At 73.1% G+C, this 57671-nt stretch carries 48 protein-coding genes and 2 pseudogenes (1 of these 50 cut by a window edge); 24 read left to right on the top strand and 26 right to left on the bottom strand.

The window, feature by feature from the left end; translation table 11 throughout:
* Positions 1-123: 123 nt before the first annotated feature.
* Positions 124-4614 (top strand): hybrid sensor histidine kinase/response regulator, encoded by a 4491-nt coding sequence (locus tag BUE41_RS01880; protein ID WP_084754182.1) that lies wholly within the window; start codon positions 124-126, stop codon positions 4612-4614.
* Complete coding sequence (locus tag BUE41_RS01875; protein ID WP_073455039.1) at positions 4611-5138, top strand: response regulator; 528 nt, start codon at positions 4611-4613, stop codon at positions 5136-5138. Before BUE41_RS01880 ends, BUE41_RS01875 begins: the two co-directional genes overlap by 4 nt.
* Before the next feature lie 20 nt (positions 5139-5158).
* On the opposite strand, the gene BUE41_RS01870 is transcribed toward BUE41_RS01875, so the two are convergent.
* The 4 genes from BUE41_RS01870 to BUE41_RS01860 form a co-directional block, all read right to left on the bottom strand.
* Complete coding sequence (locus BUE41_RS01870; RefSeq protein ID WP_073455038.1) at positions 5159-6238, bottom strand: AbrB family transcriptional regulator; 1080 nt, start codon at positions 6236-6238, stop codon at positions 5159-5161.
* A gap of 217 nt (positions 6239-6455) precedes the next feature.
* A complete protein-coding gene (locus BUE41_RS01865) occupies positions 6456-7721 on the bottom strand; it encodes a sunset domain-containing protein (protein ID WP_073455037.1) in 1266 nt (421 codons plus the stop codon).
* Positions 7722-7751: 30 nt separating this feature from the next.
* Positions 7752-7877 (bottom strand): hypothetical protein, encoded by a 126-nt coding sequence (locus tag BUE41_RS32360; protein WP_268794428.1) that lies wholly within the window; start codon positions 7875-7877, stop codon positions 7752-7754.
* Positions 7878-7888: 11 nt separating this feature from the next.
* Positions 7889-8983, bottom strand: a complete 1095-nt coding sequence (locus BUE41_RS01860; protein WP_159444842.1) for an OmpA family protein — start codon at positions 8981-8983, stop codon at positions 7889-7891.
* A gap of 281 nt (positions 8984-9264) precedes the next feature.
* On the opposite strand from BUE41_RS01860, the gene fabG reads away from it, so the two are divergent.
* Positions 9265-10026, top strand: coding sequence for a 3-oxoacyl-ACP reductase FabG (gene fabG, locus BUE41_RS01855; RefSeq protein ID WP_073455035.1), 762 nt, complete (start codon positions 9265-9267; stop codon positions 10024-10026).
* Between the two features lie 674 nt (positions 10027-10700).
* Positions 10701-11966, top strand: coding sequence for a DUF4032 domain-containing protein (locus BUE41_RS01850; protein ID WP_073455034.1), 1266 nt, complete (start codon positions 10701-10703; stop codon positions 11964-11966).
* Here the strand turns inward: BUE41_RS01850 and cydD are convergent.
* Genes cydD through BUE41_RS01825 form a run of 5 tightly spaced genes read right to left on the bottom strand, consistent with a single transcriptional unit; the run spans position 11900 to position 18904 of the window.
* Complete coding sequence (gene cydD / locus BUE41_RS31625) at positions 11900-15289, bottom strand: thiol reductant ABC exporter subunit CydD (protein ID WP_073455033.1); 3390 nt, start codon at positions 15287-15289, stop codon at positions 11900-11902. The two genes, BUE41_RS01850 and cydD, sit on opposite strands and share 67 nt — an antisense overlap.
* Positions 15289-16251: a cytochrome d ubiquinol oxidase subunit II gene (cydB, locus tag BUE41_RS01840; protein ID WP_073455032.1), complete on the bottom strand. Its 963-nt coding sequence runs from the start codon at positions 16249-16251 to the stop codon at positions 15289-15291. The genes cydD and cydB overlap by 1 nt, the downstream gene beginning before the upstream one ends.
* Positions 16252-17640, bottom strand: coding sequence for a cytochrome ubiquinol oxidase subunit I (locus BUE41_RS01835; protein WP_073455031.1), 1389 nt, complete (start codon positions 17638-17640; stop codon positions 16252-16254).
* A 59-nt stretch (positions 17641-17699) separates the two neighbouring features.
* On the bottom strand, positions 17700-18383 hold the full coding sequence (locus BUE41_RS01830; RefSeq protein ID WP_073455030.1) for a zf-HC2 domain-containing protein: 684 nt from the start codon (positions 18381-18383) through the stop codon (positions 17700-17702).
* Positions 18380-18904, bottom strand: a complete 525-nt coding sequence (locus BUE41_RS01825; protein WP_234996887.1) for a sigma-70 family RNA polymerase sigma factor — start codon at positions 18902-18904, stop codon at positions 18380-18382. The genes BUE41_RS01830 and BUE41_RS01825 overlap by 4 nt, the downstream gene beginning before the upstream one ends.
* A gap of 172 nt (positions 18905-19076) precedes the next feature.
* Between BUE41_RS01825 and BUE41_RS01820 the strand changes: the two genes are divergently transcribed.
* The 10 genes from BUE41_RS01820 to BUE41_RS01775 all read left to right on the top strand — a co-directional run bounded on the left by BUE41_RS01820 (position 19077) and on the right by BUE41_RS01775 (position 30973).
* On the top strand, positions 19077-19499 hold the full coding sequence (locus BUE41_RS01820) for a Rieske (2Fe-2S) protein (protein WP_073455029.1): 423 nt from the start codon (positions 19077-19079) through the stop codon (positions 19497-19499).
* A 270-nt stretch (positions 19500-19769) separates the two neighbouring features.
* Positions 19770-21677, top strand: a complete 1908-nt coding sequence (locus BUE41_RS01815; protein WP_084754178.1) for a methylmalonyl-CoA mutase family protein — start codon at positions 19770-19772, stop codon at positions 21675-21677.
* Positions 21674-23845 (top strand): methylmalonyl-CoA mutase, encoded by a 2172-nt coding sequence (scpA, locus tag BUE41_RS01810; protein ID WP_073455028.1) that lies wholly within the window; start codon positions 21674-21676, stop codon positions 23843-23845. Before BUE41_RS01815 ends, scpA begins: the two co-directional genes overlap by 4 nt.
* Positions 23829-24827: a methylmalonyl Co-A mutase-associated GTPase MeaB gene (meaB, locus tag BUE41_RS01805; protein ID WP_073455027.1), complete on the top strand. Its 999-nt coding sequence runs from the start codon at positions 23829-23831 to the stop codon at positions 24825-24827. The genes scpA and meaB overlap by 17 nt, the downstream gene beginning before the upstream one ends.
* 99 nt (positions 24828-24926) lie before the next feature.
* A complete protein-coding gene (locus tag BUE41_RS01800; protein WP_073455026.1) occupies positions 24927-26294 on the top strand; it encodes an MFS transporter in 1368 nt (455 codons plus the stop codon).
* Positions 26295-26296: 2 nt separating this feature from the next.
* Positions 26297-26971, top strand: coding sequence for a response regulator transcription factor (locus tag BUE41_RS01795; RefSeq protein WP_073455025.1), 675 nt, complete (start codon positions 26297-26299; stop codon positions 26969-26971).
* Positions 26972-28342 (top strand): sensor histidine kinase, encoded by a 1371-nt coding sequence (locus BUE41_RS01790; RefSeq protein WP_073455024.1) that lies wholly within the window; start codon positions 26972-26974, stop codon positions 28340-28342.
* Positions 28339-29265 (top strand): TAXI family TRAP transporter solute-binding subunit, encoded by a 927-nt coding sequence (locus BUE41_RS01785; RefSeq protein ID WP_073455023.1) that lies wholly within the window; start codon positions 28339-28341, stop codon positions 29263-29265. The genes BUE41_RS01790 and BUE41_RS01785 overlap by 4 nt, the downstream gene beginning before the upstream one ends.
* 56 nt (positions 29266-29321) lie before the next feature.
* The gene (locus BUE41_RS01780; protein WP_143171914.1) at positions 29322-30125 is read left to right on the top strand and encodes a metal-dependent hydrolase; all 804 of its coding nucleotides are present in this window, start codon (positions 29322-29324) and stop codon (positions 30123-30125) included.
* Between the two features lie 17 nt (positions 30126-30142).
* On the top strand, positions 30143-30973 hold the full coding sequence (locus BUE41_RS01775; protein WP_234996885.1) for a DUF1932 domain-containing protein: 831 nt from the start codon (positions 30143-30145) through the stop codon (positions 30971-30973).
* Positions 30974-31073: 100 nt separating this feature from the next.
* Here the strand turns inward: BUE41_RS01775 and BUE41_RS30630 are convergent, their stop codons facing one another.
* From BUE41_RS30630 to BUE41_RS01755, 4 genes are all read right to left on the bottom strand, one after another.
* Positions 31074-31241: a hypothetical protein gene (locus BUE41_RS30630; protein WP_159444841.1), complete on the bottom strand. Its 168-nt coding sequence runs from the start codon at positions 31239-31241 to the stop codon at positions 31074-31076.
* A 145-nt stretch (positions 31242-31386) separates the two neighbouring features.
* Positions 31387-32079: a ferredoxin reductase gene (locus BUE41_RS01765; RefSeq protein ID WP_073455020.1), complete on the bottom strand. Its 693-nt coding sequence runs from the start codon at positions 32077-32079 to the stop codon at positions 31387-31389.
* Positions 32079-32684, bottom strand: a complete 606-nt coding sequence (locus tag BUE41_RS01760) for a sulfite oxidase-like oxidoreductase (protein ID WP_073455019.1) — start codon at positions 32682-32684, stop codon at positions 32079-32081. The genes BUE41_RS01765 and BUE41_RS01760 overlap by 1 nt, the downstream gene beginning before the upstream one ends.
* A 7-nt stretch (positions 32685-32691) precedes the next feature.
* On the bottom strand, positions 32692-33165 hold the full coding sequence (locus BUE41_RS01755) for an NUDIX hydrolase (protein ID WP_073455018.1): 474 nt from the start codon (positions 33163-33165) through the stop codon (positions 32692-32694).
* A gap of 402 nt (positions 33166-33567) precedes the next feature.
* Between BUE41_RS01755 and BUE41_RS30625 the strand changes: the two genes are divergently transcribed.
* The gene (locus BUE41_RS30625; protein WP_159444840.1) at positions 33568-33888 is read left to right on the top strand and encodes a DUF742 domain-containing protein; all 321 of its coding nucleotides are present in this window, start codon (positions 33568-33570) and stop codon (positions 33886-33888) included.
* Here the strand turns inward: BUE41_RS30625 and BUE41_RS01745 are convergent, their stop codons facing one another.
* Both BUE41_RS01745 and BUE41_RS01740 read right to left on the bottom strand, forming a co-directional pair.
* The gene (locus BUE41_RS01745) at positions 33889-35697 is read right to left on the bottom strand and encodes a putative bifunctional diguanylate cyclase/phosphodiesterase (protein WP_159444839.1); all 1809 of its coding nucleotides are present in this window, start codon (positions 35695-35697) and stop codon (positions 33889-33891) included.
* Between the two features lie 226 nt (positions 35698-35923).
* The gene (locus tag BUE41_RS01740) at positions 35924-38449 is read right to left on the bottom strand and encodes a DEAD/DEAH box helicase (protein ID WP_073455015.1); all 2526 of its coding nucleotides are present in this window, start codon (positions 38447-38449) and stop codon (positions 35924-35926) included.
* Between the two features lie 66 nt (positions 38450-38515).
* Between BUE41_RS01740 and BUE41_RS01735 the strand changes: the two genes are divergently transcribed.
* Complete coding sequence (locus BUE41_RS01735) at positions 38516-39190, top strand: lysoplasmalogenase family protein (protein WP_073455014.1); 675 nt, start codon at positions 38516-38518, stop codon at positions 39188-39190.
* A 7-nt stretch (positions 39191-39197) separates the two neighbouring features.
* Here the strand turns inward: BUE41_RS01735 and BUE41_RS01730 are convergent, their stop codons facing one another.
* Positions 39198-39539 (bottom strand): hypothetical protein, encoded by a 342-nt coding sequence (locus tag BUE41_RS01730; RefSeq protein WP_200803731.1) that lies wholly within the window; start codon positions 39537-39539, stop codon positions 39198-39200.
* A gap of 232 nt (positions 39540-39771) precedes the next feature.
* On the opposite strand from BUE41_RS01730, the gene BUE41_RS31620 reads away from it, so the two are divergent.
* Together BUE41_RS31620 and BUE41_RS01720 are read left to right on the top strand one after the other, a co-directional pair.
* Positions 39772-39960 carry a DUF397 domain-containing protein gene (locus BUE41_RS31620; protein ID WP_073455148.1) on the top strand — a complete coding sequence of 63 codons (189 nt, stop codon included), beginning with the start codon at positions 39772-39774 and terminating at the stop codon, positions 39958-39960.
* A gap of 125 nt (positions 39961-40085) precedes the next feature.
* Positions 40086-40973, top strand: a complete 888-nt coding sequence (locus tag BUE41_RS01720; protein WP_073455147.1) for a helix-turn-helix domain-containing protein — start codon at positions 40086-40088, stop codon at positions 40971-40973.
* A gap of 521 nt (positions 40974-41494) precedes the next feature.
* Here BUE41_RS01720 and BUE41_RS01715 read toward each other — a convergent pair.
* Both BUE41_RS01715 and BUE41_RS01710 read right to left on the bottom strand, forming a co-directional pair.
* Positions 41495-42328, bottom strand: coding sequence for an SAM-dependent methyltransferase (locus tag BUE41_RS01715; protein ID WP_073455012.1), 834 nt, complete (start codon positions 42326-42328; stop codon positions 41495-41497).
* Between the two features lie 208 nt (positions 42329-42536).
* Entirely contained in the window at positions 42537-43181 is a 645-nt protein-coding gene (locus BUE41_RS01710) for a class I SAM-dependent methyltransferase (protein ID WP_073455011.1), read from the bottom strand.
* A 20-nt stretch (positions 43182-43201) separates the two neighbouring features.
* Here BUE41_RS01710 and BUE41_RS01705 point away from each other — a divergent pair, with 20 nt between their 5' ends.
* Positions 43202-44326, top strand: a complete 1125-nt coding sequence (locus BUE41_RS01705; protein ID WP_073455010.1) for a DUF371 domain-containing protein — start codon at positions 43202-43204, stop codon at positions 44324-44326.
* Positions 44327-44332: 6 nt separating this feature from the next.
* Here the strand turns inward: BUE41_RS01705 and BUE41_RS01700 are convergent, their stop codons facing one another.
* The 7 genes and pseudogenes from BUE41_RS01700 to BUE41_RS32610 all read right to left on the bottom strand — a co-directional run.
* Positions 44333-45157 (bottom strand): LytR/AlgR family response regulator transcription factor, encoded by an 825-nt coding sequence (locus tag BUE41_RS01700; RefSeq protein ID WP_234996912.1) that lies wholly within the window; start codon positions 45155-45157, stop codon positions 44333-44335.
* A gap of 227 nt (positions 45158-45384) precedes the next feature.
* Positions 45385-47220 carry a flavin-containing monooxygenase gene (locus BUE41_RS01695; RefSeq protein ID WP_073455009.1) on the bottom strand — a complete coding sequence of 612 codons (1836 nt, stop codon included), beginning with the start codon at positions 47218-47220 and terminating at the stop codon, positions 45385-45387.
* A gap of 123 nt (positions 47221-47343) precedes the next feature.
* The gene (locus tag BUE41_RS01690; RefSeq protein WP_084754169.1) at positions 47344-47730 is read right to left on the bottom strand and encodes an STAS domain-containing protein; all 387 of its coding nucleotides are present in this window, start codon (positions 47728-47730) and stop codon (positions 47344-47346) included.
* Between the two features lie 40 nt (positions 47731-47770).
* The gene (locus tag BUE41_RS31615) at positions 47771-48109 is read right to left on the bottom strand and encodes a glycosyl hydrolase-related protein (RefSeq protein WP_234996874.1); all 339 of its coding nucleotides are present in this window, start codon (positions 48107-48109) and stop codon (positions 47771-47773) included.
* A 22-nt stretch (positions 48110-48131) separates the two neighbouring features.
* Positions 48132-48404: pseudogene (locus BUE41_RS32795) on the bottom strand (glycoside hydrolase family 38 C-terminal domain-containing protein); the annotation flags it as partial.
* A 69-nt stretch (positions 48405-48473) separates the two neighbouring features.
* Positions 48474-48929, bottom strand: coding sequence for a hypothetical protein (locus BUE41_RS31605; protein ID WP_234996873.1), 456 nt, complete (start codon positions 48927-48929; stop codon positions 48474-48476).
* A gap of 31 nt (positions 48930-48960) precedes the next feature.
* Positions 48961-49931 (bottom strand): annotated as a pseudogene (locus BUE41_RS32610) (glycoside hydrolase family 38 N-terminal domain-containing protein); the annotation flags it as partial.
* 45 nt (positions 49932-49976) lie between these two features.
* On the opposite strand from BUE41_RS32610, the gene BUE41_RS30620 reads away from it, so the two are divergent.
* The 5 genes from BUE41_RS30620 (at position 49977) to BUE41_RS01660 (ending at position 57430) form a co-directional block, all read left to right on the top strand.
* Positions 49977-50183: a hypothetical protein gene (locus BUE41_RS30620; RefSeq protein ID WP_159444838.1), complete on the top strand. Its 207-nt coding sequence runs from the start codon at positions 49977-49979 to the stop codon at positions 50181-50183.
* Between the two features lie 38 nt (positions 50184-50221).
* Complete coding sequence (locus BUE41_RS01675) at positions 50222-51823, top strand: ATP dependent DNA ligase (RefSeq protein ID WP_159444837.1); 1602 nt, start codon at positions 50222-50224, stop codon at positions 51821-51823.
* A gap of 64 nt (positions 51824-51887) precedes the next feature.
* Positions 51888-52631: a beta-phosphoglucomutase family hydrolase gene (locus BUE41_RS01670; protein ID WP_073455006.1), complete on the top strand. Its 744-nt coding sequence runs from the start codon at positions 51888-51890 to the stop codon at positions 52629-52631.
* Positions 52628-54985, top strand: coding sequence for a glycoside hydrolase family 65 protein (locus BUE41_RS01665; RefSeq protein WP_073455005.1), 2358 nt, complete (start codon positions 52628-52630; stop codon positions 54983-54985). The genes BUE41_RS01670 and BUE41_RS01665 overlap by 4 nt, the downstream gene beginning before the upstream one ends.
* A 102-nt stretch (positions 54986-55087) precedes the next feature.
* Positions 55088-57430 carry a HelD family protein gene (locus BUE41_RS01660; protein WP_407691641.1) on the top strand — a complete coding sequence of 781 codons (2343 nt, stop codon included), beginning with the start codon at positions 55088-55090 and terminating at the stop codon, positions 57428-57430.
* Between the two features lie 128 nt (positions 57431-57558).
* Here the strand turns inward: BUE41_RS01660 and BUE41_RS01655 are convergent, their stop codons facing one another.
* On the bottom strand, positions 57559-57671 hold the end of the coding sequence (locus BUE41_RS01655; RefSeq protein ID WP_073455003.1) for a phospholipase D-like domain-containing protein. The gene runs 1204 nt beyond the window's last position; only the last 113 of its 1317 coding nucleotides appear in the window; its start codon lies off the right edge, out of view — the gene reads right to left on this strand; the stop codon is at positions 57559-57561.

The raw sequence follows: 57671 nt of genomic DNA, 5'->3' as shown, positions 1-57671 counted from the left end.
AGGGCTGCGATCGTGACGACCAGAAGGGCTCGCGGGGGGACGATCGCTCCGAGCGACGCCCCGGACCCGAACGGTTCTGGTGACCAGCGGGAACACCGGCTGCTCGCGGAGCTGGCCGAGGCGATGCAACAGGTGCGGCAGGGCCGGTTCGACGTGCGGCTGCCCCCGTACGAGGGGCACGCCGCCGTCGTGGACGCGTTCAACGAGATGGTCGCGATGCAGGAGCGGCGCAACCGCGATCTGCTGCGGCTGTCGCGCGTCGTCGGCCGCGAGGGTCGCATGTCGGAGCGGCTGGACGAGGAGGCCGGGGACGGCGGCTGGGCCACCAGCGCGCGGGCGATCAACGCGCTGATCGACGACCTGGCCGCGCCGACCGCCGAGATCGCGCGGGTCATCGAAGCGGTGGCCGAGGGCGACCTGTCCCAGCACATGGCGCTGGAGATCGAGGGCCGCCCGCTGCGCGGTGAGTTCCGGCGCATCGGCCGCACCGTGAACACCATGGTCGATCAGCTCTCGTCGTTCGCCGACGAGGTCACCCGGGTGGCCCGCGAGGTGGGCACGGAGGGCAAGCTCGGCGGCCAGGCCGACGTGCGCGGCGTCGCCGGCACCTGGCGGGCGCTCACCGACTCGGTCAACACGATGGCGTCCAACCTGACCAACCAGGTGCGGTCGATCTCCACGGCGGCCACCGCTATCGCGCAGGGCGACCTGTCGCGCACGATCACCGTGAACGCCCGCGGCGAGGTCGCCGAGCTGGCCGACACGATCAACGCGCTGACCGCCACGCTGCGGCTGTTCGCCGACGAGGTCACCCGGGTGGCTCGCGAGGTGGGCACCGACGGCCTGCTCGGCGGGCAGGCCGTCGTGCCGAACGTCGCCGGCACGTGGAAGGACCTCACCGACGCGGTGAACGTCATGGCCGCGAACCTGACCAACCAGGTACGCGGGATCGCCCAGGTCGCCACCGCCGTCGCCAACGGTGATCTGACGCAGAAGATCACGGTCGATGCTCGGGGTGAGATCCAGGAGCTGAAGTCGACGGTGAACACGATGGTGGATCAGCTGTCGTCGTTCGCCGCCGAGGTCACGCGGGTGGCCCGCGAGGTGGGTACGGAGGGGAAGCTGGGTGGTCAGGCGCAGGTGCAGGGGGTGTCCGGTACCTGGCGGGACCTGACGGAGAACGTCAACCAGCTGGCGTCGAACCTGACTGATCAGGTGCGCAACATCGCGCAGGTCACCACGGCGGTCGCGCGGGGTGATCTGACGCAGAAGATCACGGTCGATGCTCGGGGTGAGATCCTGGAGCTGAAGTCGACGGTGAACACGATGGTGGATCAGTTGTCGTCGTTCGCCGACGAGGTCACGCGGGTGGCCCGCGAGGTGGGTACGGAGGGCAAGCTCGGCGGGCAGGCCGAGGTCAAGGGCGTCTCCGGCACCTGGCGGGACCTGACGGAGAACGTCAACCAGCTGGCGTCGAACCTGACCGATCAGGTGCGCAACATCGCGCAGGTCACCACGGCGGTCGCGCGGGGTGATCTGACGCAGAAGATCACGGTCGATGCTCGGGGTGAGATCCAGGAGCTGAAGTCGACGGTGAACACGATGGTGGATCAGCTGTCGTCGTTCGCCGCCGAGGTCACGCGGGTGGCCCGCGAGGTGGGTACGGAGGGGAAGCTGGGTGGTCAGGCGCAGGTGCAGGGGGTGTCCGGTACCTGGCGGGACCTGACGGAGAACGTCAACCAGCTGGCGTCGAACCTGACTGATCAGGTGCGCAACATCGCGCAGGTCACCACGGCGGTCGCGCGGGGTGATCTGACGCAGAAGATCACGGTCGATGCTCGGGGTGAGATCCTGGAGCTGAAGTCGACGGTGAACACGATGGTGGATCAGTTGTCGTCGTTCGCCGACGAGGTCACGCGGGTGGCCCGCGAGGTGGGTACGGAGGGCAAGCTCGGCGGGCAGGCCGAGGTCAAGGGCGTCTCCGGCACCTGGCGCGACCTCACCGACAACGTCAACTACATGGCGTCGAACCTGACCGATCAGGTGCGCAACATCGCCCAGGTCACCACGGCCGTCGCCAACGGCGACCTCACCCAGAAGATCACGGTCGACGCCCGGGGCGAGATCCAGGAGCTGAAGTCGACCGTGAACACGATGGTCGACCAGCTCTCCGCCTTCGCCGCCGAGGTCACCCGGGTGGCCCGCGAGGTGGGCACGGAGGGCAAGCTCGGCGTGCTCGCCCAGGTCCGCGGCGTCTCCGGCACCTGGCGCGACCTCACCGAGAACGTCAACCAGCTGGCGTCGACGCTCACCACCCAGCTGCGGGCGATCTCCGAGGTGTCCACCGCGGTCGCCAGCGGCGACCTCACCCAGCAGATCAGCGTCCAGGCGGCCGGCGAGATCGCCGACCTCAAGGACACGATCAACCTGATGATCGCCAACCTGCGGGAGACCACGCGGGAGAACGCCGAGCAGGGCTGGATCGACTCGAACCTGGCCCGCATCGGCGGCCTCATGCAGGGCCAGCGCGATCTCGGCGAGATCTGCCGCATGATCATGAACGAGGTCACCCCGCTGGTGAACGCGCAGGTGGGCGCGTTCTTCCTGGCCTCCGCCACCGAGCCGGAGCCGGGCAGGGCACCCGAGGTGCGGTGGGTGATGACCGGCGGCTACGGCTGCCCGGTCGGCGATCCGCCGCTGTCGTTCGCGTCGGGGGAGGGCCTGGTCGGGCAGGCCGCAGCGACCCGCGAGCGCATCCTCGTCGAGGACGTGCCGCCGGACTACCTGCCGATCCGCTCAGGCCTGGGGCAGAGCGCGCCGCGCTCGGTCGTCGTGCTGCCGGTGCAGTACGAGGGGGAGTGCCTCGGCGTGATCGAGCTGGGCTCGGTCGCCCCGTTCTCGCCGCTGCACCTGATGTTCCTGGAGCGCGTGATCGCCACGATCGGCGTCGCGATCACCACGATCCAGGCCAACCGCCGCACCGAGGAGCTGCTGGCTCAGTCGCAGCGGTTGGCGATGGAGCTGCAGGCCCAGTCCGCTGAGCTGCAGCGCGCCAACGCCGAGCTGGAGGAGAAGGCGAAGCAGCTCTCCGAGCAGAACCGCAACGTCGAGATCAAGAACATGGAGATCGAGGCGGCGCGGCGCGGCGTGGAGGAGAAGGCGCAGCAGCTCGCGCAGGCCAGCCAGTACAAGTCGGAGTTCCTGGCCAACATGAGCCACGAGCTGCGCACGCCGCTGAACTCGCTGCTGCTGCTCTCGCGGCTCTTGGCCGACAACCCGGAGAAGAACCTCACCCCGAAGCAGATCGAGTTCGCTCGCACCATCCACGGCGCGGGCTCCGACCTGCTGCGGCTGATCGACGACATCCTCGACCTGTCGAAGATCGAGGCCGGCCGGGTCGACATCGACACCGGCCCGGTGGACCTGGTCGAGGTGTGCGGTGACCTGGAGCAGGCGATCGCGCCGCAGGCCGAGGACAAGGGCCTGGAGCTGCGGGTCGAGCTGTCGCCGGACCTGCCGCGGGAGATCACCACCGACGCCCAGCGGCTGCGCCAGGTGCTGCGGAACCTGCTGGCCAACGCCGTCAAGTTCACCGACGAGGGGCACGTGACTCTGGAGGTCGCGCCGGTGCCGCCGGGCGTCGTCCACGGCGTGCCGACCCTGGACTCCTCGCCGGTGGTGGTGGCGTTCGCGGTGCGCGACACCGGGATCGGCATCCCCGACGGCAAGCTGGAGATGATCTTCGAGCAGTTCCAGCAGGCCGACGGCACCACCAGCCGCAAGTACGGCGGCACCGGCCTGGGCCTGTCGATCTCCAAGGAGCTGGCCGGCATGCTCGGCGGCAAGATCGAGGTGTCGTCCGAGGTCGGCGTCGGCTCGGTGTTCACGCTCCTGCTGCCGGAGCACCTTCCGCCCTCCCTGACGTCGTCGCCGCCGTCGGCTCTGTCGTCGTCCACGTCGTCGGCTCTGTCGTCGGCTCTGTCGTCGGCTCTGTCGTCGTCACCGAGCGGCGCGCCGGGCCGCGGTCAGCGGCGCAACCCGGAGGCGATCTCCGCGGCGGAGCTCGCCGATCCGCAGCAGCCGACCACCGGCACCGCGATCCTGCGCGGCAACCCCGCGGGTTCGGGGGCGCGGCCGGTGCCGGAGCTGGCGGGGGCCACCGTGCTGATCATCGACGACGACGTGCGCAACGTGTTCGCACTGACCAGCGCGCTGGAGCTGCACGGGCTCACCGTGCTGTACGCCGACAACGGCGCGGACGGGATCAAGCTGCTCACCCAGCACGCCGAGGTCGACATGGTCCTGATGGACGCGATGATGCCCGACCTCGACGGCAACGAGACCACCCGACGCATCCGCGCGCTGCCGCAGGGCCGTGACCTGCCGGTCGTGTTCTTGACGGCGAAGGCGATGCCGGGCGACCGCGAGTCCAGCCTGGCTGCCGGCGCCACGGAGTACGTGACGAAGCCGGTCGACATCGACGAGCTGCTGTCGTTGATGGCCACGTGGGTCGGCCCGGCGCGGGCGGCCCGGGAGGAAGCGCGGCGGGAGCGCCGGCGCGAAGCACAGCGTGACGGTCGGCGTAACGGTCATCGTGGAGGACGGAGCGCATGACCACGCGCACGGCCCGGGTGCTGGCCGTCGACGACCGGCGGGAGAACCTGCTGGCCCTGACCGCGATCCTGGAGGGGCTCCCCGTCGAGATCGTGGCGGTCACCAGCGGGGAGGACGCGCTCAAGAGGCTGCTCGTCGAGGACTACGCGGTGATCCTGCTCGACGCGCACATGCCGGGCATGGACGGTTTCGAGACGGCCGGGCACGTCAAGCAGCGGGAGCGGACCCGGCACATCCCGATCCTGTTCCTCACCGCGGTGGACTACGACCCGCACCTGGCGTTCCGCGGCTACCAGGCGGGCGCGGTCGACTACATCACCAAGCCGTTCGATCCGTGGGTGCTGCGGTCGAAGGTGGCGGTGTTCGTCGATCTGTGGACGATGCACATGCAGGTGGCGGACCAGGCGGCGGAGTGCGCGCGGCTGCGGTCGGGCGTGGACGACGCGCTGCGGCTGCTGGAGGGCGATCCGCCGGCGGTGGAGGAGGCCATGGCGCGGCTGCGGGAGGCCCGCGAGCCCACCTGATGCGTCAGTCTTCCGCGGTGTCAGTCGTCCTCGGTGTCGGCGTTCGTGGCGCCCACCCCGGCGCGGCGGTTCGCGAGCCGGGCCAACAGCGGTGTCACCAGCAGCAGGAGGATCACCCGCAGCACCTGCACGGCGACCACGAACGTCACGTCCGAGCCGGAGGAGATGGCGGTGGCGAGTGCCGCGTACACGCCGCCGGGGGTGGTCGCGAGGTAGCCGTCGAGCAGGGACGCGCCGGTGAGCGCGGAGAGCGCGAGCCCGAGACCGGCGCAGGCGACGCTCACCGCGACGATGAGCGCGAGCATCGCCGGGAGCGCGCCGAGCACCGTCTTCAGGCTGGACCGGGTGAACCCGATCCCGGCCTGCCACCCGATCACCGCGTAGCCGAGGTCGACGACCAGCGTCGGCACGGTCACCCCGGGGACGAGCCCGGCCAGGTTGAGCGCGATCGCGACCAGCATCGGCCCGAGCAGGCCACCGGAGGGCATGCGGGTCAGCCGTGCCAGCGGGATCCCGGCGCCGACGCAGATCGCCAGCACCAGTAGCCCCTGCCACCAGGGCGCCCCGGCCGGACCGGCCGGCGCCCCGACCCCCACGGCCGCGCCGTAGAAGGCCATCGCCACCAGCGGGGTCGACGCCGCGACGAGCCCGGCCCGCAGGTACTGGGCGACCACGACGACGCGGTCGTCCGCGCCGAGCTCGCGGCTCATCGCGACCATCCCGGACGCGCCGCCCGCGGTCAGCGCGAACATCCCGGTCAGGGCGGACACGCCGCGGCGCAGCCCGAGCAGCAGCCCGGCCGACGAGGACAGGACCAGCGTGGCGACGCTGATCAGCAGCACCGGCAGCCAGTCCTGCGCCAGGCCGGCGAGCGTGTCCGGGCTGGCCATCAGCCCGATGACCACGCCGATGACCGCCTGCCCGCACACGAACGCGGGCCGCGGCACCCGGGCCGGGGCCCGCCCGGCGAGGGCGAGGCAGGTCGCGACGAGGAGCCCGGCGAACAGCGCCGCTGTGGGCACCGACGCCGCGATCAGGGCCGCTGCCACGGCTGCGGTGAGCACGATCAGCACGGCCCAGCGGCCCAGAGCGGCGGTCATCGCGGCCCATCATCCCGCTCCCCGGGGCCGGCGGCGCTGCTCTGTGGCCACCCACACCGCTTCCGTTCCCACCGGAGGTCTGCGGGGCGTGCTCCGGGAAGCGACTGCCGAGTGACTGCGCGAGCGCGCGGCGGCCCCTTGCACCACGCCCCTGAGCGCTGCCACTGGGCACGTTCGGTGCCAGCGTCGCAGGATCGGTCCTGAGCGTCCGATGCGGTCAGCTGTTCCCGTTCTCGCCGGAGCGGCGGCGGTTCCACGGTGCGAACCCGGCGGCCTCCGCGGCCTCGGTCGAGCTGAACCACGCCTCTGCCCGGGTGCGGGCGTAGTACGGGGAGTCCGGGGTGTGGTAGAGCATCGAGTTCGCGTTTCCCTTGATCGTGAACTCGGGGCCGGGGGCCGAGCCGTCCGGGTTCGGCTTCGCCGAGCCCGGACCGTAGGGCGCCTCGACGGTGGCCGTCGCGGCAACGGCAGCGGTTTCGTCGCCGGCGCCGTTGCCCCGGGCTTCGCTCGTGTCGATCGCCGTGGTCGTCTCGGCCGCGCCGCCCTCAGCGGCAGTGCCATCGGTGGCAGTGCCATCGGTGGCGGTGCCATCGGTGACGGTGCCATCGGTGGCGGTGCTCCCAGCGGCAGCGCCGGTCGCGATCACCGTCGTGGCGCCCTCCGCGGCGCCGGCGTCGATCGCGGTGGTGGCGCCGTCGGCATCCGCGGTGTCTGCGGTGGTGTCTGCAGTGGTCTTCGGCGCTTCGCCCGCGTCCGCTTCGGACTCTCCGGCGGTGGCCGTGGCGCCGGTGGCGATGACCGTCGTGGCCGCGGCGGCGTCGGCGACTCCGCCAGGTTCGCTGCTCTCGGCTTCGACCCTCGCGGCCTCCGTGTCCACCACTGCGGCCTCGGCGGCCGTGTGCGCGCCCTCGGCGGCGGTCCCCCCGGCGGCTTCCGCGGCCTTGCCTTCCGTCTTCTCCCCGGTCTTCTCCCCGGACTTCGCCCCGGCTCCGTCCGCAGTCTCGCTGTCGCGCCTGTCGGTCTTCACCAGCGGGATCGCCGTGGTGACCGCGGCGGCCTCCGACTCGGCCTTCTCCGTCTTCTCGCCCTCGGGCTCGACGACCGGGATCTGCGTGGTCGCGTCCGCGGCGCCGACGATCGGGATCTGCGCGGTCGCCTCAGCGATGGGCAGGCCGGCGGCGCGGGTGTCGAGCAGCGCGAGGGCGGAGTCGACCGCGGGGAACTGCTCGGTCGGTGGCTCGTCTGCCTGCGTCCGGTCGGCGACGGACGGGTCGACGACGGTGGTGCGCTCGGAATCGTCACCACCGGGACCGCGGTCGAGGAGGGAGGTCCGCTCGTCTGTGCCGACGCTGCTGGCGGCCGCGGCCTGGGCCGCCCGCAGGCGCCGCTGCGCCGGGAGCACGAACAGCAGCCACGCGACCAGCACGCCGACGGCGAAGGCGATCAGGTACCAGATCCAGGTCTGACCGAAGAGCCACAGCACGGGAGGTCCTCCAGGGGTGCGAGTGCGAGGTCAGCGCTTCTCGAGCCGGTCGGCGGCACGGGAGATCGGACGGGCCCAGAACAGGTAGCCGGCGAGGACCCCGAGCAGGAACGCGACGAGGATCAGGACCCAGACCTGCGTGAAGAGGTAGAACACGGCGTACTCCCTCAGACGACGGTGATCTCGACGCGGCGAGCCGACGGGGACGGGATGGGGTTGGTGCCCTCACCGAGGCCGCGGATCGTGATGCGGTCGGCGGGGATGCCACCGGCGACGAGCGCGTCGCGCACGGTGGCGGCGCGCGCCGTCGACAGTTCCTCCGCGGTCATCCGGCCGTCGCCCGGGCCGGCGGCGACGTAGCCGTCGATCTGGATGCGGGCCCCGGGTGCGGCCCGCAGCAGGTCCAGTACCCGCGCGACGGCGGCCCCGCCCTGCGGCGTGAGCTGCGGGGAGTTCGGGCCGAAGCTGATCGGGGTCGCGGCCAGCAGCTCGGAGAGCTGGGTCTGCAGCGTCTGCTTGGTGGCTGGGTCGAGGTCGGCGCCCGGCGCGCCGGGAGCGGGGGCGGGCGCGGTCGGCGCGGTGGGGACGGGTGCGGCCACCGTCAGCCGGTCGTCGAGGGTGAAGCCGGGTACTGCGGCACCGATCCGCTGCGCGACGGCAGACCGCGCGGCCTCGTCGGCGACCTGCCCGCTCAGGGTGAGGGTCGGGCCGGACACCGAGACGGTGATCTCCCCCGGGATGCCCGCGAGCGCCGCCGCGATGGCGGTGACCGTGGTCGGGTTGATGCCGTCGGGCAGGCGGGCGCCGGGCTGCACGGTCAGCTCGTCGTCGATCGAGCGGCCGCCCGCCTGGGCCGCGGCCGCCGACACGAGCCGGCTGCGCTCCTCCTCGGAGCCGACGGTGCCGGTGAGGACGATCGAGTCACCGGTCTCGGTCAGCCCGAACGGTGCGGCACCGCCGGTCGGCAGGAACCCGGCCACCCGGACGCCGGTGACCTCCTCGACCACGGTCTGCGCCTGCTCCTGCAGCCCGGGCGCGACTCCGACGATGGTGGCGTCGCGACCGGAGAACTCCACGCCCGATGAGGCGATGCCGGCGGCGGAGAGCGCCTCTGCGGCCCGCTGCCCCAGATGGGCCTCGATCTGCGGGCGCGGCCAGGCGAGCGTGATGCCGGCCAGCACGGTCGGGACGATCAGTGCCGCAGCGCCGAGGGGGAGCCAGGGCGTGCGGATGGCGGGACGGTCGCCGGTTGACTCGCTCACGGTGCCCTCGCAGGTCGGGTTCGCGGTGCGGACGGGCGTCACGGCGCGCGGGCGACACTGCACCGCATGATCACTAACCGTGACTGCACGAACAGTTGCCCATGCAGGTCACGGAATGGTGACGTCTCGGACACGGGTTGTCACGTCGCGGCTGCTCGTCGATCAGCGGCGGCCGGGGCGCGGAGCCGTCGGACTATGCAGCCGCTCACCCGAGCATGGCGTCCGCCGAGCGCACGGGCGAGACTCGGGCCACAGCTCGAGATCGTTCAGAGGGAGAGCAGATGACCGACAACGCCGCTCGGGTGGCGATCGTGACGGGAGCCGCCCGGGGGATCGGCGCGGCCACGGCTGTGCGCCTGGCCGCGGACGAACGCGCGGTGGCCGTTGTGGACCTGGAGGAGTCCGCCGGCAAGGACACGGTGGCCGCGATCGAGGCCGCCGGTGGCCGGGCCATCGCGGTGGGGGCCGACGTCTCGGACGAAGCGGCCGTCAACGCGGCGGTCGAGCGCGTGACCGCCGAGCTGGGTGCCCCGACGATCCTGGTGAACAACGCCGGCATCACCCGCGACAACCTGCTGTTCAAGATGGACGTGTCCGACTGGGACACCGTCATGGGTGTGCACCTGCGCGGCTCGTTCCTGATGGCGAGGGCGGTGCAGAAGCACATGGTCGACGCCAAGTGGGGCCGCATCGTCAACATCTCCAGCACGTCCGCACTGGGCAACCGCGGCCAAGCCAACTACTCCACGGCGAAGGCCGGCCTGCAGGGCTTCACCAAGACCCTCGCGATCGAGCTGGGTAAGTTCGGCATCACCGTGAACTGCGTGGCGCCGGGCTTCATCGTCAGCGACATGACGAAGGCGACTGCCCAGCGGATCGGCCAGGACTGGGAGTCCTACCTCGCCGCCCGCGCCGCTGCCATCCCGGTGCAGCGGGCGGGCCAGCCGGAGGACATCGCGAACGCCGTCTCGTTCTTCACCAGCGAGCAGTCCAGCTTCGTCTCCGGCCAGGTCCTCTACGTCGCGGGCGGCCCGAAGGCCTGACCCCGTGATCACCGCGCGGGCCGCTCGTCCGACGGTGGGCGGCCCGCGCGAGCGTCGCAGCGAGGAAGCCGGGGCGCCCGGAGCAACGCCGCGTGCTTCCGGCCGCAACCCGATCGTCGACCCGGTCGATGTGGCTCACGGTGATCGGGGTTCCGGTCGTCGATCCCTCCTCGGTCGTTCGGTGACGCCGACTTCTTCTGCGTGGTTGTGGAAGGCGCGGTAGCCGTTGCCGTTGGTGGGGTTGGTCGTGCCCTCGTCTTCGTGGCGGGTGCGGTGGTCGACGGGGTGGATGGGGCGTTGCAGTGCGGGGTGGTGCAGTGCACCCGGCACACCCCGACAAGCCCCGCACACCCGGTGACGCGCGGACTTCCGTCCGGTCGACCCCCCGGGCGAGCACCCAGCCCGAACGCAGAACTCATCCGACGTACCGCATCACCCGCGACACCGCACGCGAAACTCGCCGCACCGGGGAACTCGCCGGTCAGAACGCGAGACTCGCCGGCCCGATCGCACGACTCACCGACCCGACCGCGAAACTCGCGGACGCGACCGCAAGTCTCACCCAACCGATCGCACGACCCGCAGCACCAGACGCCGGACTCGCGGTCCTGACCGCACGACCCGCCCCACCCGCAGGACCTGCCGTCGTTTGCGCGTCCGTCGATACTGGACGGATGCGCTTCATCTTCCGGCCGCCGGCGGCCGACGCGGCAGGGCTGTTGACGCTGCCGTGGCAGGAGCCGCTGGAGGAGTGGGAGGACGAGCGGCTGCTGGAGATGCCGCACCGCGGCATCTCCCGCCACGTCGTGCGGTTCGTCGAGGACAGCGGTCAGATCTTCGCGCTCAAGGAGATCGACGAGCGCTTGGCCCGCCGCGAGTACCGGCTGCTGGGCCGGCTGCAGGAGATGGGCATGCCGGCCGTCACGGCCGTCGGTGTCTGCGTCGAGCGGGGCAGCTACCGCGGCACTCCGCTCGACGCGATCCTCGTGACGCGGTTCCTCGACTTCTCGATGTCGTACCGCTACCTGTTCTCCAACCGGTACGCGACGTTCCCGGAGGGCAAGCTCATCGACGCCATGGTGGAGCTGCTCGTCCGGCTGCACCTGGCGGGCCTGCTGTGGGGTGACTGCTCGCTGTCGAACACGCTGTTCCGCCCGGACGCGGGCAGCATCGAGGCCTACTTCGTCGACGCCGAGACCGCGGAGCTGCACCCGACGCTGTCGGACGGGCAGCGCGAGTACGACATCCGCCTCGCCGCGGAGCGGGTCGGCGGTGAGCTGCTCGATCTGCAGGCCGGTGGGCTGCTTCCCGAGCACGTCGACCCGATCGAGGTCGCCGCGTCGCTGACGGAGCGCTACCACGCGTTGTGGGACGAGCTGACCCGCGAGGAGCCGATCGACCCGGCCGACCAGCGCTACCAGGTCACCAAGCGGGTCGAGCGGCTGAACGAGCTCGGCTTCGACGTCGACGAGCTGGAGCTGGTCAGCACACCCGAGGGGGCGCGGCTGAAGGTCCGCACGAAGGTCGGGGTGAGCGATCGGCACCGCACCCGGTTGTTCGCCCTCACCGGCCTGGACGTCTCCGACAACCAGGCGCGGCGGCTGCTCAACGACATCGTCGCCTACCGCGGCTACCTCGAGCAGAAGGAGGGCCGCTCCATCCCGGAGACCGTGGCCGCGCACCGCTGGCGCATCGAGATCTTCGACAAGGTGCTCGGCCTGGTGCCGCCCGAGCTGCGGGGACGGCTCGCGCCCGCCGAGATCTTCCACGAGGTGCTGGAGCACCGCTGGTTCCTCTCCGAGCAGGCCGGTCGCGGGGTCAGCACGACGACGGCGGCCCGGTCGTACGTGGAGAACGTGCTGCCGAAGCTGCCTCAGACGCTGACGCCGGTCGCGACGACGCATTCCGCAGGTGACGGTGCGTCCGCGGGGGACGCGTAGCGGGTGATCTCCACGACGGAGTCGAACCGGTCCAGCCGGGCCCGGTCGTGGGTGATCACCAGCAGGCTGCGGCCGGACGCCGCGGCCAGCAGGTCATCGAGCAGCGCGTCGCGGGTGGCCGGGTCGAGGTGTGCGGTCGGCTCATCGAGGACCAGGTAGGGCGCGTCGGTCAGCAGCGCCCTGGCCAGGGCGATCCGCTGGCGCATCCCGCCGGACAGCCGGGCGCCGCCGACCCCGACGGGCGTGGCGGGGTCGAGATCGCCGAGCCGCACTCGGTGGAGCACCGCCCGCAGCTCGGCGTCGGTCGCGCAGGGCGCGGCGATGCGGAGGTTGTCGGCGACGGTGCCGGTGAACAGGTGCGGATCCTGCGGCACGCCGGAGATGATGCGCCGGAGCGCATCAGATGGCAGGCTTCTCACGTCGGTACCGTCAACGAGGACGGTGCCGGCCTCGGGATCCCGGAACCGGAACAGCACCGACGCGAGCGTGCTCTTGCCCGATCCGCTGGGCCCGATCACCGCGACCCGCTCGCCGGGTGCGACGTCGAGATCGAGGCCGTCGAGCACCCACGGGCCGTCGTCGTAGCGGACGCGCAGTCCGCGGATCCGCAACCCGCGGGCACCCGGTACGCGCGGCGCCGGCCGCATCCGCACGGACGGTGGGGTGTCCAGCACCGCGAACAGGCGCCGGGCCGCGGCGCGGACCGTGCCGAGCTTGGCCGCCGCGGCTGGGAGCGGCGCGACGATCTCGAACGCGGTCAGCGCCGTCAGCCCGAGGACGGCGAGGGGCACGGTGCCCAGCCCTGCTGCGATGCCGTCCGCCAGCACCGCCCACAGCGTGAGCCCGGCGATCAGCGTGGAGGCGCCCGCTCCGAGGGCGAGGATGCGCGCCTCGCGGTCCGACTGCGCGCGCAGCCGCGCATCCGCGTCGGCGACCCGACCGACCGCGGCCGGCACGGCGCCGTACGCGTGCAGGTCGGGCACTCCGTGCAGGGTGTCGACGAGCGTGGTGGTGAGCGCGGCGCGGGCGGCGGTGCGGCGGCGGCCGGGGCCCCGCCCGGCGAGCGCGGCGGCGGCCGGCACGGCGAGCCCGCCGAGGGCGAGTCCGGCGCCGAGCAGCAGCCCGGCCGTGGGGTGCAGCACGGCGGCGAGCCCGACGACGCCCGTCCCGGCCAGCAGCGCGGCGAGCGGCGGGGCGAGGCCGCGGACGAGCAGGTCCTGGGTGGCGTCGACGTCGTCGACGAACCGGCCCACGAGGTCGCCCGAGCGGAACTTGTGGACCGGTTCAGTGCGGGCGAGGCGTTCGAACACGCGGCCGCGCAGCCCAGCGAGCGTACGCAGCGCGGCGTCGTGGGTGACGAGTCGTTCGAGGTAGCGGGCCACGCCCCGGGTCAGACCCAGTGCACGGGTCCCGACGACGGCGAGCGACAGGGCGGTCATCGGCGGGTGCGTCGACGCGGTGGCCAGCAGCCAGGCCGCGACCGCGGTGAGACCCACCCCGGCCCCGGTCGCGACGGCGCCGGTGAGCACGCCGAGCCCGAACCGGCCGGCCCGCGGGCGGGCGAAGCGGATCAGTCGCCACAGCCCACTGCCCGTCGGGACGTCGTCGGTCTCGTGCTCATCGATCGCCGGAGCAGGGGCTGGGGCCGGGGATTCCGGCGCGGGCTCGTGGTGGCCGTTCGTCGCCGCGATCGGGAGCACGGTGTCGCCGCTCCAGCGTTCGTCGTGCGTGACGATCAGCGTCGTGCGACCCGGCGCCGGCTCGGCCAGCGCCCGGCGGACCAGCTCGGCCGAGCGCGGGTCGAGGTGCGCGGTCGGCTCGTCGAGCAGCAGGATCGGGGCGTTGCGCAGGAAGGCTCTGGCGAGTGCGATCCGCTGCCGCTGCCCGGAGGACAGGCGGGTGCCGCCTTCGCCGAGGCGGGTGGCGTAGCCGTCGGGCAGCGCGAGGATCTCCTCGTGGATGCCCGCCCGGCGGGCGGCCGCCTCGATCTCGACGTCGGAGGCGTCCGGGGCGCCGAGCCGGATGTTGTCGGCGACGGTCGCGTCGAACAGGTAGGGATGCTGCGGGACCCAGGCGACGTGGCGGCGCCACTCGGCGACGGGCACGTCGGCGAGATCGATCCCACCCACGGTGATCCGGCCGGCCGTGGGATCGCTAAAGCGCAGCAGGAGCGCGAGCAGACTGCTCTTGCCCGCACCGCTCGGCCCGCTGATCACCGTGGTCGTGCCGGGGGAGAGGCGCAGGTCCACGTGCTCCAGCACGGGCCGGCCCGGGGAGTACGCCAGGCCGACGTCGTGCAGGACGATCTCGGCGTGCGGATCGGCGGTGGCCGGGTGCACCGGGGCGGGCCGGTCCCCGCCGGGGCCGTCGAGCACGGCGAACGCGCGCTGCGCGGCGGTGACGCCCTCGATGCTGGCGTGGAAGCGGGCGCCGAGCTCGCGCAGCGGCAGGTACGCCTCCGGGGCCAGGATCAGCACGAACAATGCGGTGGTGAGATCGAGCTGCCCGTAGAGCAGCCGCAGCCCGATCTCGACCGCGACCACCGCCACGGACAGCGTCGCGGCGAGCTCCAGCACCAGCGCCGAGAGGAACGCGATCTTGAGCGTCGCGGTGGTGGCGACCCGGTGCTGCTCGGACGCCTCGCGGACCAGTGCCGCGGTGGCCCGGGCCCGGCGGAAGACCGCGAGCGTGGGCAGGCCCTCCACGGCGTCGAGGAACGTCGCGCCCAGCCGTTCGAGCAGGGTCCACTGCTCCTCGGTGCGCGCTCGGGTGTGCCAGCCGATCAGCGCCATGAACAGCGGGATCAGTGGCAGCGTCAAGGCCACGACCAGGGCGGAGGTCCCGTCCACCGCGGCCAGCGCGACGACCACGGCGCCCGGCACGAGCGCGGCGAGCACCAGCTGCGGCAGGTAGCGGGCGACGTAGTCGTGCAGCCCGTCGAGGCCGCGGCCGGCGAGCGTCGCGATCTCGCCGGGATCCGTCTCGGCGGGATCGGCTGCCGTGCCGGTCACGTGGTCGACCAGGCGCATCCTGAGGTCGGAGACGACCCGGGCGGCGCTGCGCAGCGCGGCGTTCTCCGCGCCGGCTGCGAGCACCGCCCGGGCCACCGCGATGCCGGCGACCGCCGCGACCGCAGTGCCGGCATCGAGGTCGGGGAGGCCGAACCCGAACAGCTCCAGTGCGCCTCCGCCGAGCAGATCGGCCAGCACCCACGCCTGGGTGAGCACCAGCCCGGTCAGCACCAGGCCCGCGGCCACCGACAGCGCGAGGTGCACCCGCACCGGGCGGGTGGTCGCGACCAGTCGGGGCTCGAGCGGGCGCATCACGCGCTCACGGGGGTTGCGGTGATCCGCTTGCGGAACACCCAGTACGTCCACGCCTGGTAGCCGAGCACGATCGGCAGCAGAACCGCCGCGATCACGCTGAGCAGGCCGAGCGTGTACGGGCCGGCCACCGCGTCGGCGACGGTGAGGTCGGGACCGGTCGTCGAGGTGATGAGCACGGGGAACCGGGAGGCCACGAGCAGCACCGAGAGCCCCGCCGTCGAGGCCGTCGTGGCGACGAACGCCCAGCCGTCCCGGCCGGCGGCGACGGCGAGGCCGGCGAGCGCGGCGAGCAGCGGGAGCACCCATGCGAGCGGCCCGGTCGGCACGGCGAGCGCGGCCAGCGCGGCGGCGGTGAGCGGGGCCGCCCACCGCACGGCGCTGCGGGCCCGGACGTGGATCGGACCGCCGGTCTTGAGCGCGAGGAACGTCGCCCCGTGCAGGACGCACAGCGCGAGCGTCGCGATCCCGCCGAGCAGCGGCAGCGGCGCCAGCAGAGCGCTCGCGCCGCCCTCCACGACCCGGTCGGCGCCGAGCGCCACGCCGGTGAGGGTGGCGGTGAAGAGCGCACCCCACACCAGCGGCGGCACCGCGCTCGCCACGGCGATCGCGGTGTCGCAGCGGGCGCGCCAGGCCGGGTCGGGCCGCTTGCTCCGGTAGTGCAGGGCGACCCCGCGCACGATCATGGCCAGCAGCACCAGCACGACCGGCAGGTAGAAGCCGGAGAGCGTCGCGGAGTACCAGGGCGAGAACGCGGCGAACATGACGCCGATCGCCGTCACCAGCCACACCTCGTTGCCGTCCCAGACAGGGCCGATGGAGGACAGGGCGGCGCCGCGGCCGGCGTCGTCGCGGCCGACGAGCGGGGCGAGGATGCCGACGCCGAAGTCGAAGCCCTCGAGCACCAGGTAGCCGGTCCAGAGCACGGCGACGGCGGCGAACCACACGGTGGGCAGATCCATCTAGGCCTCCTGGTAGCTCATCGGCCGGGTGAGCGCCTCCGGTTCGGCAGGTGGCGGGCCCGCCTTGACGCAGCGCCACAGCAGCCGGGCCTCGACGACGGCGAGCACCGCGTAGACCGTGGTGAACGCGGCGAGGGAGAACGCGACCTCGCCCAGCGAGACGCCGGGGGAGACGCTGGCGGCGGTGAGCAGCTCGCCGACGACCGTCCACGGCTGGCGGCCCATCTCGGTGAGGATCCAGCCGAAGATGTTCGCGGCCAGGGCGGCCGGAAGGCCCAGCATCGCCACGCGGTAGGCCCACGGCTCGGGCTCGCGGCCCTTGCGGGTCATCCACAGCCCGACCAGCCCGACCGCGGCCCCGGCCAGGCCGAGCCCCATCATCAGCCGGAACGCCCAGTAGAGGACCGCCACGTTGGGCACGTAGTCGCCCGGCCCGAAGGTCTGCTCGAACTGTTCCTGCAGATCGTTGACACCCTGGACCTCGCCGTCGATCGACCCGGTGGCGAGGAAGCTGAGCACCGGCGTGACGGCGATGTCGACGATGTTGCGCCGCTCGGTGAGGTCGCCGACGGCGAACAGGGAGAACCCGGCGTACTCGCCGGTGTCCCAGTGCGCCTCGGCGGCGGCGAGCTTCATCGGCTCGTACTGCGCCATGAGCTTGGCCTGCCCGTCGCCGGAGCCTGCGACGATCACCCCGGCGATCGCGGTGACGGTCAGCCCGGCCCGCAGCGCGGTGCGGAAGAGCGCCCGGTCCTCGTCGGAGTGCTTGAGCAGCCGGTACGCGCTGACGGCCACCACGAACAGCCCGGCGACGACGAACGAGGCCGACACGACGTGCACGAACGTCGAGATCGCCTGCGGGTTGGTCAGGACGGCCCACAGGTCGGTCATGCGGGCGCGCCCGGTCGCCTCGTCGACCTCGAAGCCGACGGGGTGGCGCATCCACGCGTTCGCCGCGAGGATGAAGTAGGCCGACAGGTTCGAGCCGATCGCGGCCGCCCAGATCGTCGCCAGGTGCACGCGGCGGGGCAGCTTGTCCCAGCCGAACATCCACAGGCCCAGGAACGTGGCCTCCAGGAAGAACGCGAGCAGCGCCTCCAGCGCGAGCGGGGCTCCGAAGACGTCCCCGACGAAGGTGGCGTAGTTGCTCCAGTTCATGCCGAACTGGAACTCCTGGACGAGGCCGGTGACCACGCCCATGGCCGTGTTGATCAGGTAGAGGTTGCCGAAGAAGCGGGTCGCGCGCAGGAGCTCGGGGCGGCCGGTCCGGTGCCACACCGTCTGCAGGCTCGCGACGATCACCGACAGGCCGATCGTCAGCGGCACGAACAGGAAGTGGTAGACGGTCGTGATCCCGAACTGCCAGCGGGCGAGATCGAGCGCATCCATGGCACCCCCCAACTTCTACGTCCTGTAGTAGTTCTACATGACGTAGAAGCCGGCGGGGGCTAGCGGGTGACGGCGGACACGTGCACGCGTCCGTCGGCGCCCTCCACGTTGACCGCCTCCATCTCGTCGATGCGCACGTCGGCGGCCCCGTCGATGGTGACGCCGCCGGCCTCGCCGCGCGGCCCGACCGTCCACGAGCCGGCGATCTCCCGACTGCCGTCCTTGCGCACGACGACGAGCTTGCAGTGTTCTCCGCGGGGCATGCCGGACACCGTGACGGCGAGCCGGATCCAGTCCGCAGCGGGGGAGACCTTCGCCGTCATCCGCACGTTGCCGGACGTCCCGTCGAACACCCGGGTGCCCGCGGCCTGGCTCGACTCGACGGCCGGTGGGCCGAGGGTGCGGCCGATCAGGATGCCGCCGCCGACGGCCGCCGCGATGCCGATCACCGCCGACGCCGCGACCGCGAGGATCCGTCGCCGCCTGCGCCGCGCGACCTCGCTGCGGACCTGGCGCAGGGTGCGGGCGAGCAGCAGGTCGCCGTCCTCGGGCGGCCCGTCGAGCAGGGCCTCCGGGGGCAGCTCACCGAGCATGTCGGCCATCTCGCGCAGCTCCTCGTACTCGCGCCGGCAGCGGGGGCAGCTCGGCAGGTGCCGAGCGACCGCGCCGGCCTGCTCCTCGTCGAGCAGGCCCAGGGTGTAGGCGCTCAGGTCGCCCGGATCGGGATGCGTCGGTGCCGTCACGCCTTCACCCCCTCACCGCTCCGCTCCGTCAGGTGGTCACGCAGGGCGCGCAGCGCGTAGTACGACCGCGACTTCACCGTGCCGGTCGGGATCCCCAGCGCCGCGGCGGCCTCGGCGAGGCTGCGGCCCCGGAAGTAGATCTCCTCCAGCACCCCGCGGTGGTCCTCGGAGAGCGAGTCCATGGCCTCCAGCACCGTCACCGACGCGACCACGTGCTCGGCGTGGTCGCGCTGCACCGGGGCGACCTCCACCCCGTCCTGGTCGGCCGGCACCTCCTGCGGGCGCGCGGCCTTCGCCCGGGCCCGGTCGGTGATGATGTTGCGGGCCACCGTGAACAGCCAGCCGCGGGTGGACCCCTTCCCGTTCGTGAGGACCTCGGGATGTCGCCACGCCCGCACGATGGTCTCCTGCACCACGTCCTCCGCCGCGGCCCGATCCCCGGTCAACCGCGTCGCGTACGCCAGCAGCGCCCGACCGTGCTCGGAGTAGATCGCGTGGACGAGCGCCTCGTCGGCGTGCACTCGACGAACCTCCGTCCGGCAGTCGATGGGTGTGCGGACCCTACGGCCTGTCACCGGGGTACACGGCCGCCGGCCGCCCCCGGTTCAACCTGATCTGAACCGGACGCGTAGGCAGAACGTGTACCGAACCGACAGACCGATCACGACCACCACGACCTCGGGAGCGAGATCCATGACGCCGGCCTCGATCAGCCGACCCTCCAGGCGGACCGTCCTCGTCGGTGCATCCGTCACCTGCACCGCAGGCGTGCTCTCCGCCTGCTCCAGCGGCTCCTCGGCGACCGCGTCGAGCGCGCCGGCGGCCCCCGGCACCCCGCTCGTCCCGGCGGCCGACGTCCCCGTCGGCGGCGGCACGATCCTCGCCGACCAGGGCGTCGTGGTCGTCCAGCCCACCGCCGGCACCTTCGTCGCCTACTCCGCCCGCTGCACCCACGCCGGGTGCGTGGTGGGCCACATCGAGGACGGCGCCATCGTCTGCCCGTGCCACCAGAGCAAGTTCGCCCTCGCCGACGGTGCCGTCCTGGAGGGGCCTGCGCCCCGACCGCTGGAGAAGCGGGAGGTGACGGTGCAGGGGGACTCGGTCACGCTGGCCTGAGATCGGCGCTTCGGCCGCCACCCCCCGGCCCTCAGGCAACGAACGGCACTCTCGTCCACTCCACGTGGACGAGAGTGCCGTTCGTTGCGCCCGGGGTGGGGTGAGGTGAGGCGGGGCGGGCCCGGCCGGGCCCTGTGAGGAGCCAGGCGCCGGGCGTGGCGCACCTCACGAGCGGGATCACTCTCACACCCGCATGGCCCGATGAAAGCAGTCACCCGTGCCTAAACTTCGCCCATCCGCGCCATCGCGGCCGCGGTGGGGAGGTCGTCGATGAACACCGGACAGGTCGACAAGGCGGTGCTGGAAGCCGCCGCGCCGGGAGAGCCCGTGGAGCTGGAGCTCGCCTCAGGGTTCCCCGCTGCCGACCGTGACGAGTGGTTGAAGCTCGTCGATCAAGTGCTCGTGAAGTCGGGGCGCATCAGCGCTGACGCGCCGCTGGGCACCGCGTTCGAGAAGTTGACCCGCACGACGCTGGACGGGATCGCGGTGCGTCCGCTGTACACGGCGGAGGACGTGGCTGAGCTGCCGCCCGCCGGTGCGCCGGGCGTGCGCCCGTTCGTGCGCGGCACCGGTGGGCCGCGCGCCTGGGACGTGCGGCAGCGGCACGTCGGAACCGATCCCGAGAAGGTGCGCGAGGCGGTGCTCGCCGATCTGGAGTGCGGGGTCAGCTCGATCTGGCTGGCGGTCCGCCACGGCGGTGTGGAGCCCGCGGCGCTGCCGGCCGCGCTGGACGGGGTGCTGCTCGACGCCGCCCCGGTCGTGCTCGACCCGGGCGACAGCCCGGCGCCCGACGCGATCGCCGCCGCCGAGGCGTTCTTGGACCTCGCCGCCCGCCGCGACGTCGCGTCCGCGGATCTGCTCGGCCACCTCGGGCTGGACCCGATCGGCCGGGCTGCCCGCACCGGCGAGCCCGCCGATCTGCGCGCCGCGGTCGACCTGGCCGCACGGGTGGCCGCGGAGTACCCGAAGCTGATCGCCCTGGCCGTCGACGGGCTGCCGGTGCACACCGCGGGCGGCTCGGACGCGCAGGAACTGGGCTACGTCCTGTCCGCCGGGGTGGCCTACCTGCGGGCGCTCACCGAGGCCGGGGTGGGGATCGACCGGGCCGCGCAGGTGCTGGAGCTGCGGCTGGCCGCGACCGTCGAGCAGTTCCCGACGATCGCGAAGCTGCGCGCCGCGCGCCGGCTGTGGGCCCGGGTGCTGGAGGCCAGCGGCGCCGCGGAGACGACGATCTCGCCGCTGCACGCGGTGTCCTCACCGATCGCGCTCACCCGCCGCGACCCGTACGTGAACCTGCTGCGCGGCACCATCGCGGCCTTCGCAGCCGGGGTCGGCGGAGCCGACGCGGTCACCGTCTACCCGTTCGACGCCGCGATCGGGCAGTCCACCCCGTTCTCCCGGCGCATCGCCCGCAACACGCAGACGCTGCTCGTGGAGGAGTCGCACGTCGCGCGGGTCGTCGACCCGGCGGGTGGCTCCTGGTACGTCGAGTCGCTCACCGACGCGCTGGCTGACGCCGCGTGGGCGGTCTTCCAGGAGCTGGAGGCCGCGGGCGGCGTCGCCGATGCGCTCGCGAAGGGCCTGGTGGCCGAGAAGGTCGCCGAGGTCCGGGAGCAGCGGGAGCGCGCGGTCGCCACCCGGAAGGCGCCGATCACCGGTGTGAGCGAGTTCCCCGACCTGTTCGAGAAGCCGGTCGAGCGGGAGCCGAACCCGGTGCTGCCGGAGCGCACGGCGCTGCCGGTCTACCGGCCGGCAGCGCCCTACGAGGCCTACCGCGACCGGTCCGACGCCGTCCTCGCCGAGACGGGCGCGCGGCCGAAGGCGTTCCTCGCGACGCTGGGCCCGATCGCGGCGCACACCGCGCGCGCCACGTTCGCCCGCAACCTGCTGCAGGCGGGCGGGATAGAGCCGGTCGACGCCGGTGCGACCGAGACCGCCGACGAGGTGGTGGCCGCGTTCCGCGAGGCGGGCACGCCCGTCGCGGTCCTGTGCGGCACCGACGAGCTGTACGCCGAGCGCGGGGCCGAGACCGCCGCCGCGCTGCGGGCGGCAGGAGCGACCACGATCCTCTTGGCCGGGAAGGCCGCGGTCGACGGGGTGGACGAGACGTTCGCCGTCGGCGGCGACGCGCTGGCCACGATCGCCACCGTCTGGAGCGCGCTGGAGGCTTCGCGATGACCATTCCCGACTTCACGAAGGTCCCGCTGCAGACCGACGCCCCGCTCCCGGACGGCCCCGAGATCGAGGCGGAGCCGTGGGAGTCGCCCGAGGGCATCGCGGTGAAGCCGCTCTACACCGCCGCTGACACCGAGGGCCTGGACTTCCTGGCCACCTACCCGGGCATCGCGCCGTACCTGCGCGGCCCGTACCCGGCGATGTACGTGACCCAGCCCTGGACGATCCGCCAGTACGCCGGGTTCTCCACCGCCGCCGAGTCCAACGCCTTCTACCGGCGCAACCTCGCCGCGGGGCAGAAGGGCCTGTCGATCGCGTTCGACCTGGCCACCCACCGCGGTTACGACTCCGACCACCCGCGCGTGGCCGGCGACGTCGGCATGGCCGGCGTGGCGATCGACTCGATCCTCGACATGCGCCAGCTGTTCGACGGCATCCCGCTGGACCGCATGTCGGTGTCGATGACCATGAACGGGGCCGTGCTGCCCGTGCTCGCCCTCTACATCGTGGCGGCCGAGGAGCAGGGTGTTCCACCGGCGAAGCTCACCGGGACCATCCAGAACGACATCCTCAAGGAGTTCATGGTCCGCAACACCTACATCTACCCGCCGCGGCCGTCGATGCAGATCATCTCGGACATCTTCGCGTACACCTCGCGCGAGATGCCGAAGTTCAACTCGATCTCCATCTCCGGCTACCACATCCAGGAGGCGGGCGCGACCGCCGACCTGGAGCTGGCCTACACCCTCGCCGACGGCGTGGAGTACCTGCGGGCGGGCATCGACGCCGGGCTGGACATCGACGCGTTCGCGCCGCGGCTGTCGTTCTTCTGGGCGATCGGCATGAACTTCTTCATGGAGGTCGCCAAGCTGCGGGCCGCGCGGCTGCTGTGGGCGAAGCTGGTCAAGGAGTTCGACCCGAAGAACCCGAAGTCGCTGTCGCTGCGCACGCACTCGCAGACCTCCGGCTGGTCGCTGACCGCGCAGGACGTCTACAACAACGTGGTCCGCACCTGCATCGAGGCGATGGCCGCCACCCAGGGCCACACGCAGAGCCTGCACACCAACGCCCTCGACGAGGCGCTGGCGCTGCCCACCGACTTCTCCGCCCGCATCGCGCGCAACACCCAGCTGCTGCTGCAGCAGGAGTCGGCCACCACCAACGTGATCGACCCGTGGGGCGGCTCGCACTACGTGGAGCGGCTCACCTACGACCTGGCCCGCCGCGCGTGGGCGCACATCCAGGAGGTCGAGGCCGCCGGCGGGATGGCCCAGGCGATCGACGCAGGCATCCCGAAGCTGCGCGTCGAGGAGGCCGCCGCCCGCACGCAGGCGCGGATCGACTCCGGACGTCAGCCGGTCATCGGCGTCAACAAGTACGTCGTCGAGGACGACGAGCCGGTCGAGGTCCTCAAGGTCGACAACGCCGGCGTGCGCGCCCAGCAGATCGAGAAGCTGCGCCGGCTGCGCGAGGAGCGCGACGACCGCGCCGTCGACGCCGCGCTCACCGCGCTGACGAACGCCGCAGCCGCGATCGACCGGGGCGAGAAGCGCGACTTCGACGCCAACCTGCTCAAGCTCTCCGTCGACGCCGCCCGCGCGAAGGCCACCGTCGGGGAGATCTCCTACGCGCTGGAGAAGGTGTTCTCGCGCCACTCCGGCCAGATCAGGATCATCTCCGGTGTGTACGGGAAGGAAGCCGGCAGCAGCCCGGCCATCGACCGCGCCCGCGAGCTGGTCGACGCGTTCGCCGAGGAGGAAGGCCGCCAGCCGCGCATCCTCGTCGCGAAGATGGGCCAGGACGGTCACGACCGCGGCCAGAAGGTGATCGCCACCGCGTTCGCCGACCTCGGCTTCGACGTCGACGTGGGACCGCTGTTCCAGACCCCGGCCGAGGTGGCGCGGCAGGCCGTGGAGGCCGACGTGCACATCGTCGGCGTCAACTCGCTCGCCGCCGGCCACCTCACGCTGGTGCCGGAGCTGCGTGACGAGCTGGCGAAGCTGGAGCGCTCCGACATCATGATCGTCGTCGGCGGCGTGATCCCGCCCGACGACTACCCGGCCCTGTACGAGGCCGGGGCCACCGCGGTGTTCGGGCCGGGCACGGTGATCGCCGAGGCGGCTGTGGACCTGCTGGAGAAGCTGATCGCGAGTCATGCCGCGGACGCCTGACGTCCCGGCGCTCGCCAAGGGTGTCCTCGACGGGTCCCGCGCCGTCCTGGCGCGGGCCATCACCCTGGTGGAGTCGACCCGGGCCGACCACCGCGCGGCCGCGCAGCAGCTGCTCCTGGAGCTGATGCCGCACGCAGGTGGGGCGATCCGGGTGGGCATCTCCGGCGTGCCCGGCGTGGGCAAGTCGACGTTCATCGAGGCGCTCGGCACCCGGCTCACCGCGGCCGGGCACCGGGTCGCCGTGCTGGCGGTCGACCCGTCCTCGACGCGCACGCGCGGCTCGATCCTCGGCGACAAGACCCGCATGGGGAAGCTGTCGGTCGACGAGAACGCATTCGTGCGGCCCTCGCCCAGCGCCGGCACGCTCGGCGGGGTCGCCCGGGCGACCCGCGAGACGATCGTGCTGATGGAGGCCGCGGGCTACGACGTGGTGCTCGTCGAGACCGTGGGCGTCGGCCAGTCCGAGGTGGCCGTCGCCGGTATGGTCGACACGTTCCTGCTGCTCACGATCGCCCGCACCGGCGACTCCCTGCAGGGGATCAAGAAGGGAATCCTCGAGCTCGCCGACGTCCTGGCGGTCAACAAGGCCGACGGTGATCACGAGAAGGACGCCCATGCCGCCGCCCGCGAGCTGCGCGGTGCGCTGCGGCTGCTGACGCCCAGCTCGGCGCACTGGCAGCCGCCCGTGCTGGCGTGCAGCGCTCGCACCGGCGCGGGCCTCGACGACGTGTGGGCCGCTGTGCAGCGGCACCGCGCCACGCTCGAGGAGCACGGTGAGCTCGCGCAGAAGCGGGCCGACCAGCAGGTCGAGTGGATGTGGGCGATGGTGCGCGACCAGTTGATGGATCGGCTGCGCACCGATCCGCGAGTGCGGGCGGCGATCCCCGAGCTGGAGTCCGGCGTGCGTGCCGGGCAGCAGACCCCGACCCTGGCCGCGCAGGAGATCCTCGGCCTGCTCGGTATGGCCGATCCGGCGTCCTAAGCGCGTGTAAAGAAAGCCGGGGACCGGCGTCCTGCCGATCTACGGTGCGGCCCAGGCCCAACAGCCGGGCTTCACCGTCGAAGCGAGAGGACGCCCCTGTTGTCCGAGACCACCACCGCGCAGATCCGGCCGGAATCGACACGGCGCGCGGTCCTGAACACCCTCAAGGGTTCGTCGGGAAACCTCGTCGAGTGGTACGACGTCTACATCTACACGGTCTTCGTCAGCTACTTCGAGAAGCAGTTCTTCGCGCCTGAGGAGACCAACTCCACGATCTACGCCTACGCCATCTTCGCGATCACCTTCCTGATGCGCCCGGTGGGCTCGTGGTTCTTCGGCCGGTTCGCGGACCGGCACGGCCGCCGTGCCGCGCTCACCCTGAGCATCTCGCTGATGGCGGGCTGCTCGTTCGTCATCGCGATCACCCCGACGCACGCCTCGATCGGCGTGTGGGCCGCGATCGTGCTCATCGCCTGCCGGCTGGTGCAGGGATTCGCCACCGGCGGCGAGTACGGCACCTCGGCCACCTACATGTCGGAGGCGGCCACCCGCACCCGCCGCGGGTTCTTCTCCTCGTTCCAGTACGTGACGCTCGTCGGCGGGCACGTGCTGGCGCAGTTCACGCTGCTGCTGATGTTCGGGTTCTTCACCGAGGACCAGATCCGCGACTCCGGCTGGCGCATCCCGTTCGTCATCGGCGGCCTCGGCGCTCTGGTGGTGCTGTGGATGCGGCGCACGATGGACGAGTCGCTCACCGACGAGCAGCTGCGGGTCGCGCGCACCACCAAGCGGGCCGGCTCGCTGCGGACGCTGGTCATCGAGCACTGGAAGCCACTGCTGCTGTGCTTCCTGATCACGATGGGCGGCACGATCGCCTTCTACACCTACAGCGTGAACGCGCCGGCGATCGTGAAGACCACCTACTCCGACGCTGCGCTCACCGCGACCTGGATCAACCTGATCGGACTGATCTTCCTGATGCTGCTGCAGCCGCTCGGCGGGGCGCTCTCCGACCGGGTGGGCCGCAAGCCGTTGCTGGTCGGCTTCGGCGTCGGCGGACTGTTCTACACCTACGTCCTGATCACGTTCCTGCCGCAGACGACCAACCCCATCGCGTCGTTCCTGCTGGTCGCGATCGGCTACGTGATCCTGACCGGCTACACCTCGATCAACGCGCTGGTGAAGGCGGAGCTGTTCCCCTTCCACGTCCGCGCGCTCGGCGTCGGCCTCGGCTACGCGCTGGCCAACTCCGCGTTCGGGGGCACCTCGCCGCTCATCTACCAGGTGTTCAAGGCGCAGGACCAGGTGCCGCTGTTCATCGGGTACGTCACGGCCTGCATCGCGATCTCCCTCCTGGTGTACATCTTCGGGTTGACGAACAAGGCGGAGACCCCGCTCGACGCGGAGCAGGGCAGCGCCTTCTCCCGGGACGGGAACACCGCCCGGGTTCGAGGCGGAAGGACGTGAGCGTGGCCGATCCGGTCCGGATCCTCGTCGTCGAGGACGACGACGGGGTCGCGCAGGCGATCCGCGCCGCCCTGGCCACGCACGGCTACCGCACCACGTCGGTCGGCCGCGCGGTCGACGTCTGGCAGCACGTGCACGACGCCGACCTGGTGCTGCTCGACCTCGGGCTGCCCGACGGCGACGGGCTGGAGGTGCTGCGCCGCATCCGCCGCATCGACGGCCCTGGGGTGCTCGTGCTGACCGCGCGCGGCACCGAGCGCGACGTCATCCGCGGCCTGCGCCTCGGCGCCGATGACTACCTGGTCAAACCTGTGCGGCTCGGCGAGCTGCTGGCCAGGGTCGAGGCGGTGCGGCGCAGGCTGCCGGCGGCGACGGCCACGACGGAGGAGCCCGTCCGCATCGGCCCGCTCACGGTCGACCCGGCCGCGCGGACGGCCACCCTGCACGGCGAGGAACTCGACCTCACCGCCAAGGAGTTCGACATCCTCGCCGTGCTCGCGCGCCGGCCGGGCGCCGCGGTGAGCCGCCAGCAGGTCATGGACGCCGTGTGGGGCGACGCCTACCTCGCGGTTTCCCGGTCGCTGGACGTCCACATGGCCCACCTGCGGACCAAGCTCGACACGCCGGGGCTGCTCACCACGATCCGCGGTTTCGGGTACCGGCTGGGTGAGCCGTAGGTGCGGGTCCGGCTCCTCGTCGTGCTGACGGTGCTCGCGCTGGCCGGCGTCGCGGGCTTCGCGATCCCGTTGCTGGTCACGAGCGCGCAGGAGCGCACGCAGCGGTTCGTGCTCTCCCGCACCGCCGACCTGGACCGGATCGCCGCCCTCGCCGTCCAGGCCACGCTCACCGGCGACACCGGGACGCTGCGCGAGGAGATCGTCGCCCACCACGGTGTCTACGACGAGGCCGTGCTCGTCACCGATGCCCGTGGGAACCCGGTCGTCGTCGAGGGGCTGGACCCCGGCGATCCCGGGGTGCGGGCCGCGGTCGAGGCGGCGCTGCGCAACCAGCCGACCGCGCTGCCGGACGTGCTGTGGCCCGGGCACTCCGAGCCGCTGCTGCTCGCCCGACCGGTCGGTACCGGGACCGGCATCGTCGGGGCGGTCGTGATCCGGGCGCTGCCGGGCGCCGCGGTCTGCGACATCGTCGTCGCCTGGACGCGGCTGGCCGTCGGTGCGCTGGCGGTGGCGGCGGTCGCCGTCGGGCTGGCGTTCCTGTTGGCTCGTTGGATCCTGCGGCCGCTGGCCCGGCTCGACGCCGGCATCCGCTCGCTCGCCGCTGGAGCGGCCGACACCACCGTGCCGGCCGTGAGTGGACCACCGGAGCTGCGCACGCTGACCGCGGAGTTCAACCGCATGGCTGAGACGATCACCGCCAGCGCCGAGCAGCAGCGCCGGCTCGTCGCCGACGCTTCGCACCAGATGCGCAACCCCCTGGCCGCATTGCGACTGCGGCTCGACGTGCTGGCCCGCCACGTCGCCCCGGAGGGGGAGGAGCCGTACGCGGCCACCGCGGCCGAGCTGGAGCGGCTCGAGGAGCTGCTCGCCGGCATCCTCGAACTGGCCGCCGCGGAGAGCCGCTCCACGGATCGTTCGGCCGCCGGCGCCGAGCCGGTGGAACGGGTCGATCTCGCTCACGTCGCGGCCGACCAGGTCGCGGTGTGGCAGCCCGTCGCCGACGAGGCCGGCGTGACGCTGCGGCTGTGCCCGGGTGGCCCGGCACCCGCCGCGTGCCCGGCGTCGGAGGTCGCGCAGCTGCTCGACGTACTGCTCGACAACGCGATCCGGCACACCGGCCCCGGAACGGCTGTGCAGGTGCGCTGCTCGCCCGGCGTGCTCGAGGTGGCCGACGACGGGCCCGGCCTCGCCCCCGACGAGCTGGCGAGGGCTACCGAGCGGTTCTGGCGCGCGCCCCGCTCAGCGGGGACCCGCGGGTCCGGGCTCGGCCTGTCGATCGCCGCCCAGCTGGTCTCCGGGCACGGCGGGGACCTGGAACTCTCGGCCACCCCCGGCGGTGGGCTGACCGTGCGGATCGAGCTGCCGGCATGAGCAGTCCGATCTCGCGCAGGCGGTTCCTGTGCGCGGCGGGCGCCGCGGCGCTCGCGGCCGGCTGCAGCAGCGCGGAGGCTCCGCTCGCCATCGCCGCGGGCGAGCAGGGCGGGGCCTACCTGGAGTTCGCCGGACTGCTCGCGCACCAGCTGACCGCCCGCGGCACCCCGGCGGCGCCGGTGCGCACCGCCGGCAGCGTCGAGAACGTCGCCCTCGTGCACGCCGGCCGGGCCACCGCCGGCCTCACCCTGGCCGATGTGGCCGACGGGGCGCGGCGCGGTTCCCTGGCCGTGTTCGGCGGCCCCGTGCCGCTGGTGGCGATCGGGCGGGTCTACGAGAACTACATGCAGCTGATCGTCCGGGCCGAGGACGACATCCACGGCCCGCAGGACCTGGCCGGCCGGCCCATCTCGCCGGGCGCGCCCGGCTCCGGGGCGGCGGTGTTCGGCGAGCGCCTGCTCGCGGGCGTCGGCGCGGTCGCGACCCAGCTGCCGCTGCGGGCGGCCGTCGAAGCGCTGGAGCAGCGGCGGATCGACGCGCTGCTCTGGTCGGGCGGCATCCCCACTCCGGCGCTGGCCGAGCTGGCTCGGCGGCGCCCGATCCGGCTGCTCCCGCTCGACGGCGAGCTCGACCGGCTCCGCGCCGCGTACGGTCCGGTGTACCGGGCGCTCGGTGTGCCGGCCGGGGCGTACGGTGCCGCGGCGGTCACCACGGTCGGGGTCGCCAACCTGCTCGTCTGCACTCCCGACGCGCCCGACGACGTCGTCGACACGATCGCGACCACCCTGGTCACCGCGGCCGCCGAGCTCGTGCCCGGGCCGGCGCTGGGCACCCACTACCTCGACCTGCGCGCCCTCATCGGCACCGGCGACGTGCCGCTGCACCCCGGCGCCCGGGCCGCGTACCGGCGGCTGCACGGTTGATCACCATCCGGCGTGGCTCCGCCGACACGCCGAGGGCGGAACGTAGCGTCGGATCCGTGCTCGGGGTCAGCCATGCGATGTCGGGAGCGGCGGTCGGACTGGCGGTGGCGGGATTCGCCCCGCGCCTGGTCGGCATCACGCCCACCGCCGGTACCGTGGTGACGTTCGCGGCCGTCTGCGCCGGCGCGGCCCTGCTGCCCGATCTCGACCACCCCTCGTCGGTCGCGTCGCGCCGCTTCTCGGTCGCGTCCTGGGCGGCGTCGCACCTGATCCGGCCGTTCTCCGCGCTCGTCTACGACCTGACGAGGGGCCGCCGCGACACCGGCCGCGGCACCCACCGCGGGCTCACCCACACCCTGCTCGGCGCGGTCGGGCTGGGACTGGCCATCAACCTCGCCTCGGTGCGCTGGGGCACCCCGGTGCTGGTCGGCACCCTGTTCGTGTGCCTGGCGCTGGCGATCAAGGGCCTCGACCAGCTGGTACCCGGCCCGCCGTCGCTCGTGATCGCGGCCGGGCTCACCCTCGCCGTCGAGGAGTACGTGCCCGGCGGCACCGCCGGTACCGCGGGCTGGCTCGGCACCGCCGTCGCGATCGGGATGGCCGTGCACTCCGTCGGCGACGCGATCACCGAGTCCGGGGCGCCGCTGCTGTGGCCGCTGCGGATCAAGGGCCGCAGCTGGTACCCGGTGGGCAGCCCGCGGCCGCTGCGGATGCGCACCGGCGGCGCCGTCGAGGCGCGGCTGGTGGTGCCCGCGCTGACGGTCGCCGTGCTCGTCCTGACCGTGGTCGCGGTCCCCGGCGTCGACACGCTGCTGGCGAACCTGCACACCCGGGTGGCGGAGCTGATCGCCGCAGGCTGAGGGTGTTGGATGACCGCGTGCGATCCCTACCTGAGCGTCCGGTCGTCGGGGTGCTGCACCCGGGGGCGATGGGCGCGGCGATCGGCTCCGCCCTCAAGGCTGCCGCGAGCGCGGTCATCTGGGCCGACAAGGGCCGCAGCCACGCCACCGCCAAGCGGGCCGAGCTGGCCGACCTGATCGCCGTCCCCGACGTGCCCGAGCTGACCCGGCGCGCGGACGTCGTCGTGTCGATCTGCCCGCCGCACGCCGCGCTCGACGTGGCGCGCGAGGTCGCGGCCGCCGCGGCCGGCGATCCGCCGCTGTACGTCGAGGCGAACGCGGTCGCCCCCCAGACCGTGCAAGCCGTGGCCGAGCTGTTCGGGCCGGAGAACGTCGTCGACGGCGCGGTCATCGGCCCGCCCGGCTGGACCCGCGGCACCACCACGCTGTGGCTGGCGGGGCGGTGTGCGCCCGCGGTCGCCGAGCTGTTCGCCGGCAGCCCGTTCGAAGCCCGCGTGCTCGGCGCCGAGCTGGGGGCGGCCAGTGCGCTCAAAGCGTGCTACGCGCTGCAGAGCAAGGCCATCCCCGCCGCGTGGCTGGCGCTGTTCGCCACCGCCCGCGCGTACGGCGTCGAGGAGGCGCTGCGCAGCGAGCTGGACCGCAAGGGCAGCGAGCGGGAGATGACCACGATGGCGCGGCGGGCCGGCGACCGGGCCTGGCGCTGGGCAGGGGAGATGGACGAGGCCGCGGCCGCGTTCGCCGCCGCGGGGCTGCCGAACGGGTTCTCGACGGCGGCGGCGGAGGTCTACCGGCGGATCGCCGCGGCCGACGCGGACGAGCTCGGCTCCGTGTGGGGCATGGAGGGGTGAGCCGTCGAGGGCACGTGGCCGGACACGGCGCCGCCGCCGCAGGAGGGGTGGTGCGGCGGCGGCAGAACCGGCTGGAGCCGGTGGATCGGGACTCGGCCGATCAGTCGTCGGCGAAGGCCGGGTTCGGTGGGATGTGCCAGCCCCGGTTTGCGGTGTCCCAACCGGCGCTCACCGGCTGCTCGGCGGCCACGGCCGCCGTCGCGGACCCGAGCACGACGGCGACCACGAGCGCGGCGACGGCCGCGGCGAACGCTGTCCTGCGGTGCATGCGCACAGCTTCGCGCGCTGGAGCCGCGCCGTCGCCTGTGCCGGGACGATCCCACCCGAAGGTGTTGCACGACCCGGAGATCGCCACGGTCCGTAGCTGGATCCGCGCGGTTCCCGGTCGCTCGGTCCGGTGGTGGCCGGACCGGTCAGCCCGAGGGTCCGAAGCGCTCGACGCGGATGGCCCGCTCCGGCACGCCGACCTCGGTGAGCCGGTCGGTCGCCGTGTCGCAGAACCCGGGCGAGCCGCACACGAAGACGTCCTCGCCACCGCGCACGAGGGGCGCGAGATCGGCGGTGGTGAGCCGGTCGACGCCGCGCGCCTCGTCCGGTGGTGCGACCCGGGTGTGGACCACGGTGGTCTGCGGGCCGGTGATCTCGTCGCGGTAGTACAGGTCCTCGGGGGTGCGCACCGACACCACCAGCCGCACGAGATCGGCCTTCCCAGCGCTGCGGGCCGCTCGCAGCATCGCCATCAGCGGGACGACTCCGGAGCCGCCCCCGACCAGTAGCGCCGGGCGATCCACCCGCCAGACGAACCAGCCGCCGATCGGTCCACGCACCTCGAGCTCGTCACCGGGGACCACCACGTCGTGCAGGAACTCCGAGACCTCCCCGCCGGGCAGCCGCTCGACGGTCAGCTCGATCTCGGGACTGCCGTCGGGCACCGATGCCACCGAGTAGGAGCGGCTGGCGCGGTATCCGTCGGGCGCGGTGAGCCGCAGGACGTAGTGCTGGCCGGGCAGGTGCGGCTCGAACTCGGGCAGCCGCAGCCGGAAGGTGCGCGCACTCGCCGTCTCGGCGCGGACGGAGACGACCGTCGCGGTCTGCCAGCCCGCCATCAGTCACCCTGGTAGCGCTGCTCGAGCCAGGGATCGCCGCGGTCGTGGTAGCCGTTGCGCTCCCAGAAGCCGGGCTCGTCGTGGTCGAGCAGCCGCAGCCCGGAGACCCACTTCGCGCTCTTCCAGAAGTACAGGTGCGGGACGAGCAGCCGGGCGGGCCCGCCGTGCTCGACGGTGAGCGGATGCCCCTGGGCTTCCCACACGACCCACGCCTTGCCGCCGGTGACGTCGGCGAGCGGGAGGTTGGTCGTGTAGCCGGTGTGCGAGGTCGCCAGTACGTGCGTGGCCGAGGGCAGCGGCCGGGCGGCGTCGAGGAGGGTGTCGACGGAGACCCCCTCGAAGGTCATCCCGAGCTTCGACCACGTGGTGACGCAGTGGATGTCGCCTTCGTAGCGGGAGCGGGGGAGCGCGCGGAGCTCGTCCCACGTCCACGTGGTCTCCTGCTCGACGAGCCCCGAGATCGTGAACGTCCAGCGCGCGGTGTCCAGCCGCGGCGTGGCCTCCGCGTGCAGCACTGGCCATTCGTCACGGGCGTCGTACTGACCAGGGGGCAGGCGGGGGTCCCGAGTGCGGCGCTTGCCGACGAACCCGCGGGTTACGGCCATGGCGCCATCATCCCTGCTCGGCGAGCGCCTCCAGCAGTCGATCGACGAACGTCACCTGTGCGGCGGTCAGCTTCCTGCGCGCGGTGGTGGTGTCGAACCACGCGGCCCGGTCGATCTCCGGGAACGACTGGATGCGCCCCGAGCGGGGCGGCCACTCCAGCTCGAACTCGTTGCTCTTGATCGAGGAGGCGTCGAAGTCGCCCTCGACCGCGAACACGGTGATCGTCTTGCCGCGCGCGCGGACCGATCCGAGCGGGATGGCCGGCCCGTCCGGGGGCGGGCTGCCCATCTCCTCGGTGAACTCGCGGACGGCTCCGGCGAGGGGGTCCTCGCCCGGCTCGATGATCCCCTTGGGGATGGACCAGCCCCCGTCGTCCTTCCGCGCGAAGAACGGGCCACCCATGTGGCCCAGCAGGACCTCCACCTCCTGCGCGTCCTCCCGCTGGCGGTGCAGGAGCAGCCCTGCGCTGATCGTGGTCACCCGATCGAGCCTACTTCTGCCTGATCGTCAAGGTAGGTTGCCTGGCGGGAACATCGACGAAACAAGCACGTCACACAACGTGGGGAAGGTTTTTCCATCCCCCGAAGCGAAGGGCCTGGACAGATGAGTGAGCCGGCCGACGGCCCCGTGGTGGGCTTGACGGGCGCCCGGTTCGGTGGAGCGTCCCGGCGCAGGCGGAAGGCGGCCAAGACCCGAACGGCCGCTGCCCCATCGGAGAGCACCCCGTCGGAGGCTGCTCCATCGGACGCCCTCTTATCGGACGACCGACCTTCCCCCGACCCGGCGAGCGCGGACTCCCCACCCGCACCGGACTCTCTCCCGGAAACCCGCCCGCTCCCCGTCCCACCCGCAGATCCGCCCGTCGACGACAGCCGGACCGTCGTGGCCGAGGGCCTCCGCGTCCGCCCGTACGTCGTCACCGGCGGGCGCACCCGCGGCTCGCGCGACCTGCCGATCGAGGCGCTGATCTCGCGCGGCCCGCGCGGCGCGATCGGCATCGGGCTCGAGCAGCGCACGGTCGTCGAGCTGTGCACGCAGCCGCGCTCGATCGCGGAGGTCGCCGCCCTCGCCCGCCTTCCGCTCGGGGTGGTGCGGGTGCTCGTCGCCGACCTCATCGACACCGGGGCGCTCACCCTGCACGCCGCGGCCGTCAACGACATGGACTTCCTGCGGCGTGTGCTGGCGGGGCTGCACCGGCTCTGATCAGCTCACCCCGAGCGGGCGGCCGACCAGACCGGGCACCTCCCCCGGGCCGACGGCGGGGGAGTAGAGCCAGCCCTGTCCCAGGTCGCAGCCGAGCTCCAGCAGCTGCGCCGCCTGCTCCGGGGTCTCCACCGACTCGGCGGTGACGGTCAGCCCGAGCGCGTGCGCCAGCCCCACCAGCATGGAGGTGATCTCCACGTCCACGCTGCTGTCGCCGGCCGGGTTCAGCGCGCCGGTGACGAACGGCCCGGCCAGCTTGAGCGCGTGCACGGGGAGCGAGCGCAGGTAGGCGAGGTTCGAGTAACCGGTGCCGAAGTCGTCGATCGCCAGGCGCACCCCGAACCCGGCCAGCGCCTCGAGGGTGGCGCGGGTGCCCGTGGACGGGTCCATGACCTCGCTCTCGGTCAGCTCCAGCTGCAGGGTCTGCGGGGGAAGGCCGTTCTCCGTCAACGCGCGCGTCACGGCGTCGACGAGGCCCGAGTCGTCGACCTGCTTCGCCGCGAGGTTCACGCTCATCAGCAGCGGCGGCACACCGGCGCGCAGCCACTCCGCGGACTGCCGGCACGCCTCGGCCAGCACCCACCGGCCGAGCGGCACGATCATGCCGGTCTCCTCGGCGAGCGGCACGAACCGGTCGGGCGAGACGCGCTCCCCGTTCGGCAGCGTCCAGCGCGCGAGCGCCTCCACGCCGACGAGCGTGCCGTCGGCGAGCCGCACCAGTGGCTGGTACTCCAGCGAGAACTCGCCGTCGGCGAGCGCCTGCGGCATCCGCGCGGTCATCGCGAACCGCGAGACATCGCGGTGGTGCAGGTCCGGGTCGAACACGGCCACCCGGTCGCGGCCGGCCTTCTTGGCGCGGCTGAGCGTGGTGCTGGCCGCACGCATCAGCTCCGCGCCCTGACGGCGACCCGGGTCCCGGCGCACGACGCCCGCGCTGGCGGTCACCGCGATCCGGTGCCCGCCGATCCGCACCGGGCGCCGCACGATCGCCAGCACCCGGTGGGCGACCCGCTGCAGCTCGTCGAGATCGCGTTCCGGGTCGCCGGTGGCGCCGTGCACGAGCACGGCGAACTCGTCGCCGCCGGTGCGCGCCACGACGTGTCCGTCGCGGGCCAGCTCGTCGTCGAGGCGGCGGGCGACCGCGCGCAGCACGATGTCACCGCCCTCGTTGCCGAGGGTGTCGTTGACCGCCTTGAACCCGTCGAGGTCGAGGTAGCACAGCCCGATCAGGGTGTCCGGGTCGGCGGCCAGCGCGTCGAACAGCGCTGCCCGGTCGAGCACGCCGGTCAGCGCGTCGTGGTCGGTGAGCAGGGTCGGGCGCGTGCGGCCGTCGGCGCGCTCGACCAGGCCGACCACCCGGGCCTTGCCGCCCGCGGTGGCCCCACCGCGCAGCACCAGCACGTCGGCGCGCACCTGCGTCCCGTCGGGGCGGCGCCAGGTGCGGTGCGCACGCAGGTGGTCGACGGTGCCCTCGGCGACCTGGGCGACGGTCTCCCACTCGGCGTCGGACAGGCACAGCGGGCGGCCGATGATCTGTGCCAGCGGGCGGCCGACCAGGTCGGCGAACGCTTGGTTGGCATCGGCGACCGTGCCGTCCGGGTCGCAGATCCACAGCCCGATCCGGGAGTCGACCGCAGGCCGGCTGCGCCGGTGGTCGCCGCCGTTCAGTCCCTGGGCGAACCCCGCCGCGAGCGCGCCGACCAGTTCGCCGACCCGTTCCGCAGCGCGCGCCGGCAGCCCGGCCGCGATCGCCCGCGCACCCGCGTCGAGCAACCATCCGCCGGACAGCCGTCCCGCCACCGTCGCCACGAGCGGAACCAGGTCCGCCACGGGCCGCGGCGCGCGTGAGGCGACCGCGTCGGCCCAGCGGCGAGCCTGCGCCGCGGCGTCGGAACCGATTGGCGATCGATCCGACACCACCGAATCGACCCCCCACGCCGTGCTTGGGGTGCCTCAGACCCGGGCACCGACCGGCGCTGAGATTACCGTCCGTGCCGACTTCCGCCACTCGGTGGAGGGTCGGGTGATCGCGCTCTCACTCGCCCAGCGGAGCTACCCCGGTGATCCACACAACGGGTGTCCCCTGTGCGTCCGACGCGGCGAGGTCGATCTCTGCGGTGATCCCCCAGTCGTGATCGCCCTCGGGATCGTCGAAGACCTGGCGGACGATCCAGCGCTCGGGCTCCTCCTCGATCGCCAGCAGCGCTGGGCCGCGCGCGTCGGGCCCGGTGCCGATGCCGTCGTCGCCGTACTCGGCGAAGTACGGTTCCAGCGCTCCGCGCCACTTCTCGGCCGTCCAGCCGGACTCCGCGTCCAGCTCGCCGAGCAGGTCGTAGCGCTGCAGGGCGGCCAGCTCGACCCGGCGGAACATGGCGTTGCGCACCAGCACCCGGAACGCCCGTGCGTTGGCGGTGACCCCGGCCGGGCCCTGGTCCATCGACGGCGGCCGTACGTCGGCGGTGCCTTCGCCCGCGGCCAGCGCCTCCCACTCGTCGAGCAGGCTGGAGTCGGTCTGGCGGACCAGCTCGCCCAGCCATTCCTCGAGGTCGGCCAGCTCCTCGGTCTTCGCCTCGTCCGGGATCGTCTGGCGCAGCGCCCGGTAGGCGTCGGCGAGGTAGCGCAGCACCAGACCCTCGGAGCGGGCGAGCTGGTAGTAGCTGATGTACTCGACGAAGGTCATCGAGCGCTCGTACATGTCGCGGGCGACCGACTTCGGTGACAGCCGCGCGTCCGCCACCCACGGGGCGCCGCGCCGGTAGGTCTCCAGCGCGGCGTGCAGCAGCTCGTCGAGCGGCTTCGGCCAGCTGATCTCCTCCAGCCGGGCCATCCGCTCCTCGTACTCCAGGCCCTCGGCCTTCATCGCCGCGAGCGCCTCGGCCTTGGCCTTGTTCTCCTGCGCGTAGAGGACCGGCCGCGGATCGTCCAGCGTCGCCTCGACGACCGACAGCACGTCCAGCGCGTACGTGGGCGATTCCCGGTCGAGCAGTTCCAGCGTGGCCAGCGCGAACGGTGAGAGCGGCTGGTTGAGCGCGAAGTCCAGCTGCAGGTCGTCGACGATGCGCACCCGGCGGCCCTCCGCGTCGGGCTCGGGCAGCTCCTCGACGATGCCCGCGTTGCGCAGCGCCTTGTAGATCGCGATGGCGCGCAGGATGTGCTTGCGCTGGCGGTGCCGCGGCTCGTGGTTGTCCTCCAGCAGGTGCCGCATGGCCGCGAACGCGTCGCCGGGCCGGGAGATCACGTTCAGCAGCATCGCGAACGTGACGGTGAAGTGGCTGGTCAGCGGCTCCGGCTGGGCGCGCTGGAGCTTCTCGTAGCTCACCTCGGACCAGCCGACGAAGCCCTCCGGCGGTTTGACCCGCACGACGCGCTTGCGCTTCTTCGGGTCGTCGCCGGCCTTGGCGAGCCGGCGCGCGTTCTCCACCTCGTGCTCGGGCGCCTGCGCCACCACCGTGCCGACGGTGTCGTAGCCCGCTCGCCCGGCCCGGCCGGCGATCTGGTGGAACTCCCGAGCCTTCAGCGGCCGCACGCGGTTGCCGTCGAACTTGGACAGCGCGGTGAACAGCACCGTGCGGATCGGCACGTTGATCCCGACGCCGAGGGTGTCGGTGCCGCAGATGACCTTCAGCAGACCGGACTGGGCGAGGGTCTCCACCAGCCGCCGGTAGCGCGGCAGCATCCCGGCGTGGTGCACGCCGATGCCGTGCCGGACCAGGCGGGAGAGCGTCTTGCCGAAGCCGGCGGTGAAGCGGAAGTCACCGATCAGCTCGGCGATCGCCTGCTTCTCCTCCTTGGTCGCGACGTTCATGCTCATCAGCGCCTGGGCCCGTTCCACCGCCGCGGCCTGCGTGAAGTGCACGACGTAGACCGGGGCCTCCTTGGTGGCCAGGAGCTCCTCGATCGTCTCGTGCAGCGGCGTGGTGACGTAGCGGTAGTGCAGCGGGACGGGCCGCTCCACGCCGGTGATCAGCGCGGTGGAGCGGCCGGTGCGGCGGGTGAGATCGTCGCGGAAGAACGTGACATCGCCCAGCGTGGCGCTCATCAGCAGGAACTGCGCCTGCGGCAGCTCGATCAGCGGCACCTGCCAGGCCCAGCCGCGGTCCGGGTCGGCGTAGAAGTGGAACTCGTCCATCACGACCGATCCGATGTCGGCGTACGGCCCGGACCGCAGCGCGATGTTGGCGAGGATCTCCGCGGTGCAGCAGATGATCGGCGCCTTCTCGTTGACCGACGCGTCGCCGGTCAGCATCCCCACCTTCTCGGCGCCGAAGGTGTCGATGAGCTGGAAGAACTTCTCCGACACCAGCGCCTTGACGGGGGCGGTGTAGTAGGTGCGGCGGCCGTGCTGCAGCGTCGCGGCGTGCGCGCCGACGGCGACCAGCGACTTCCCGGAGCCGGTCGGCGTCGAGAGGATGACGTTGCTGCCGGTGACCAGCTCGACCAGCGCCTCCTCCTGCGCGGGGTACAGCGAGATGCCGCGCTCCTCGAACGCCCAGTCGGCGAAGGCGTCGAGGAAGGCGTCCGGGTCGTCGGGGTCGCGGGGAAGCCGGTCGGTGAGGGTCATGATGCCTCGATCGTGCCGCGTCGGGCGGGTCGACGTGCAACGGGGCCAGTGGCGACGGTCCGGAGGGTGCGCCACACTGCCCGGGTGATGATCTCCGCGCGGACGCGGTGGACCGCCTACTGGGCGGCGGCGCTGGCCGACGCGATCGCCGCGGCGGCGGGTGCGCGCCGGGTCCGGTGGGTGACCAAGCCCGCGCTGATGCCGCTGCTCGCCGCTGCCGTGGGGGAGCGGGCGCCGCGGGCCGCGCTGGCCGCGGCGTGGGCGGGCGACGTCGCGCTGCTCGGCTCCGGAGACGCCGCGGTGGCCGGCGGCATCGGTGGATTCGCCGCCGCGCACATCGCTCATCTGCGCGAGGTGCGGGAGCTGCGCCCGGACGCGCCGGCCGCGCCGGGGGAGCGGATCTCGGCCGCGGCGTTCGCGACGACGGCGGTGGCCGCGACCGCCGTGCTGGCCCCGCGGCTCGCCGACCGCCCGGCGCTGCGGTTGCCGGTGGCCGGGTACGCCGCACTGGTCACCGCGATGGGGCACGCCGGCGTCCGCACCGGGCTGCGGCGCAGGGACGTGCGCGGCCGGGACCTGGCCGTCGGGGGAGCACTGTTCGTGGTCTCCGACGGACTGGTGGCGCTGTCGCTGTTCGCCCGCCCGCGCACGCGGTGGCGCGCGGCCGCGGTCGAGGCCGCCGTGATGGCCACCTACACCGGAGCGCAGGCGCTGCTGGCCCGGTCGATCGCCGGGCCGTGAGGGCTGGTCAGCCGCGCAGCAGGCGCAGGCCGCGGCGGCGGCCGCGGCGCGAGCGGTTCGCCGCCTGGCGGGCCTCCAGGCACTGCCGGCACGGCTCGCCCTCCGGCGCCACCATCGGTGCCGCGGACACGACGTGCCCGCAGACGGCGCGGTAGAAGCCGGAGCAGGCGGACGGTCCGGTCAGCTCGGTGTCCGGCACCGCGTGCGACTGGCCGTCCTCGACGCAGGTGACCGCGACGGTGATCACCGGACCGGTCGCGGGCTCGCTCTCGGGAGCCGGGCCGCCGGGATGGGGCCGAGCCTCACGAACCCCCGGCGCCCATGCCCCGACCGGCTCGCTCGCACTCATGAAACGACTCACCCTTCCCCGATCCGTACCGCGGAGAATTCTGCCTCGTGGGGCTTGCATCCGCAACGTCTCGTGCAACATCATCTGCAAGCACGTTTGCAACGGCGATCGTAATCTCGATCGTCATCTCACGCACGGAAAGGTGGTGGACGTCGTGGACACCGACATCCGCTCTGCCGACCGCCCTGACGTCCGCCCGGGCCGCAGCGTCGCCGCCGACTCGCTCGGTCCGCTGCCCTGGCGCAAGAGCCGCGCCAGCGGTGCCGGCAACTGCGTCGAGCTCGCCCCGGTCGCCGACGGAGTCGTGGCCGTGCGGCACTCGCAGGACCCGCACGGCCCGGCGCTGATCTACTCCGCCGCCGAGATCGCCGCGTTCGTCGCCGGCGCCAAGGACGGCGAGTTCGACGATCTCCTGGCCTGAACGGGGATCGATCCGCGCCGCCCGCGGGATCGACGCTGCCCCGTGCGAACCAGTGCTGTCCGCCTGCCGGCACGGTAGAGTGCTCTGCCAGCCCCTCCGCCGTGCCCGCCGGGAGCAGCCAGATCGTGCCTCGTAGTCAGGAACCCGATCCCCTGGACAGCGGCCCCACCGTCAACCGCATCCTGCTCGGCACCCAGCTGCGCCGCCTCCGGGAAGAAGCCGGGATCTCACCGCAGGAAGCGGGTGCCCACATCCGGGCGTCACACGCCAAGATCAGCCGGTTGGAGCTGGGTCGGGTCGGGTTCAAGATCCGTGACATCGAGGACCTGCTCGATCTCTACGGCGTGAAGGACGAGCGCGAACGCAACGCGTTCCTGCAGATGGCCGCGCGCGCCAACGAGCGCGGCTGGTGGAGCCGCGACAGCGACCTCATCCAGGGCTGGTTCGAGATGTACCTGCGCCTCGAGCAGGAGGCGCAGTCGGTGCGCACCTACGAGGCCCAGCTCATCCCCGGCCTGCTGCAGAGCGAAGGCTACGCCCGGGCCGTGCTGCGGCTGTTCTTCCCGAACGCGCCGGCGCACGAGATCGACCGCCGCACCACGCTGCGGATAAATCGGCAGAAGATCCTCACCCAGCCCGGTGGGCCGCGGCTGTGGGCCATCGTGGACGAGAACGCGCTCAACCGGTCCGTCGGCTCGACAGCGATCATGAAGGCGCAGCTGGAGCACCTGCTGGAGCTGACCGCGCTGCCCAACGTCACCATGCAGGTGCTGCCCTTCCTGGCGGGTGGGCACGCGGCCATGGGCGGGCCGTTCACCATCCTGCGGTTCGCGCCGCCGGAGCTGCCGGACATCGTGTACCTGGAGCAGTACAACAGCGCGACGTACCTGGACCGCCGGGCGGACGTGGAGGACTACCTCTGGGCGATGGAGCGGCTGGGGGTGGCGGCGCTGACGCCGGTGGAGAGCCGGAAGCTGGTGGAGAGGTTGTTGAAGGAGGGGTACTCCAGGTGAGCCCGGGGCGCCGCCCCGGAGTCCCGCCGGGGCGCTGTTCCTGGGCTCCGACCATCCCTCCGGTGCGGTGCACCTGCCGGCCCGCGAGTTGCGGCATTCTCGCCGGCGAGTCGCGGGTTCCGCGACGCTGAGTTGCGGTACCCGACCCGGGCCGGCGGAGATCTCGGCAGGGAAGCCGCAGCGTTGATCGCGCTCTGCTCCTCCGTCGCCGAGCGCGGCTCGCGCGCTCACGAGTCGACGACGGCTCCTGCGGTGCTCACGCCCTCGTTCCTCGGGCGCTGCGCGCCTCCCCCGCCGACGTCGACGCGCGCGAGCTGTCGGGCGGCGCCGTGGCCACCGTGCGGTGGTGCTCGGCCGGGCGCGGTGCGGGGCAGTCCGTAGCGCGAGGCCCGGGCGCCGTGGAGGTGGGTCGCGTCTGCAGGAGCTCCTTGCCTGCCGTCGCGGGCAACCCGAGCACCGTGCTCGCTCCGCCCGGGGCTCCGCGGGTGCCCGCTGGAGGTGAGCGCCCGGCCGCGTGCGGATCAGGCCGGCTTACGGCCGATCGCCGTGGCGAACAGGGTCTGGACCGGGCTGTCGCGCGGGGTGTGCTCGTCGGGTCGCCAGTCGTTGGCGTAGACGAGGCCGGGTTCGACGAGCTCGAGGCCGTCGAGGAACGCGGCGAGCTCGTCCCAGGTGCGGAAGCGGCCGGTGCCGAGCCCGCCCTCGAGGAAGGCCCGTTCGAGCTCCTTCGCCCGCGGCTCGTCGTCGTCGAGGAAGTTGGCGCTCATCAGGTAGGATCCGGGGGAGAGCTTCTCGCGCAGCGCGGCAGCGGTGGCGTTGGCCTCGTCGTCGTCCAGGTGGTGCAGGATGCTCGACGCGATGACCGCGAACGGGCGGTCGGGGTCGATCAGCCGCAGCAGCTCCGGGTCGGAGAACAGACCGTCGACGTCGCGGATGTCGGCCCGGATGACGGTGACGTTCTCGTGTTCAGCGAGCAGCGCGCGGGCGTGCGCGAGGACGATCGGGTCGTTGTCGACGTAGACCACGTGGCAGTCCGGGTTGTGCTCCAGCGCGATCTCGTGGACGTTACCCTCGGTCGGCAGGCCGGAGCCGAGGTCGACGATCTGGTCGATACCGGCCTCCGACACCAGCCAGCGGACCGAGCGCAGCAGCGTGATCCGGCCGCAGCGGCCCAGCTGGCCGATCTCCGGCACCGCCGCGTAGAGGGCCTTGCTCACCTCACGGTCGATCGCGAAGTGCTGCTTCCCGCCGATGACGTAGTCGTACACACGGGCGATCGAGGGCTTGGTCGGGTCGATCTCCGGCGCCACGAACTGGCCGTCGATGCCCACCGGTGAGTGCTGCTCCTCGCTCACTGGCCCCCTCCTCCATCGCCCGATCGGGCGTCACGTCGTGCGTCGCAATGATCGTATCGAGTGCGACTGGCGCGGAACTCCGCCGCGCGCGCTGCCCCCGCTCGAGGCGAAGATTAGCCACGTCACACCCGCGAGAGGTCACGGCACGCGAACAGCCGGTGAACGGTAGCCCTCGTACGGTGACCTGTCGTCGGTTGCGCCGAACGACTCAACCGACGGTGCCGCGCAGCGCGAGCACGTCGAACCGCGCGCGCGAGGAACCGAGGCGCTTCGTCCACGACGTGGCGAGCGCGGCGATCCCGGCGTCGTCGAGGTACTCCGCCTCGGTGAGCCGCCAGCCCGCAGCTGCGTAGCGCTCGGCCAGCGCGGTGCGGGCGCTCGCCGGGTCCGGCTCGGGGAGCTCGCCGACCTCGGGCACGGGCGGTCGCCACGCGTGCAGGTTCAGCGTCACCAGGAACGGCGCCCCCGGTCGGCACACGGCCGAGATCGCCTCCAGCACCGGACCCTCGCCGAGCATGCCGCGCAGCAGGCTGCCCCACGGCATCAGCACGTGCACCTCGGCCACGTCGGACAGCCCGTCCGGTAGCCGTTCGGCCGCGGCGCGCAGGAACACGACGTTGGGCAACCCGCCGCGATCGGCGCGGGCCGCCGCCTTCGCCGACGTCTTGCGCAGGGCGTCCGCGTTCGCGTCGAGACCGACGACGAGCAGGTCCGGGCGCTCGCGGGCGACGTGCAGGACGTGCTTGCCGTCCCCGGTGCCGACGTCGAGCAGCACGGCGGTGTGGCGCTCCCGCAGCGCCGCGAACTCGGCGGCGGACAGCTCCACCACGCGTTTGCCGATCACCCGGTGCACGCCGGTAGTGTTCCCGACCCGTGGACGACGGGTTGCCGCGCCTTGATCTGGTCGGGCATCCCGCACTGCGCGCGACCCACGGCAAGACCCTGGAGTTCACCGTCGATCCCGACGTCACCGAGCGGGCGACCTGCGTACTCGGGGTGGCGGGGCGGGTCACCGGCGGCGCGGTCGCGGGTCCCGTCCGCATCACGATCGACGCGGGCGGCGCCGTCGCGACCGTGGACGCGATCGCCAACCCGGACTGGGCAGGCGGCACCGCGGTCGTGCGCCGCGGCACCGACCGGCGGCCGGACACGTTCGCGACCGAGGCCACCGCGGCCGCCGCCGATCTGCCGCGCGAGCTCGTCGCCCGCATCATCGACCCGGACACGCCCATCACCGTGCGGTGCAGCCGCCTGCCGCGCCGACCCGACGGGCGGGCCGGGCTGGTGCTCGCCTGGACCGCCCCCGGTGCGCCCGCGGCGCCGCGGCTGGCCGCCGAGCTCGTCGCCGCCGACGCGGTGGTCGCCGAGGACGCCGACGCGGCCCGGGTGGCCGGAGAGCGCACGATCCGCGCGGCCGACGCCGTCACGGGCCTGCTGGACGGCGAGCTCGGCCGGGTGCTCGTCGTGGCCACCGCCGGGCTGCCCGGGGCGTCGGTGACGGCAGCGCTCGAGGCACCGGAGAAGGTGGCCGTGGAGGTGGCCGGGCTCCCCGCAGCGCTGGTGGCCGCCGCCGGGTCGCCGGTGCGCGGGCCCGTCCAGCTGGCGGAGGGGCGTTCCCGGATCGACGCCGTGCTGCGGTCCGCGCCGCCCGAGGTGACGCTCGTGGTCACGGTGGCGGCCGCGGACCTACCGCGTCTGCTGGAGCGGGCCGCCGATCGGCGCGGCACGCGCACGGCGACGGTCGTGGACCCCGCTGCCGGGGGCGTGGTCCGCTGGGGGCCGGTCGGCCGGTTGCGCGCGGGCCGCACCAGCGGCGAGCTGGTCTGCGCGCTCGACGGCGCCGCGGACACGGTGCTCGGGCCGGAGCTGGCCGCGTTCGTGCGCGGGCTGCTCGCTGCCGGCGTCTCGGCGCGCACGGCCGCGCACGCGCTCGCCCAGGTCCCCGGGTGGAGCCGGCGCAGCGCGTACGACGCAGTGCTCGGGCTGACAGGGGACTAGCCAGGCCTACGTCAGGCCGGACCAGTCGCCCCGCAGCTCGGCCCGCACCGCGGCCAGGTGCCGGCGGCTCACCGGCAGCTCCACCTCGGGCGGTTCCCCGCCGGTGGCGACCTGCACGACGTGGCCCGGGTTGTTCCGGCGCAGCGCCCGGATGCGGTTGCGGGCGACCAGGAACGAGCGGTGGACGCGCAGGAACCCGGCCCCGCGCCAGCGTTCCTCCAGTTCGCCGAGCGGCATGCGCACCAGGTGGCTCTCACCGTCGGTGTGCAGGCGCACGTAGTCGCCCTGCGCCTCCACCCAGCGCACCTTCGACCGCGGGACCAGTCGCGTGGTGCCGCCCAGCTCGACGGGCAGCACCTCCTCGGCGGGCGGGGTGGTGCTCGCGGCGCGCACGGCGGCGATGCGGTCGAGCGTGGTGGCGAGGCGGGCGGAGTGCAACGGCTTGAGCAGGTAGTCGACCGCGCCCACCTCGAAGGCGGCGACCGCCTTGTCCTCGTGCGCGGTCACGAACACCACCATCGGCGGCGACGGCAGCGCCGTGCAGAGCCGGGCCAGCTCCAGCCCGTCGATGCCCGGCATCCGGATGTCCAGGAAGACCGCGTCGACCACCCGCGCGGCGCAGCCGGTCCGGCGCGGGTCGGCGGTGAGGATCCGCAGCGCATCCGCCCCGTTCGACGCGGACAGGACGGTGCCCACGTGCGGGTCGGCGGACAACAGGTGCACGAGATCGTCGAGCGCCGGCCGCTCGTCGTCGACGGCGAGCACGGTCAGCCCATCGATCCCGGCCGAGGTGCGGACCGCCGTCTCGTGCCCGTCCAGCGCCGCTGCGATCACAGGAGCCCCCCCGTCGTCGTCCGTCGCCGTCCCTCCACCCAACGAGTGATGGAGCAGAAGGAAACGGATCACGTTCCGTGGCGAAGAGCGCGTGTGGAGTGCGTCGACAACTCCGAACGGGTGGCAGCGGTGTGGTCGGGACGGCAACGAACGGCCCTTTCGTCCACTCAGAGTGGACGAAAGGGCCGTTCGTTGTGCATGCAGCCGGGCAGCCCGCAGCGCGATCAGTACGGGTGGTAGCTCTCCTGCAGCCCGTACACCGGCGTGTCGAGCCCGACCTGCCGTGCCTTCAGCTGCAGCGCCAGGTAGAGCGAGTAGTAGCGCGACTGGTGCAGGTTGCCCCCGTGGAACCACAGCCCTTCCTGCTGGGTGGGCTTCCACATGTTGCGCTCCTCGCCCTCCCACGGGCCGGGGTCCTTGGTGGTGCCGGAGCCGAGGCCCCACACCTTGCCGACCTTCTCGGCCATCTCCTTGCCGATGATGTCGGCGGCCAGCGCGTTCATGGAGCCGTACCCGGTGGCGTAGACGACGACGTCCGCGGGCAGCTCCTCGCCGGTGTCGAGGCGCACCGCGTCCTCGGTGAGCGCCACGACCTGGCCGTGCTTGACCGGGATCTCGCCGTTCGCGACGAGCTCGCCGACGCCGACGTCGATGTAGTAGCCGGAGCCGCGGCGCAGGTACTTCATGAACAGGCCGGAGCCGTCGTCGCCCCAGTCGAGCCAGAAGCCCGCCTTCTCCAGCCGCTCGTAGTACTCCTTGTCCCGCTCCTTGATCGCCTCGTAGATCGGCCGCTGCACGTCGGCCAGGATCCGGTAGGGCAGCGACGCGAAGATCGTGTCGGCCTTGTGCGTGGTGATGCCGGCGGCGACGGCCCGCTCCGAGTACAGATCGCCGAGGCCCAGCTCCATCAGCGAGTCGGACTTCACGACGTGCGTGGAGCTGCGCTGCACCATCGTCACGTCCGCGCCGACCTCCCACAGCGCGCCGCAGATGTCGAACGCGGAGTTGTTCGATCCGATCACGACGACCCGCTTGTCCTTGTACGGATCGGGACCGGGGTGCTGGCTGCTGTGGTGCTGCTCGCCGCGGAAGATGTCCTGGCCGGGCAGCTCGGGGATGTTCGGCTTGCCGGAGACGCCGAGGGCGAACACGAGCTGCTTGGGCCGCAGCACGATCTCCTCGCCGTTGCGGTCGACGACGATGCTCCACTCCTTGGCATCGTCGTCCCAAGTGGCCTTCTTCGCGGGGGAGGAGCCCCAGTAGTTGATCTCCATCACCCGCGTGTACATCTCCAGCCAGTCGCCGATCTTGTCCTTCGGCGAGAACACCGGCCAGTTCGGCGGGAACGGCAGGTACGGCAGGTGGTCGTACCAGACCGGGTCGTGCAGGCACAGCGACTTGTAGCGGCTGCGCCACTGGTCGCCGGGCCGCGGGTGCTTGTCGAGCACCACGTGGTCGATGTCGAGCGCACGCAGCCGTGCCCCGAGCGCGATGCCGCCCTGGCCGCCGCCGATCACCACCACGTACGGCTGGCGGTCGCGGCCGATCCCCTCGATCTCGGCGGTGCGCTTCTCCTTCCAGGTGACCCGGTTCTTGAACGCCCCGTGCTCCACCCCCTTCGGGCGGGTGGGCCCGCGCCGCTCCTCGTAGCCCTTCAGCTCGTCCAGGGTGGTGAGGAACGTGTAGGCGCCCTCGTCAGTCAGGCGCAGCAGGCCCGAGCCGCGCCCCACCGCGGTCTCGAACGTGAAGAACGCCGTGGTGACGCCGTCGGCCTCCTCGGGCTCCTCGCCCTCGGTGATCCGGAACGACGACGCACCGGTGCGCGCCGCCGTCTCCCGCAGCAGGTCGGTGACCCCGTCGCGGTTCTCGACCGTCTTGATGTTCCAGGTGAAGGCGACCAGGTCGCGCCAGAAGCAGGTCGGGGCGAACAGGCCGGCTGCGCGTTCGACGTCACCCGAGGTCAGTGCGGACTCGAGATCGGCCAGCCACCTCTCGACGCGCTGCCGGGCAGGGGACGGCCCGACCTGCGTGCCGGGCGCCGGTTCGAGGGTCTGGGTCATGGTGAGCCTCTCCGGTCAGCGAGAACGCCGCCGCGTTGCGGCGTCACCTCCGCAACCAACCCCATGCGCGCCCGCTTGGGAAGGGTTGCCGCACCGTTGCAGCGCCGGATCGCGGCGCCGGATCTACGAGGCGGCCAGCGCCGACTCCACGTCCTCGTGCAGCGGCAGGATCTGCTGCAGGTTCATCGTCGTCCAGGGGCGGATCACCGCGTCGTTGTCCTTCGGGGCGACGAGCCGCACCGCCGGGCCGATCCCGCCCGGGGTGTGCGACGTGGTGCGGCCGGCGAGGTCCGCCAGGACGCCCAGGCCCGACGAGCCGAGGAAGGTGACGCCGGACAGGTCGATCACCACGCACGTCACCTGCGGCCGCTCCAGCCACACCTGCTCCAGGGCGTCCATCAGCTGACGGGCGGTGAGCAGGTCGACCTCACCCTGCACGGTGACGACCGTCGTGGTCTCGTTCTCCTGCCGCACCGCCACGGACATCGTCGGATGATCACCGTCGCTCATGCCGAGCACGGTAATGCGATCCCGCGGCTCCCGCCTGCCGTCAGGACCGCCGCAAGCGCAGGGTCAGGATCCGGAACGGGCGCAGGACCAGCGCGACCACGCCGTCGGTGAGTCCGGGCGGCGGGGTGTCGAAAGGCCGCTCCAGCAGGTCCGTCACCACCACCGGCGCCGCGGCGAAGCCGAGCGTGAGCCGTCCCGCCGCGCGGGCGCCGAGCGCCTCGTAGAGGCGGACCACGACGTCCCCGGATCCGTCGTCGGCGAGCTTCACCGCCGAGACGACCAGCCCGTCGTGCTCGGTCGCGGCGAGGGGGCGCGACTCGCCCGGAGCCGCGGACCCGCCGCTCGGGCAGGTTGATCCGGTGGCCCTCGCGGACCGCACCGCCGATGCCGACGTGGCCGAACTGCGTCACCGCCGCCGCGTGATCCGCCCGTACGTCCAGCGGGAACGCCGCCTTCAGGAACGTCTCCGACTCGTGCCGGTCGATCTCCGCGGTGCAGTCCACCCGGGGTGAGCCGGGGGCGAGCGTGATCGTCTGCACCGCCGTCGAGGTGCCGAACGCGCGCCGCACGCGCGCGCCGGCCGTGCCGTTCTCCTGCACGGTCTCCAGCTCCTCGACGTCGTCGAGATCGGTGACGGTGCGCCGGTGGGTGTGGTCGACGTCCCGGCGTCCCAGCTGCCCGGCAGGTCGGGGTGGATCTGCAGGAGGTTGCCCGCGGGCCCGCCGCGATCGCCTCCCGCCCGGTCACCGCGTCGACGACCGACACCAGCAGGCCCCGCCCGTCCACCTGGGCGCGCACCAGCGCGTTGTCGAGCACGTACCCGGCGCCGTCGACGGTGACCGCCACCGGCTCGGCGGGCTCCGCGGGCCCGCGCCGCCCACCGGGACCCCGCCACGCGCGTGCGGGGCGGCGTTGAAGACGAGCTCGTCCTCGCCGCTGCCCGCCAGCGCCTGCTGGGCTGCGGCGACGATCTCCTCCAGCTCGGCGAGCGCGCGCCGGTAGGTCGCCCGGCTCTCGCGGTGCACCCAGGCGATGGAGCTGCCGGGCAGGATGTCGTGGAACTGGTGCAGCAGCACCCTCCTCCAGATCCGGTCGAGCGCGTCGCACGGGTACGGGTGCCCGGTGCGCACCGCCGCGGTGGCCGACCACAGCTCCGCCTCCCGGGGCGGCGCGGCCGAGCATCTCCCGGGTCGGGCCACCGCCGCCGTCGCCCCAGCCGAACGGCACCAGAGAGCGGTGCGCGCGGCCCTTCTCCGCGAAGCTGCGCACGAGGTGGCCCATCTCGTGGCCGGACAGCTCCGTGTTGTAGGTGTCGACCGGAGGGAAGTGCGTGAACACGCGGGAGCCGTCCAGGCCCTCCCACCAGAACGTGTGGTGCGGGAACCGGTTGAACTGGCTCCAGCTGATCTCCTGGGTGAGCAACCATCGCGAGCGCGACAGGGTCACCAGCTGGGGGAGGGCGGCGCTGTAGCCGAACGAGTCGGGCAGCCACACCTCCTCGGTCTCCACGCCGAGCTCGTCGAGGAAGAACCGCTCGCCGTGCACGAGCTGGCGGACCAGCGCCTCCCCGCCGCTCATCGTCGTGTCGGCCTCCACCCGCATCCCGCCGACGGGCACGAGCCGCCCCGCCGCGACGGCTGCCGTCATGCGCCGCCACAGGTCGGGCCGCCGGTCGCGCATCCACCCCCCGTGCTGCGCCGAGGACATCGTGAACACCAGCCCGGGATGGTGTCCATCAGCGCGGTCACGCTCGCGACGGTGCGCGCGACCTTCCGGACGGTCTCGCGCAGCGGCCACAGCCGCGCCGAGTCGATGTGGGCGTGCCCGACGGCGCTGACCCGGTGGGCGCTGGGCACGGCCGGGCTGGCGAGCACCGGGGCGAGCACGGCCCGCGCCGCGGCGGCCGCGCCGGTGACGTGGAACCAGCTCGTGCCCCACGGCCGGCCCCACGCCTCGGCGTCGACGAGCGGGCGGTAGGGCGCGGCGATGCCCGCCGCTGTCGGCACCGGCTCTGCCGGGACGTGCCAGACCTCGGTCTGCGGCGGGGCCGTCGCCCCGTGGACGGCTGGCCGGACGCGCTCGCGCAGGATCCGGTCGATGCGGGCCTCGACGAGGGTGCGGTCGTCGTGCACGGCGGGCTCCCGTCGCCGGAGCTGCTGCCGTGGGCGACGGTACCGGCCGCGAGGAGCGGGGATCGTCATCCGGCCGGGTGCATGACGATCGGCTCCACGGGGTACTCCGGGGCCATGTCAGGCGCGCAGGATCCGCACGGCGCTCCCGGAGGCGCCCCCGCGGACGAACCGGTGTCCCGGCTGGCTGCGGCCGACGTCGCGCAGGTCATCCGGGGTAAGCGATGGTTGCAGCGGGTCGTCGAGATGGCGGAGTCGGTGACCGGCCGGCCGGTGACCGGCGCGGACGCCGCGGACCCTGGGGCCGCTCCGCGGGCCTCCTGACCGCGGGAGTGGTCCAGGGCACGCCTTACCCTGGGCGCGTGGCGGGCCGTACGGCGCCGGAGGGGGTGCCAGACCTGGTGGCGCCCATGCACGTGTCCGCGGGCTCCGGCCAGCCCCCGGCCGGCCCCGACTGGGTGGTGGAGCTCGCCTGGACGGGGCACCGCTGCATCGCCTACGTCGACCCCACCCGCGAGCCCGGGAAGCGGGTGCGGCTGCTGTCCGCGAACGCCGTGTCGATGACGGCCACCTACCCGGAGCTGGCGGAGCCGCTGGAGCGGCACAGCCCGCCGCGCGGCATGGTGCTCGACGGCACCGTGGTCGCCCGCGGCGAGGAGCACGCCCCGCGCGCCCGCCGCCTGGCCAAGCGCAGCGGCCTGCACCGGCCGAGCGAGGCGCACATCCGCAGCGTCCCCGTCGACTACCAGGTGTGCGACTTGCTGTGGCTCGACGGGCACAGCACCCTCGACCTGCCCTACCGCGATCGCCGCGCCCTGCTCGACGGGCTCGGGTTCGACACCGCCCCCGTCTGGAGCACTTCGCCGCTGCCGCTGTCGGAGCTGGACACCATGCTGCGCATCGCCGAGGCCAAGGGCGTCGACGCGCTGCACGCCCGCCACCTCGGCGCCCGCTACCGGCCGGGCGGACGCTCGCCGCTGTGGGTCAAGGTGCCGGTGCCGCGGGTGCGGCAGGTCGTGGTGGGCGGCTGGACCCCGACCGATGTGCGCCGCCCGGACACGATCGCGAGCCTGCTGCTCGGCATCCCGGACGGCGCGGGCGGGTTGCGCTACGTCGGTCGCGTGGGCGTGACCGGGGAGGAGCGGCGCCGCCTCTCCGTGCTGGTGCGCCGGCGCCGCCCGCTCTCGCCGTTCTCCGGGACGGTGCCGGACGACGTGGCCCGGCACGCCGTCTGGGTGGCGCCGGAGCTGGTCGGCGAGGTGGAGTTCACCGGGTTCGCCGCCAACGGCCGATTGCGCCTGCCGCGCTGGCTGGGTCTGGTGGACCGGGCCGAGCGGCTCGATCCCGCCGACCTGCACGGTCCGGCCGCCGCGTCCGCGCGGTGGGCCCGGCCGGAGCCGCCGAGCACGGACCTGACCCCACCGGCGGAGCCCCAGCCCGAACCCGACGCTCGGGGCGAACCGGAGCCGGAACCGGAACCGGAGGCCGCGCCGCCCCCGCCCCGGAAGGCGGAGTCGCCGCGCCGGCTCGAGCAGCACTTCGTCTACAACGCGCTGAACACGATCGCGGCGCTCATCCGCACCGATCCCATGCGGGCCCGCGAGCTGCTGTTCGGCTTCGCTGATCTCTCCCGCGCCGCCGACCAGCCCGGTGACTCCCGGACCCGCCTGAGCACCGAGCTCGACGCCGTCCGCGGCTACCTCGCCTTGGAGCAGGCGCGCTTCGGCGCGCGCCTGCAGGTGGAGATCGATGTGCCGCAGGAGCTGCACGGGCTGTCGGTGAGCCCGATGGCGCTCATCGACGCGGTGCGCGCGGCGGTGCAGCGCGACATCGAGCCGCTGCCGGAGGGCGGGCTGCTGAAGGTGACCGCGGTCCGCGTCGGCGCCGGCGCTGAGCTGCACGTCCGCGCAGGTGATCGCGATCCGGTCGTGGTGACCGCGGTTCCGCTGGGGGCAACCGTGTGACCTCACACCGCCATCGGTGTGGCCCTCGGTGTGTTCGCCCGGGCTTGATCGGTACCGTTCGCGCATGCTCGGGCTGCCCGACGACACGCGTGCGTGTCTCTTCGACCTCGACGGTGTGCTGACCGACACCGCCAGCGTCCACGCAGCGGCGTGGAAACAGATGTTCGATGACTACCTGCGGGCCCGTGCGGAGCGCGAGGGCACCGAGTTCCGCCCCTTCGACGTGAAGGTGGACTACGGCCGCTACGTCGACGGGAAGCCGCGGATCGAGGGCACCGACTCGTTCCTGCGTTCGCGCGGGATCGAGCTTCCTGTGGGCGGGCCGGACGACCCGCCCGACGCGGAGACGCTCACCGCGCTGTCGACGAAGAAGAACGACCTGGTCCAGGAGAAGATCAGGACGCTCGGGGTGGACGTCTACCCGGGCTCGGTGCGTTATCTGCAGGCGGTGAAGGAAGCAGGTCTGGCCACGGCGGTCGTGTCGTCGTCGGCGAACGCCGCGCAGGTGCTGGAGGTCGCCGGCCTCACCGAGTACATCGATCACCGCGTGGACGGGGTGACCGCGAAGCAGCGCGGCTTGAAGGGCAAGCCGGCGCCGGACACGTTCCTCGCCGCGGCGGCCGACCTGGGGGTCGAGCCGGCGGCGGCGGTCGTGTTCGAGGATGCGCTGGCCGGCGTCGAGGCGGGCCGGGCGGGCGAGTTCGGCTTCGTCGTCGGGGTCGACCGGCTGGGGCAGGCCGACGCCCTGCGTGCGCACGGGGCCACGGTGGTCGTGCAGGATCTCGCTGAGCTGCTGGAGGAGAGATGAGCCCGGACGTCCACCCGTTCCTCGTCGAGCCCTGGCAGGTCCGCGAGCCGAAGTTGGACCTGGCGGCGATGGGGCAGACCGAGTCGGTGTTCGCCCTGTCGAACGGGCACATCGGGCTGCGCGGGAACCTCGACGAGGGGGAGCCGCACGCCACGCCCGGGACGTACCTGAACTCCTTCTACGAGAAGCGGCCGCTGCCGTACGCGGAGGGCGGCTACGGCTACCCGGAGTCCGGCCAGACGATCATCAACGTCACCAACGGCAAGCTGATCCGGCTGCTGGTGGAGGACGAGCCGTTCGACCTGCGCTACGGCGAGCTGCACCACCACGAGCGGGTGCTGGACATGCGCGCGGGCACGCTGACCCGCGACGTGGAGTGGGTCTCGCCCGCCGGGCGCACGGTGAAGGTGCGCAGCGTGCGCATGGTGTCGCTGACCCAGCGGGCGATCGCGGCGATCCGCTACGAGGTCGAGGTGCTCGACGCGCCCGCGCTGCTGGTGGTGCAGAGCGAGCTGGTCGCCAACGAGGCGATGCCGGCCCGGTCGGGCGGTGACCCGCGGGTGGAGGCGGCGCTGACCGATCCGCTGGTGTCGGAGTTCTTCCGGGCCGGTGAGACGAGCGCGACGCTGATCCACAGCACCCGCCAGTCCGGGCTGCGGATGGCCGCCGCGATGGACCACGAGGTGTACGGACCCGAGGGCACGTCGATCTCGACGGAGGCGTTCGAGGACATCGCGCGCACCACCGTCATCACGCGGCTGGAGCCGGGCCAGACGTTGTCGATCGTGAAGTACCTCGGGTACGGCTGGTCGTCGCGCCGGTCCCAGCCCGCCCTGTACGACCAGGTGCGGGCCGCGCTGGCGGCCGCCCGCTACACCGGCTGGGAGGGCCTGCTCGCCGAGCAGCGGGAGTACCTCGACGAGTTCTGGAGCGTCGCCGACATCGAGCTGGACGGCGACGCCGAGCTGCAGCAGGCCGTGCGGCTGGCGATCTTCCACGTGCTGCAGGCGATGGCCCGCGCGGAGCGGCGCGCGATCGGTGCGAAGGGGCTCACCGGCGAGGGCTACGACGGGCACACGTTCTGGGACACCGAGACGTTCAGCCTGCCGATGATGTCGTTCCTGCTGCCGGACGCGGCGGCGGACGCGCTGCGCTGGCGGCAGTCGATCCTGCCGCTGGCGAAGGAGCGGGCCGCGCAGCTGGGTCTGCTCGGGGCGGCGTTCCCGTGGCGCACGATCCGCGGGCACGAGTGCTCCGGCTACTGGCCGGCGGGCACCGCGGCGTTCCACATCAACGCCGACATCGCCGACGCGGTGCGTCGGCACGTCGCGGCCACCGGGGACGTCGACTTCGAGCGCGAGGTGGGGCTGGAGCTCCTCGTCGAGACCGCCCGGTTCTGGCGGTCGCTGGGCCACCACGACGCCTCGGGCGAGTTCCGCATCGACGGGGTGACCGGCCCGGACGAGTACACCGCGATCGTCGACAACAACGTCTACACCAACCTCATGGCGCAGCTGAACCTGCTGGTCGCCGCCGATGTGGCGGCCCGCCACTCGCGGGAGGCGCACAGGCTGGGCGTCAACGCCGAGGAGATGGCGAGCTGGCGGGACGCGGCGAAGGCGATGCGCATCCCGTACGACGAGGCGCTGGGGGTGCACCCGCAGTCGGAGGGCTTCACCCACCACGAGGTGTGGGACTTCGAGAACACCCCGCCGGACAAGTACCCGCTGCTGCTGCACTACCCGTACTTCGACCTGTACCGCAAGCAGGTCGTCAAGCAGGCCGACCTCGTGCTGGCGATGCAGCTGCGGCCGGACGTGTTCAGCCTCGAGCAGATGCGCCGCAACTTCGCCTACTACGAAGCGATCACGGTGCGGGACTCGTCGCTGTCGGCGTGCACGCAAGCGGTGATCGCGGCGTGGACCGGGCACCTCGACCTGGCCTACGACTACCTCGCCGAGTCGGCCCTGATCGACCTGCACGACCTGGCCGGCAACTCCGACCACGGCGTGCACATCGCGTCGATGGCGGGCACGTGGACCGCGATCGTCACCGGCTTCGGCGGCATGCGCTGCGACGAGACCGGCATCTCGTTCGCGCCGCGGCTGCCGCCCGCGCTGACCCGCATCTCGTTCGGCCTGTGCTGGCACGGCCGCAAGCTGCGGGTGACGCTCACCGCGGAGGAGGCCGAGTACCGGCTGGTCGACGGCCCGCCGATGCGCCTGATGCACCACGGTGAGCCGGTGGCGCTGGCGGACGAGCCGGTGTCGATGCCGATCCCGCCGGTGGAGCCGGTGGAGCCGGTGGAGCAGCCGTACGGCCGTGCTCCGCGGGCGCGGCACCCCGGCAGCTGACGGGGCCGGGCTGATCGGTACGCCCGCGGCACTCGGTCCGTACCGCTGGTAGGTTGGACCGTCTGCGTCCTGGAGCGACGGCGTGAAGGTGTGAACGGGCCGGTGGCGAAGAGCAGTACCCCTCAGACGACCCCTGACGACGACGTGCAGGACGACGGTTTCGAACACGAGCGTGCCTACGTCGAGATGCTGTACCAGCAGCTCGACAGCCGCCGCGCGGACACGGCGCGGCGGCTGCAGTCGGTGCTGCAGGACGAGACCGTCGGCACGCCGCAGGCGCTGACCGAGCGCGACGCGGCGGCCGCGATGTACGCCGACCGCCTCGCGGCGCTCCGCGCGGCCGAGCACGGGCTGGTGTTCGGCCGGCTCGACACCGAGGAGGGGGAGCGCCGCTACATCGGCCGGCTCGGCCTGCTCGACGAGGACAACGAGTACGAGCCGCTGCTGATGGACTGGCGCGCCCCCGCGGCGCGCCCGTTCTACACGGCGACCGCCGCGTCCCCGGAGGGGATCCGGCGGCGCCGCCACCTGCGCACGCGGCGGCGAGAGCTGATCGGGATCGACGACGAGGTCCTCGACATCGACGACCCGGCCGCGGCGAACGCCTCCCGCAGCGGGCTCACCAGCGAGGCGGCGCTGCTGGCTGCGGTGAACGCCAGCCGCACCGGGCGGATGTCCGACATCGTCGCGACGATCCAGGCCGAGCAGGACGCGATCATCCGCTCGAAGCCGTCCGGCGTGCTCGTGGTGCAGGGCGGCCCCGGCACCGGCAAGACCGCGGTCGCGCTGCACCGCGCTGCCTACCTGCTCTACACGCACCGCGACCGGCTGGCCCGCCGCGGTGTGCTGGTCGTCGGGCCGAACCCGACGTTCCTGCGCTACATCGGTCAGGTGCTGCCGTCGCTGGGGGAGACCAGCGTCGTGCTGGGCACGATCGGGCAGCTGTTCCCGAACCTCGATGCGCGCCGCCAGGAGCCCGTCGAGGTCGCGGAGGTGAAGGGGCGCATCGACATGGCCGCCGTCATCGCTGCGGCCGTCCGCGATCGCCAGCAGGTGCCGCGCAAGCCGATCCGGCTGGTGATCGACCAGCAGGAGGTGCGGCTGGACCGCGACGTCATCGGCGCCGCCCGCACCCGCGCCCGCCGCTCCCGCAAGCCGCACAACGAGGCGCGGCGCATCTTCCGCAAGGAGGCGATCCGCCTGCTCGCCGAGCAGGTCGCCCGCTCCATCAGCGACGCCGCGGGCGCCCGCGGCCTGCTCGACTCGACCGATCTCGCCGAGATCCGCGAGGAGCTGGAGGAGAGCGAGGAGCTGTCGCGCGCGCTGGACGAGCTCTGGCCGACCCTCTCGCCGCAGGAGCTCCTGATCGATCTCTTCGCCGACGAGAAGCGGCTCAACTCGGTGGCCCGCCGCTTGCCCCCGGAGGACCGGAGGAAGCTGCTCCGCGAGCGCCCCGCTCCGGACGCCGACCCGTCCACCGTGTGGTCGCCCGCCGACGTCCCCCTCCTCGACGAGGCCGCGGAGCTGCTCGGCGACGACGGCTCCGAGGCCGCCGCCCGCGAGGCCGAGGCGCTGCGCGAGGAGATCAGCTACGCCCAGGGCGTGCTCGACGTCCTGGACCTCGAGGAGGACCTCGATCCCGAGCTCCTGCGCGCCACCGACGTCATCGACGCCGACCGGCTCGCCGAGCGCCAGGCGATGCGCCGCTGGGAGTCGACGGCCGAACGCGCCGCTGCCGACCGCGAGTGGACCTACGGCCACGTGATCGTCGACGAAGCCCAGGAGCTCTCGCCGATGGCGTGGCGGCTGATCATGCGCCGCTGCCCGACCCGTTCCATGACGATCGTCGGCGACATCGCCCAGACCGGAGACCTGGCCGGCTCCTCCTCCTGGCAGGACGCGCTCGGCCCGTACGTGGCGAACCGCTGGCGGCTGGAGCAGCTCACCGTCAACTACCGCACTCCCGCTGAGATCGCCGCCGTCGCCGACGACGTCCTCGCCGTGATCAACCCGGACCTCAAGCCCCCGCGCTCGGTCCGCAGCACCGGCGTGCCGCCCCGCGCCGTCGCCGCCGAACCCGCCACCATCGACGACACCGTCGCCAAGGTCGTCATGGAGGAGTCGGCCGAGATCGGTGACGGCCGCACCGCAGTCCTCGCCCCGATCGCCCGGGTCGACGCCCTGCGTGAGCGCATCGGCGCCCCCGCGACCGACCCCACCGGCGAGGTCGACCTCGAGGAACCCGTCGTCGTGCTGCCCATCAGCGCGGCGAAGGGCCTGGAGTTCGACGCGGTCGTGCTCGTCGAGCCGGCGGAGATCCTCGCCGACAGCCCGCGCGGCGCGAACGACCTCTACGTCGCCCTCACCCGCGCCACGCAGCGGCTCGCCGTCGTGCACGCCCAGGCGCTGCCGGGCATGCTGCGCAGGCTCGAGCCCGCCGGCTGAGGCGCCGCGCCGGTCACCGGCTTCGCGCCGTTGCACGGCGCGCCGGTGGCCGGCGCGTCCGCGGACTCGCGCACATCGTCGCGAACGGCCCAGCGCCCCGGCGGCTCCGCGGCAACGCCCCGGCTGACCTACAGCTCCCGCCGCAGGAGGACGGCCGCTCGTTCTCGAGCCCGGTCGATGATCCCGCGCCGGTTCCACGACGATCCCAGGATCTCCCGCGACACCGAGAGGTCCTTCTCGA

This window comes from Pseudonocardia thermophila (assembly GCF_900142365.1).
Lineage (GTDB): Bacteria > Actinomycetota > Actinomycetes > Mycobacteriales > Pseudonocardiaceae > Pseudonocardia > Pseudonocardia thermophila.
Note: the sequence above shows the minus strand (reverse complement) of the source record. Positions and strands in the feature narration are given on the sequence as shown.

Excerpts from the sequence above, each read along its gene's own strand:
- BUE41_RS01815 (WP_084754178.1), top strand. The coding sequence starts at position 19,770 with ATGAACACCGGACAGGTCGACAAGGCGGTGCTGGAAGCCGCCGCGCCG.
- BUE41_RS01740 (WP_073455015.1), bottom strand. The coding sequence starts at position 38,449 with ATGACCCTCACCGACCGGCTTCCCCGCGACCCCGACGACCCGGACGCC.
- BUE41_RS01760 (WP_073455019.1), bottom strand. The coding sequence starts at position 32,684 with ATGGCCGTAACCCGCGGGTTCGTCGGCAAGCGCCGCACTCGGGACCCC.
- BUE41_RS30630 (WP_159444841.1), bottom strand. The coding sequence starts at position 31,241 with ATGCACCGCAGGACAGCGTTCGCCGCGGCCGTCGCCGCGCTCGTGGTC.
- BUE41_RS01875 (WP_073455039.1), top strand. The coding sequence starts at position 4,611 with ATGACCACGCGCACGGCCCGGGTGCTGGCCGTCGACGACCGGCGGGAG.
- scpA (WP_073455028.1), top strand. The coding sequence starts at position 21,674 with ATGACCATTCCCGACTTCACGAAGGTCCCGCTGCAGACCGACGCCCCG.
- BUE41_RS01765 (WP_073455020.1), bottom strand. The coding sequence starts at position 32,079 with ATGGCGGGCTGGCAGACCGCGACGGTCGTCTCCGTCCGCGCCGAGACG.
- BUE41_RS01730 (WP_200803731.1), bottom strand. The coding sequence starts at position 39,539 with ATGAGTGCGAGCGAGCCGGTCGGGGCATGGGCGCCGGGGGTTCGTGAG.
- BUE41_RS01785 (WP_073455023.1), top strand. The coding sequence starts at position 28,339 with ATGAGCAGTCCGATCTCGCGCAGGCGGTTCCTGTGCGCGGCGGGCGCC.
- BUE41_RS01665 (WP_073455005.1), top strand. The coding sequence starts at position 52,628 with ATGAGCCCGGACGTCCACCCGTTCCTCGTCGAGCCCTGGCAGGTCCGC.
- BUE41_RS01690 (WP_084754169.1), bottom strand. The coding sequence starts at position 47,730 with ATGAGCGACGGTGATCATCCGACGATGTCCGTGGCGGTGCGGCAGGAG.
- BUE41_RS01880 (WP_084754182.1), top strand. The coding sequence starts at position 124 with ATGCAACAGGTGCGGCAGGGCCGGTTCGACGTGCGGCTGCCCCCGTAC.
- BUE41_RS30620 (WP_159444838.1), top strand. The coding sequence starts at position 49,977 with ATGTCAGGCGCGCAGGATCCGCACGGCGCTCCCGGAGGCGCCCCCGCG.
- fabG (WP_073455035.1), top strand. The coding sequence starts at position 9,265 with ATGACCGACAACGCCGCTCGGGTGGCGATCGTGACGGGAGCCGCCCGG.
- BUE41_RS01820 (WP_073455029.1), top strand. The coding sequence starts at position 19,077 with ATGACGCCGGCCTCGATCAGCCGACCCTCCAGGCGGACCGTCCTCGTC.
- meaB (WP_073455027.1), top strand. The coding sequence starts at position 23,829 with ATGCCGCGGACGCCTGACGTCCCGGCGCTCGCCAAGGGTGTCCTCGAC.
- BUE41_RS01695 (WP_073455009.1), bottom strand. The coding sequence starts at position 47,220 with ATGACCCAGACCCTCGAACCGGCGCCCGGCACGCAGGTCGGGCCGTCC.
- BUE41_RS01670 (WP_073455006.1), top strand. The coding sequence starts at position 51,888 with ATGCTCGGGCTGCCCGACGACACGCGTGCGTGTCTCTTCGACCTCGAC.
- cydD (WP_073455033.1), bottom strand. The coding sequence starts at position 15,289 with ATGCGCCCGCTCGAGCCCCGACTGGTCGCGACCACCCGCCCGGTGCGG.
- BUE41_RS01850 (WP_073455034.1), top strand. The coding sequence starts at position 10,701 with ATGCGCTTCATCTTCCGGCCGCCGGCGGCCGACGCGGCAGGGCTGTTG.
- BUE41_RS01835 (WP_073455031.1), bottom strand. The coding sequence starts at position 17,640 with ATGGATGCGCTCGATCTCGCCCGCTGGCAGTTCGGGATCACGACCGTC.
- cydB (WP_073455032.1), bottom strand. The coding sequence starts at position 16,251 with ATGGATCTGCCCACCGTGTGGTTCGCCGCCGTCGCCGTGCTCTGGACC.
- BUE41_RS01870 (WP_073455038.1), bottom strand. The coding sequence starts at position 6,238 with ATGACCGCCGCTCTGGGCCGCTGGGCCGTGCTGATCGTGCTCACCGCA.